This is a genomic window from Buttiauxella gaviniae ATCC 51604 (assembly GCF_001654835.1).
Classification (GTDB): Bacteria; Pseudomonadota; Gammaproteobacteria; order Enterobacterales; family Enterobacteriaceae; genus Buttiauxella; species Buttiauxella gaviniae.
The window spans coordinates 1-54861 of record NZ_LXEP01000004.1; the positions used below are offsets into that span (position 1 = coordinate 1).

General features: G+C 48.7%; 67 protein-coding genes (1 of these 67 only partly in view). 28 read left to right on the forward strand and 39 right to left on the reverse strand.

What is annotated here, in order from left to right; genetic code table 11:
• Positions 1-116: 116 nt before the first annotated feature.
• The 8 genes from M977_RS02080 to M977_RS02115 all read right to left on the reverse strand — a co-directional run bounded on the left by M977_RS02080 (position 117) and on the right by M977_RS02115 (position 4718).
• Positions 117-458, reverse strand: coding sequence for a DUF2190 family protein (locus M977_RS02080; RefSeq protein WP_064511893.1), 342 nt, complete (start codon positions 456-458; stop codon positions 117-119).
• A gap of 34 nt (positions 459-492) precedes the next feature.
• Complete coding sequence (locus M977_RS02085) at positions 493-1050, reverse strand: hypothetical protein (RefSeq protein WP_064511894.1); 558 nt, start codon at positions 1048-1050, stop codon at positions 493-495.
• Between the two features lie 331 nt (positions 1051-1381).
• Positions 1382-1933 carry a hypothetical protein gene (locus M977_RS02090; RefSeq protein ID WP_064511895.1) on the reverse strand — a complete coding sequence of 184 codons (552 nt, stop codon included), beginning with the start codon at positions 1931-1933 and terminating at the stop codon, positions 1382-1384.
• Between the two features lie 141 nt (positions 1934-2074).
• Entirely contained in the window at positions 2075-2542 is a 468-nt protein-coding gene (locus M977_RS02095; RefSeq protein ID WP_064511896.1) for a lysis protein, read from the reverse strand.
• The gene (locus tag M977_RS02100; protein ID WP_064511897.1) at positions 2542-3033 is read right to left on the reverse strand and encodes a lysozyme; all 492 of its coding nucleotides are present in this window, start codon (positions 3031-3033) and stop codon (positions 2542-2544) included. The genes M977_RS02095 and M977_RS02100 overlap by 1 nt, the downstream gene beginning before the upstream one ends.
• Positions 3017-3235, reverse strand: a complete 219-nt coding sequence (locus tag M977_RS02105; protein ID WP_064511898.1) for a class II holin family protein — start codon at positions 3233-3235, stop codon at positions 3017-3019. Before M977_RS02105 ends, M977_RS02100 begins: the two co-directional genes overlap by 17 nt.
• Positions 3236-3305: 70 nt before the next feature.
• Positions 3306-4349: a DNA-methyltransferase gene (locus tag M977_RS02110; protein ID WP_064511899.1), complete on the reverse strand. Its 1044-nt coding sequence runs from the start codon at positions 4347-4349 to the stop codon at positions 3306-3308.
• 147 nt (positions 4350-4496) lie between these two features.
• A complete protein-coding gene (locus tag M977_RS02115) occupies positions 4497-4718 on the reverse strand; it encodes a DprA-like winged helix domain-containing protein (protein ID WP_245163475.1) in 222 nt (73 codons plus the stop codon).
• Positions 4719-5193: 475 nt separating this feature from the next.
• Between M977_RS02115 and M977_RS02120 the strand changes: the two genes are divergently transcribed.
• Complete coding sequence (locus M977_RS02120; protein ID WP_064511901.1) at positions 5194-5946, forward strand: HNH endonuclease; 753 nt, start codon at positions 5194-5196, stop codon at positions 5944-5946.
• Positions 5947-6005: 59 nt separating this feature from the next.
• On the opposite strand, the gene M977_RS02125 is transcribed toward M977_RS02120, so the two are convergent.
• From M977_RS02125 to M977_RS02150, 6 genes are all read right to left on the reverse strand, one after another.
• On the reverse strand, positions 6006-6368 hold the full coding sequence (locus tag M977_RS02125) for an antiterminator Q family protein (protein ID WP_064511902.1): 363 nt from the start codon (positions 6366-6368) through the stop codon (positions 6006-6008).
• Between the two features lie 17 nt (positions 6369-6385).
• On the reverse strand, positions 6386-7435 hold the full coding sequence (locus tag M977_RS02130) for a DUF968 domain-containing protein (protein WP_064511903.1): 1050 nt from the start codon (positions 7433-7435) through the stop codon (positions 6386-6388).
• Positions 7432-8451 (reverse strand): conserved phage C-terminal domain-containing protein, encoded by a 1020-nt coding sequence (locus M977_RS02135; RefSeq protein WP_064511904.1) that lies wholly within the window; start codon positions 8449-8451, stop codon positions 7432-7434. The genes M977_RS02130 and M977_RS02135 overlap by 4 nt, the downstream gene beginning before the upstream one ends.
• Before the next feature lie 2 nt (positions 8452-8453).
• Positions 8454-9149, reverse strand: coding sequence for a phage antirepressor KilAC domain-containing protein (locus tag M977_RS02140; protein ID WP_245163476.1), 696 nt, complete (start codon positions 9147-9149; stop codon positions 8454-8456).
• Between the two features lie 181 nt (positions 9150-9330).
• Positions 9331-9885, reverse strand: a complete 555-nt coding sequence (locus M977_RS02145; protein WP_064511906.1) for a YmfL family putative regulatory protein — start codon at positions 9883-9885, stop codon at positions 9331-9333.
• Between the two features lie 28 nt (positions 9886-9913).
• On the reverse strand, positions 9914-10111 hold the full coding sequence (locus M977_RS02150) for a Cro/CI family transcriptional regulator (RefSeq protein WP_064511907.1): 198 nt from the start codon (positions 10109-10111) through the stop codon (positions 9914-9916).
• A gap of 91 nt (positions 10112-10202) precedes the next feature.
• On the opposite strand from M977_RS02150, the gene M977_RS02155 reads away from it, so the two are divergent.
• The gene (locus tag M977_RS02155) at positions 10203-10862 is read left to right on the forward strand and encodes a LexA family protein (protein ID WP_193216257.1); all 660 of its coding nucleotides are present in this window, start codon (positions 10203-10205) and stop codon (positions 10860-10862) included.
• 387 nt (positions 10863-11249) lie between these two features.
• Here M977_RS02155 and M977_RS02160 read toward each other — a convergent pair whose 3' ends face one another.
• Entirely contained in the window at positions 11250-11504 is a 255-nt protein-coding gene (locus M977_RS02160; RefSeq protein WP_064511908.1) for a hypothetical protein, read from the reverse strand.
• Positions 11505-11557: 53 nt separating this feature from the next.
• On the opposite strand from M977_RS02160, the gene M977_RS25135 reads away from it, so the two are divergent.
• From M977_RS25135 to M977_RS02200, 9 genes are all read left to right on the forward strand, one after another.
• Entirely contained in the window at positions 11558-11842 is a 285-nt protein-coding gene (locus M977_RS25135) for a hypothetical protein (RefSeq protein ID WP_157092024.1), read from the forward strand.
• A gap of 35 nt (positions 11843-11877) precedes the next feature.
• Entirely contained in the window at positions 11878-12249 is a 372-nt protein-coding gene (locus M977_RS02165; protein WP_064511909.1) for a hypothetical protein, read from the forward strand.
• Between the two features lie 59 nt (positions 12250-12308).
• Positions 12309-13136: a YfdQ family protein gene (locus tag M977_RS02170; RefSeq protein ID WP_064511910.1), complete on the forward strand. Its 828-nt coding sequence runs from the start codon at positions 12309-12311 to the stop codon at positions 13134-13136.
• A 136-nt stretch (positions 13137-13272) separates the two neighbouring features.
• Positions 13273-13815: a hypothetical protein gene (locus tag M977_RS02175; RefSeq protein ID WP_064511911.1), complete on the forward strand. Its 543-nt coding sequence runs from the start codon at positions 13273-13275 to the stop codon at positions 13813-13815.
• On the forward strand, positions 13800-14057 hold the full coding sequence (locus tag M977_RS02180) for a hypothetical protein (RefSeq protein ID WP_064511912.1): 258 nt from the start codon (positions 13800-13802) through the stop codon (positions 14055-14057). Before M977_RS02175 ends, M977_RS02180 begins: the two co-directional genes overlap by 16 nt.
• Positions 14047-14469 (forward strand): hypothetical protein, encoded by a 423-nt coding sequence (locus M977_RS02185; RefSeq protein ID WP_064511913.1) that lies wholly within the window; start codon positions 14047-14049, stop codon positions 14467-14469. Before M977_RS02180 ends, M977_RS02185 begins: the two co-directional genes overlap by 11 nt.
• A complete protein-coding gene (locus M977_RS02190; RefSeq protein ID WP_064511914.1) occupies positions 14462-14923 on the forward strand; it encodes a hypothetical protein in 462 nt (153 codons plus the stop codon). Before M977_RS02185 ends, M977_RS02190 begins: the two co-directional genes overlap by 8 nt.
• Before the next feature lie 118 nt (positions 14924-15041).
• Positions 15042-15614: a 3'-5' exonuclease gene (locus M977_RS02195; protein WP_064511915.1), complete on the forward strand. Its 573-nt coding sequence runs from the start codon at positions 15042-15044 to the stop codon at positions 15612-15614.
• Positions 15615-15657: 43 nt separating this feature from the next.
• Positions 15658-15915: a pyocin activator PrtN family protein gene (locus tag M977_RS02200; protein ID WP_064511916.1), complete on the forward strand. Its 258-nt coding sequence runs from the start codon at positions 15658-15660 to the stop codon at positions 15913-15915.
• Here the strand turns inward: M977_RS02200 and M977_RS02205 are convergent.
• The gene (locus tag M977_RS02205; protein WP_064511917.1) at positions 15912-17021 is read right to left on the reverse strand and encodes a tyrosine-type recombinase/integrase; all 1110 of its coding nucleotides are present in this window, start codon (positions 17019-17021) and stop codon (positions 15912-15914) included. The genes M977_RS02200 and M977_RS02205 overlap by 4 nt on opposite strands.
• A gap of 221 nt (positions 17022-17242) precedes the next feature.
• On the opposite strand from M977_RS02205, the gene rsmF reads away from it, so the two are divergent.
• The 3 genes from rsmF to M977_RS02220 all read left to right on the forward strand — a co-directional run bounded on the left by rsmF (position 17243) and on the right by M977_RS02220 (position 19335).
• Entirely contained in the window at positions 17243-18685 is a 1443-nt protein-coding gene (gene rsmF / locus M977_RS02210) for a 16S rRNA (cytosine(1407)-C(5))-methyltransferase RsmF (RefSeq protein WP_064511918.1), read from the forward strand.
• A gap of 113 nt (positions 18686-18798) precedes the next feature.
• Positions 18799-19038 (forward strand): YebV family protein, encoded by a 240-nt coding sequence (locus tag M977_RS02215; protein ID WP_034455162.1) that lies wholly within the window; start codon positions 18799-18801, stop codon positions 19036-19038.
• 105 nt (positions 19039-19143) lie between these two features.
• Positions 19144-19335: a YdfD/YebW family protein gene (locus tag M977_RS02220; protein ID WP_064511919.1), complete on the forward strand. Its 192-nt coding sequence runs from the start codon at positions 19144-19146 to the stop codon at positions 19333-19335.
• Between the two features lie 2 nt (positions 19336-19337).
• On the opposite strand, the gene M977_RS02225 is transcribed toward M977_RS02220, so the two are convergent.
• The 3 genes from M977_RS02225 to M977_RS02235 all read right to left on the reverse strand — a co-directional run bounded on the left by M977_RS02225 (position 19338) and on the right by M977_RS02235 (position 22472).
• On the reverse strand, positions 19338-19982 hold the full coding sequence (locus tag M977_RS02225; RefSeq protein WP_064511920.1) for a metallophosphoesterase: 645 nt from the start codon (positions 19980-19982) through the stop codon (positions 19338-19340).
• A 55-nt stretch (positions 19983-20037) separates the two neighbouring features.
• Positions 20038-20565, reverse strand: coding sequence for a GNAT family N-acetyltransferase (locus M977_RS02230; RefSeq protein WP_064511921.1), 528 nt, complete (start codon positions 20563-20565; stop codon positions 20038-20040).
• A 416-nt stretch (positions 20566-20981) separates the two neighbouring features.
• Entirely contained in the window at positions 20982-22472 is a 1491-nt protein-coding gene (locus M977_RS02235) for a SulP family inorganic anion transporter (RefSeq protein WP_064511922.1), read from the reverse strand.
• Positions 22473-22674: 202 nt separating this feature from the next.
• On the opposite strand from M977_RS02235, the gene M977_RS02240 reads away from it, so the two are divergent.
• Entirely contained in the window at positions 22675-23697 is a 1023-nt protein-coding gene (locus M977_RS02240) for a transporter substrate-binding domain-containing protein (protein ID WP_157092025.1), read from the forward strand.
• Positions 23698-24533: 836 nt separating this feature from the next.
• On the opposite strand, the gene M977_RS02245 is transcribed toward M977_RS02240, so the two are convergent.
• Genes M977_RS02245 through yobA form a run of 3 tightly spaced genes read right to left on the reverse strand, consistent with a single transcriptional unit; the run spans position 24534 to position 26154 of the window.
• Entirely contained in the window at positions 24534-24875 is a 342-nt protein-coding gene (locus tag M977_RS02245; RefSeq protein ID WP_064511924.1) for a YebY family protein, read from the reverse strand.
• 26 nt (positions 24876-24901) lie between these two features.
• On the reverse strand, positions 24902-25774 hold the full coding sequence (copD, locus tag M977_RS02250; protein WP_064511925.1) for a copper homeostasis membrane protein CopD: 873 nt from the start codon (positions 25772-25774) through the stop codon (positions 24902-24904).
• 5 nt (positions 25775-25779) lie between these two features.
• A complete protein-coding gene (gene yobA / locus M977_RS02255) occupies positions 25780-26154 on the reverse strand; it encodes a CopC domain-containing protein YobA (RefSeq protein ID WP_064511926.1) in 375 nt (124 codons plus the stop codon).
• A gap of 148 nt (positions 26155-26302) precedes the next feature.
• On the opposite strand from yobA, the gene M977_RS02260 reads away from it, so the two are divergent.
• From M977_RS02260 to exoX, 3 genes are all read left to right on the forward strand, one after another.
• Positions 26303-26533, forward strand: a complete 231-nt coding sequence (locus M977_RS02260; protein WP_064511927.1) for a DNA polymerase III subunit theta — start codon at positions 26303-26305, stop codon at positions 26531-26533.
• A 131-nt stretch (positions 26534-26664) separates the two neighbouring features.
• Positions 26665-27396: a carbon-nitrogen hydrolase family protein gene (locus M977_RS02265; RefSeq protein ID WP_064511928.1), complete on the forward strand. Its 732-nt coding sequence runs from the start codon at positions 26665-26667 to the stop codon at positions 27394-27396.
• 38 nt (positions 27397-27434) lie between these two features.
• Positions 27435-28097 (forward strand): exodeoxyribonuclease X, encoded by a 663-nt coding sequence (gene exoX, locus M977_RS02270; protein ID WP_064511929.1) that lies wholly within the window; start codon positions 27435-27437, stop codon positions 28095-28097.
• Between the two features lie 7 nt (positions 28098-28104).
• On the opposite strand, the gene ptrB is transcribed toward exoX, so the two are convergent.
• From ptrB to M977_RS02285, 3 genes are all read right to left on the reverse strand, one after another.
• Complete coding sequence (gene ptrB / locus M977_RS02275) at positions 28105-30162, reverse strand: oligopeptidase B (RefSeq protein WP_064511930.1); 2058 nt, start codon at positions 30160-30162, stop codon at positions 28105-28107.
• A gap of 92 nt (positions 30163-30254) precedes the next feature.
• Positions 30255-30953 (reverse strand): tellurite resistance TerB family protein, encoded by a 699-nt coding sequence (locus tag M977_RS02280; protein WP_064511931.1) that lies wholly within the window; start codon positions 30951-30953, stop codon positions 30255-30257.
• 116 nt (positions 30954-31069) lie between these two features.
• Complete coding sequence (locus tag M977_RS02285; protein WP_064511932.1) at positions 31070-31420, reverse strand: YebG family protein; 351 nt, start codon at positions 31418-31420, stop codon at positions 31070-31072.
• A gap of 138 nt (positions 31421-31558) precedes the next feature.
• Between M977_RS02285 and purT the strand changes: the two genes are divergently transcribed.
• Complete coding sequence (gene purT / locus M977_RS02290) at positions 31559-32737, forward strand: formate-dependent phosphoribosylglycinamide formyltransferase (protein ID WP_064511933.1); 1179 nt, start codon at positions 31559-31561, stop codon at positions 32735-32737.
• Positions 32738-32891: 154 nt separating this feature from the next.
• Here purT and M977_RS02295 read toward each other — a convergent pair whose 3' ends face one another.
• The 3 genes from M977_RS02295 to zwf all read right to left on the reverse strand — a co-directional run bounded on the left by M977_RS02295 (position 32892) and on the right by zwf (position 37259).
• Positions 32892-33530: a bifunctional 4-hydroxy-2-oxoglutarate aldolase/2-dehydro-3-deoxy-phosphogluconate aldolase gene (locus M977_RS02295; protein WP_064511934.1), complete on the reverse strand. Its 639-nt coding sequence runs from the start codon at positions 33528-33530 to the stop codon at positions 32892-32894.
• Between the two features lie 62 nt (positions 33531-33592).
• Entirely contained in the window at positions 33593-35404 is a 1812-nt protein-coding gene (edd, locus tag M977_RS02300; RefSeq protein WP_064511935.1) for a phosphogluconate dehydratase, read from the reverse strand.
• A 379-nt stretch (positions 35405-35783) separates the two neighbouring features.
• A complete protein-coding gene (gene zwf, locus M977_RS02305; RefSeq protein ID WP_064511936.1) occupies positions 35784-37259 on the reverse strand; it encodes a glucose-6-phosphate dehydrogenase in 1476 nt (491 codons plus the stop codon).
• Between the two features lie 481 nt (positions 37260-37740).
• On the opposite strand from zwf, the gene M977_RS02310 reads away from it, so the two are divergent.
• Together M977_RS02310 and pyk are read left to right on the forward strand one after the other, a co-directional pair.
• A complete protein-coding gene (locus M977_RS02310) occupies positions 37741-38610 on the forward strand; it encodes a MurR/RpiR family transcriptional regulator (protein ID WP_064511937.1) in 870 nt (289 codons plus the stop codon).
• 130 nt (positions 38611-38740) lie between these two features.
• Positions 38741-40183, forward strand: a complete 1443-nt coding sequence (gene pyk / locus M977_RS02315) for a pyruvate kinase (protein ID WP_064511938.1) — start codon at positions 38741-38743, stop codon at positions 40181-40183.
• 58 nt (positions 40184-40241) lie between these two features.
• On the opposite strand, the gene lpxM is transcribed toward pyk, so the two are convergent.
• The 3 genes from lpxM to znuA all read right to left on the reverse strand — a co-directional run bounded on the left by lpxM (position 40242) and on the right by znuA (position 43622).
• Positions 40242-41216 (reverse strand): lauroyl-Kdo(2)-lipid IV(A) myristoyltransferase, encoded by a 975-nt coding sequence (lpxM, locus tag M977_RS02320; RefSeq protein WP_064511939.1) that lies wholly within the window; start codon positions 41214-41216, stop codon positions 40242-40244.
• Positions 41217-41339: 123 nt separating this feature from the next.
• Entirely contained in the window at positions 41340-42662 is a 1323-nt protein-coding gene (gene mepM / locus M977_RS02325) for a murein DD-endopeptidase MepM (protein WP_074391971.1), read from the reverse strand.
• A gap of 15 nt (positions 42663-42677) precedes the next feature.
• The gene (gene znuA / locus M977_RS02330) at positions 42678-43622 is read right to left on the reverse strand and encodes a zinc ABC transporter substrate-binding protein ZnuA (RefSeq protein WP_064512134.1); all 945 of its coding nucleotides are present in this window, start codon (positions 43620-43622) and stop codon (positions 42678-42680) included.
• A gap of 79 nt (positions 43623-43701) precedes the next feature.
• On the opposite strand from znuA, the gene znuC reads away from it, so the two are divergent.
• A complete protein-coding gene (znuC, locus tag M977_RS02335; protein ID WP_064511941.1) occupies positions 43702-44457 on the forward strand; it encodes a zinc ABC transporter ATP-binding protein ZnuC in 756 nt (251 codons plus the stop codon).
• A complete protein-coding gene (gene znuB / locus M977_RS02340) occupies positions 44454-45239 on the forward strand; it encodes a zinc ABC transporter permease subunit ZnuB (protein ID WP_064511942.1) in 786 nt (261 codons plus the stop codon). Before znuC ends, znuB begins: the two co-directional genes overlap by 4 nt.
• 87 nt (positions 45240-45326) lie before the next feature.
• Here znuB and ruvB read toward each other — a convergent pair whose 3' ends face one another.
• From ruvB to aspS, 6 genes are all read right to left on the reverse strand, one after another.
• Complete coding sequence (gene ruvB, locus M977_RS02345) at positions 45327-46334, reverse strand: Holliday junction branch migration DNA helicase RuvB (RefSeq protein ID WP_064511943.1); 1008 nt, start codon at positions 46332-46334, stop codon at positions 45327-45329.
• 21 nt (positions 46335-46355) lie between these two features.
• Positions 46356-46967 carry a Holliday junction branch migration protein RuvA gene (gene ruvA / locus M977_RS02350; protein WP_064511944.1) on the reverse strand — a complete coding sequence of 204 codons (612 nt, stop codon included), beginning with the start codon at positions 46965-46967 and terminating at the stop codon, positions 46356-46358.
• 73 nt (positions 46968-47040) lie between these two features.
• Positions 47041-47562: a crossover junction endodeoxyribonuclease RuvC gene (ruvC, locus tag M977_RS02355; RefSeq protein ID WP_034455116.1), complete on the reverse strand. Its 522-nt coding sequence runs from the start codon at positions 47560-47562 to the stop codon at positions 47041-47043.
• Between the two features lie 43 nt (positions 47563-47605).
• Entirely contained in the window at positions 47606-48349 is a 744-nt protein-coding gene (locus M977_RS02360) for a YebC/PmpR family DNA-binding transcriptional regulator (RefSeq protein WP_064512136.1), read from the reverse strand.
• Positions 48350-48368: 19 nt separating this feature from the next.
• Positions 48369-48845 carry a dihydroneopterin triphosphate diphosphatase gene (gene nudB / locus M977_RS02365; protein ID WP_413498835.1) on the reverse strand — a complete coding sequence of 159 codons (477 nt, stop codon included), beginning with the start codon at positions 48843-48845 and terminating at the stop codon, positions 48369-48371.
• Positions 48820-50610, reverse strand: a complete 1791-nt coding sequence (gene aspS / locus M977_RS02370) for an aspartate--tRNA ligase (RefSeq protein WP_064511946.1) — start codon at positions 50608-50610, stop codon at positions 48820-48822. Before aspS ends, nudB begins: the two co-directional genes overlap by 26 nt.
• Before the next feature lie 260 nt (positions 50611-50870).
• Here aspS and M977_RS02375 point away from each other — a divergent pair, with 260 nt between their 5' ends.
• The 5 genes from M977_RS02375 (at position 50871) to cmoB (ending at position 54469) form a co-directional block, all read left to right on the forward strand.
• Positions 50871-51437 carry a hydrolase gene (locus tag M977_RS02375; protein ID WP_064511947.1) on the forward strand — a complete coding sequence of 189 codons (567 nt, stop codon included), beginning with the start codon at positions 50871-50873 and terminating at the stop codon, positions 51435-51437.
• Positions 51434-52252, forward strand: coding sequence for a DUF72 domain-containing protein (locus M977_RS02380; protein WP_064511948.1), 819 nt, complete (start codon positions 51434-51436; stop codon positions 52250-52252). The genes M977_RS02375 and M977_RS02380 overlap by 4 nt, the downstream gene beginning before the upstream one ends.
• 70 nt (positions 52253-52322) lie before the next feature.
• A complete protein-coding gene (locus tag M977_RS02385) occupies positions 52323-52718 on the forward strand; it encodes an MAPEG family protein (protein WP_064511949.1) in 396 nt (131 codons plus the stop codon).
• 39 nt (positions 52719-52757) lie between these two features.
• A complete protein-coding gene (gene cmoA, locus M977_RS02390) occupies positions 52758-53501 on the forward strand; it encodes a carboxy-S-adenosyl-L-methionine synthase CmoA (RefSeq protein ID WP_064511950.1) in 744 nt (247 codons plus the stop codon).
• A complete protein-coding gene (cmoB, locus tag M977_RS02395) occupies positions 53498-54469 on the forward strand; it encodes a tRNA 5-methoxyuridine(34)/uridine 5-oxyacetic acid(34) synthase CmoB (protein ID WP_064511951.1) in 972 nt (323 codons plus the stop codon). Before cmoA ends, cmoB begins: the two co-directional genes overlap by 4 nt.
• Before the next feature lie 30 nt (positions 54470-54499).
• Here cmoB and fumD read toward each other — a convergent pair whose 3' ends face one another.
• Positions 54500-54712, reverse strand: a complete 213-nt coding sequence (fumD, locus tag M977_RS02400; protein ID WP_151994632.1) for a fumarate hydratase FumD — start codon at positions 54710-54712, stop codon at positions 54500-54502.
• A 100-nt stretch (positions 54713-54812) separates the two neighbouring features.
• Positions 54813-54861: the final stretch of an acyl carrier protein gene (locus M977_RS02405; protein WP_064511953.1), read on the reverse strand. 170 nt of this gene lie beyond the right edge of the window; 49 of the gene's 219 nt are visible here — the last part of the coding sequence; its start codon lies off the right edge, out of view; the stop codon is at positions 54813-54815.

Genomic DNA, 54861 nt, shown 5'->3' on the forward strand with positions numbered 1-54861 from the left:
GAAATCAAAAACTAGCCGCTTTCCGCGTGCCCGCCGCCTCGTGGCAGGCCGGGTCCCCGGGAGTACCTTTTCCAATGATAATGATTATCATTTGCTGTGGTTTTGGTCTGATCGGGTCAGAAGCCAAGGCGCACGCGACCTTCGGGGTCGTTCGGATTGGTGGTGATCCACGCGGTGCCAGCGAAGGCATTGGGGTCACTGCCGTCCTTCTCTTCAGATGTAAGCTTGCCGTCTTTGGTCAACCACAGCTGTACGCCACGCTGCCATGTTCCTGCTGTAACCTTGGGTAATACAAACACGCCAGTCATCATCAGTTCACCGTCCGCATCAACTGGGATGTCGTGCTGGGCGATACCAATAAGATCACCAACAATTACCGGCTGACCTGATACCACGTCTTTACCGGTACCGTTATGCCAGTCCATGGTATTGCCATCCTGATAGTAGTTCTTAGCCATTGGATTACCTTCCTGATTGAAGGGTTGATATGAACTAGCGCTTTTGAATAGAGTTACGAATGAGGCCGCCTGGACGCAGGCTGGCCTGAATAGCTTTCGCGATAACGGCGCTTAACTCTTCATCATTGTGCTGGGTATTGATATTCACAGTAATGACATTGCTGTAGTGTGGCGACCCCAGAGCACCACTGGTAACGGTGAAATGCTCAGCCAGAAACTCCACTTTGCTTTGAGGCGTTAGCTCTGCGAACAATCCGCTCTCACGCACTGCATCAATAACAGCATTGCGCATATCGTCAGACAATCGGGTTTTCGTGGCGGATGCATTAACGCTGATACCCGTACCTACAACATATTGTTTACTGTTCTCGCCAGCATTAACCTCAATGCCGCAGGTATTCTTCAACTTGCCTCCGCTCGGAGCCCCAACAGCTAACATTTTCGGAAAATACTCAGGAATACCTTCGACTCTCTGACGCGTGCCCCATTTGTCATAACTCGCCTTTCCCGCTGGGCTCTGCAATTCGAAACCGTCAGCAGTGGTCATTACGGCCAAGCTCTGCATGACCTCTTTTAGCGATAAATTCTTCATATTCATTTCCTTTTAGATGTGAGCCTGTCGCATGACAATACCGCCCGAGAGGTAATGGTATTACCCAGGCTCACTGCTGAAAGACTCTCTTGGGTGCGCGTGCGATGCGCGGGAACCACGCGAATGCGAGGCTGTTATTTATTTTTGTAACGAGCCCAGAGCATGCAGGCGTTCAATGCAATTGAAACCATTAGCAGCATCAGGAAAGTGGTGGGCAATGCATAAAACGCAAATGGTAATGAGCACATATCCGCTCCAATAAAAAAGCCACCAGCAAATGCCAGTGGCTTTAAAGAAAACTCTAACCATCAAAGTTCACATAAAGCGAATGCTAGTTAATGATTTTCGCCAGGAGTATATGTAAATCAGTGAAGACATTTTGGTCTGGCTTACCAAATGGTGCTCTTTGTACAGATGGATCGACAAGCATAAATTGAACGCTACCATCTAAATCGCTAGTGCCTAATTCTTTCAACGTAGCAATTTTTGTGGCCTCAGCAGCCAATTGTTGATCCAAGTTTGCTTCTTCACTGCCAGAAAACATAGATTGCACATTGATACGGGCGCCTCTGCAAACGCGATATCTGACAGTATGTTTTTTATTGTTATACATAACATTAAATGAACCATCGAAACCCGCAGGACCTTGCTCATTATCATGACTATCAATAGTCACCATTACTTTTCCAGTATAGCTGGCTTCTAAAGTCCCTTGTGTCTCAACGACTGTGAGACCATTCATTTCAAGAAACGCTTTACACTTCGGAAAAATACTTTCGCTAACAATTTTTGCCTGTTCAGAGATCACTTTACGCCTAGAGCTTAAATATTTTTCTGATTCATTTTGCAGGTCAATTAATTTTTTACGCTTTTCTAATGACATAATTTCACCTTAAAATCATTCGGCAATCACAACAATGATTTAACACAATAAGTTACAGTAATTTAACACAACAAGTTACAATAATTATGTCACATTTTGAGAGGCTGCATCACTCTATTTATTATACAAATGGACTATTAACTATTTTAGGCACTGCTGAATTATGTAAGCCTGCATGCCCGCAATCATTTTTCTGCTGGTTTCGATTCGCTCTCTGAGGGTGAAATAATCCCGTTGAGCGGCGTCAGTAAGTCGGGGGCCGGCAACATCATCCACGCTGGTGGTGCTGGTGATTGAGGACACACCAGAGCAGGTGGCCGCGAGGCGCAGCCGCTTAGTGCCAGCAGCAACATCACGCTGCAACTGTTCAATAGTCGCTTTGGCATTCGCCAGTTCTCCGGTGTATTTCGCATCGAGTGCTGCAACATCACGTTGGCGCGTCTGCATATCACTAATTGTCTGCTTCGCCAGGCCGAGGCTTTTCTCTGATTTATCAGCACGCCGTTTCTCATCCTGATATTTGGTGTGGTAGTAGTTAGCACTCAAGATCAGGCCACCAGCTAGGCTACAGACGAACAATGAGATCAGGAGCTGGTAAGGGATTTTCATTACTGTCCCCAGGTACATACTGTGTACTCAATCTCTCTGCGGGAGATAAGCCCTTTCCACTGCACACCACCAGCAAATGTCCATCGTTTCAGCTCATCACAAGCGCCAATGATATCGCCTGTATTCAGCTTCTTCAGTAGAGTGGATTTGGCAAAAGCTCCGGCACCGACGTTATAGGTGAAAGAATAAAGAGCGGCGCGTGTTGGCTCTGGTATAGAAATACGAATTAATGGATCAATGGCCTTAGCAACCTTGCTCAGGTCTGACTTAAGCAACGCATCACATTCCCGGTTGGAATAGCGATACCCACGACGGATATCACTGCCTGTATGACCATCGCAAACAGTCCAGACACCAACAACATCCTGGTATGCGTAATATCGACGTCCTTCAACGCCGTCTGCATTACCAAGCATCACACCAGCAATTGTGATTGCACCCGCTCCACTGGCTATCGTGGCCACCAGCTTATTTCTAAGTGTTGGATTCATGTTGGCTCCTATCCTTGCGCCTATCTTCTTTAAGTTTGAAATAAAGGTTGGTCAGATAAGTCAGGATGGCTATCAGTATCCCGGCCAGTACACCAATGGCATTCCACTGTTCAGGGCTGTAGGCGTTAAGGATGCCATTGGCTATGCTGCCAATTGAGGCGCCATAGGCCGCGCCAGTGGTCAATTTATCCATTCGGTGCATGCTCTCACCTCGCTAGTTGCGGGTGCTGTGTGATGGAAATAAAAAGACCCGCAAATGCGGGCCAATGTGGTTACTCTGCCAGTACTCTGATTTCTTCCACTGTTTGCCTGAATCGCTCCTCTTCCAGTTCCACACCTATTCCTTGACGTCCAAGCTGTATTGCCGCTTTGATTGTCGATCCGGAACCCATAAAGAAATCAGCAACCACGTCGCCGGGTTTGCTGCTGGCGTTGATAATCTGCCGCAGCATATCGGCAGGCTTTTCACATGGGTGCTTACCTGGGTAGAACTGGACGGGCTTATGGGTCCATACATCGGTGTACGGAACCGAAACTGAAACAGCAAACGGACGCCTGAGAGCTTTGAACTCACTCAGCAGCTCAGAGTATGTTCGGTTTAATGACTGCCATGTTTCCACCAACTGGTGATGTGGCTTATCCAGTTCATGGTTCACATGCTTTGTGATGGCTACATCAGTGAACAGCGCCTGCAGCTTTAAATAATCCGCCTCGTTCGGTAACTGCCACTGGCTGGCACCGAACCAGTGCGAAACCATGTTCTTCTTGCCCGTCGCATCTGCAATCTGTTTTGACGTCACACCCAGAGCTTCCCGGGCATTGCGGAAATAATCAATCAGCGGGCTCATGATGTGCCGTTTGTTGTCGTCGCACTCTTCGGCGTAACTGTCGGGTTTATACGGCCCCGGATAATGTTCTGCGAACAGCACGCGCTCAGTCGCGGGGAAATAAGCCCGCAGGCTTTCTTTATTGCAACCGTTCCAACGGCCAGAAGGTTTCGCCCAGATGATGTGGTTCAGAATGTTGAAGCGCTGACGCATCAGCAACTCAATATCAGCCGCCAGGCGATGGCCACTGAACAGGTAAATACTTCCGTTTGGTTTCATCACCCGCCAGAACTCAGCCAGGCAAGTATCGAGCCAGGCCAGGTAATCAGCATCACCCCGCCACTGGTTATCCCAGCCATTGGATTTCACCTTGAAGTAAGGCGGGTCGGTAACAATGAGATCGACGGAATTATCAGGAAGGGAAGCAAGAACTTGAAGACAATCAGCGTTGAACAACTCAACACTGTTTAAAATTACAGTATTTTTCATAGATCAGTAAGCATGACTCTGGTAGGCTCACTGTGCTTTAGCGCTAAAGCTGTGGGCCTTGGTTCGCTTGTGACCTTAAGACATGAGCGAATGGCTGGTCGGGTGCTACAACACCCACCAGCCGCCCATTTCACAGCAGAAGCCTCCTTAATGGAGGCGCTTGTAACATCCGACCTGATATTCCGATAACCCCGCCATGACTAACTGCGTCAGTATTAACTGGCATCGTTCACGCGTCAGATGTGTGTTCTGGGCGATCTCCCCAACGGTTGCAGGTTCGTCGCTTAGTTCATTGAAAACCGCCCTTGCCGTTTCCGTCATATCTTTTTGATTTAGCATGTCTTTATCCATTTTTTGTGTATGACACACATGTAACTCTGAACAAAACGCACATCAAGATATGAATGGCAAAATAGGCGTGCCAGCGCGCATTTTTGCGCTGTTAAATTGCCGCTATAGGTGTCGCGGCGCACCATCGTATTTTTTAGGCTGTTTGCTGCGTTAATCGGGTCGCCAGTCCAAACTCAGTGATGCTACAGCGCTATGCGCCTTCACTTCCCTTTCCCTCACTACGTCGCCGTGGGAACCCGACCGTATTAACGCCGTCGTCGCGCGGCCTGACATTAATCAAGCATCTGTATTTGCGGTCTCACCGCTTTGCTACTCCATTTTCAACCTCCAGAAACAACAAAACCCCGCCGAGGCGAGGTTTTTGGTTTGATAAGTGCGGTGTCTTTGTGACCACTCTTATCACAATACTATGGTTTTTGCGGACCGCGATAGCTTTTTAATTTATTATCGCCAAAGCAATAAACTGGGAACAGGTAAATACAAGGATTAATAAATGCGAGACAATTTTAGCACCGCTACGGTATCAAAACTTGCCGAAAGAGCTGCCTATGTTTGTAGCCATCCAACATGTAACAGATTAACTATTGGCCCTGACCAAGCATGCACCGATCGGTCTATAAAAACAGGAGAAGCAGCTCACATATGCGCGGCTTCATCTAATGGCCCAAGATATGATATGTCTCAAACAACAGCAGAGAGAAAAAGTATAAATAATGCAATCTGGTTATGTGCCACATGCTCTGATTTAATCGACAAAAATAATGGTCTGGGGTATGAAGCCAGTGAGCTTAGAAAATGGAAAAGAGATCATGAAACCCTGATCAAGGATTGCCTGGAGGGAGGCAAGAGGATGATTTTTGGAATGATCCAAGGTGGGCAATTAAAAACAGAGCTGAAGATAGCTGAACGAATAGTTCACATTCTTGAAGATAAAGGCTGCCTTTATATGGATTACCTTCAAGAAGATCCGACATTTGTTGCCGATTCTTTAAAAGAGTTAAGAGTTTCCCTATCGGCTATAAGGGCAGAAGTTGACTCAATTTCACCCTTATCGGTAATAATTCAATCTATCATAGCAGCCTGTAGATACTATATGAATAACACCTCTACCAATCCCGATATAAAAGAACTTAATTATTCATTAGGAGCTGTTAGGAAAATTATTGGTTTGAACCTCAATCAATTGTTATCAAATTACGACATACCTGTTAATGATAACCTCTCATCCTTGCTACCGAAATCATAAATAAAATGATAATTGCAAGAGCATACTAATGCACTTGCAATTATTGTACTAAAAATCAATTACTCCATATCAAGTCGTATGTCTAACATTGATAAACACCCGTCAATGAAACCTTCCGCCATTTGTATTTCTATTCTTATATTTTTTTCATCTTTTTTCCGACTCTTTGCCATGCTCCTCTTGGAAACACGATAAATATAATATGCAACCAAGAGAGAATGCTCATATGGTTTTTTCTTCTGTAGCCTTGTCATACAGCTTTCAATGATGAGCCCGTCATCATCAGTACATGACAACCTATTGCTACTTGATTGAGGCAACAAACCTTTAAAACCAGCAGCAATATGTGAATAATCTACGCCAGAGCTTTCACTTGCCGCCCAGGCCCCCCAACGCTCTAAGACCATTTGCATATCACGCATCAATTATCTCCATACACTTACGCTTTAACTATTACGCCAATTGCCAACACGCGATCCAGAAAACGAAACACCAGCTCAAGCTGGGTTCCATACTTAAGTTCGAATGCTGCTAAGTCAGCGTGCAATTCGTCGTGACACTCTCTGCACAGAGGGATCACGAAGAGGTCGTGGGCTTTTGTGGCTGTACCACTCATACCATGCCCGATGATATGGTGCGGGTCGTCTGCTGGTCGGCGGCAGCATTCGCAGGGTTGAGTTTTCACCCATCGGGTATAAACCGGATTTATCCAGCGATGCCGCTTCGGTCGCAGCATGAATGATTCAGGGCTTTCCGGATCAGCGATAAGTTTCAGGACGGGTTTAACCGGCTCTTCGAGCGTATGTGCGTGAGCTCTAACTACTGCACTGACCGCTTTCACTTTCTCTTTAACAATGCTGGTGGCCGGAAGTGAGGGCACAATGTCACTTTCTTTATATACGGACAGGAACGGCTCTTCCGGCTTCCGCAATGCTTTACGAGCCATCCCTTCAGGAAGGCAATCAACCAGGTCATAACGTATCGCCCACCAGCAGAGTTCTGGCAGCGTCAGTTGATGAGTGCCATCAAAACCAAGATTACGCAGTGCTGAAGCAATGACGAATTCCACCACGTTCCGGTGCGCCAGATCCGCAAGTAGCTCCGTCGCCTGCTCTCGCAACTTGTTATCGCAATGCCAGCAAACGCGAATTGAACCCGGTGGATAAGACATGATGACCATTTCGGGGTGGTGGTAATCACCGTGCGGATACTGACAACCATTCTCCCTGAGGAGTGATGCGTTAAGGGTCGAAAGGCCACCAGCAGCCTGAATCACACGTTCATTCGTAAAGAAGGCCAGCAACGCCAGATCATCAGATAGCGGTTGTGTTGCCGCCGGTACAATACCGGACGGCAAATGCTGCAAATGCTCAGGAACACCTTCAATCAGCACACGCCCCTGATGGAATAAAACCATCACATCTGAGCCTGGCCGGAACAATGCCAGGCCGAGACGCGGAGCAATTTCAGGAGTAAGAATTGCCCTCATGCTGCTTCCCCCTGGTTTCCGCGCTGTGCCTGCTCTTTCCAGATAGCGTTCCAGCGGCTAATGGCAAATTCTGGGCGCTGTTTGCGGAGGTTCGCCGTGCTGGCTGCTTTACAAACACGCTGTTCAAGTTCACTTGGTTTGGTCTGAGAAATGGTTCCGCTCATGTACCGGCGATATGCCGCATCACGTTCGGTTGTGTCGCCTGCTGGCACTTCCCCCGGTTTAACCCACTGGCCGTTCACATTTTCAGGTCGCCCTGCAGCATGCCACTTCGTTGCAGACTGAAGGTAGCCAGGGAATTTGGAGATCTGGAACAGCGTTACAGGGCGCAAGTATTCAGCCATCTTGATATCGTGCCCCCACTTCGCCTGGCTGTAGTCGACAACCAGATTCAAGTCTTCGAGGGAAAATTCTTCCCCCAGTCGGGCACGGATATTTTCCATCGAGGATTTGCTGACCTGGTAACGGGAGCCTGTCACGAGATTCAGGTGAGAAAGAACTTGTTTAGCTTGATCAGTAATTTCTACTTCACGGTCGGTCTGCGCAGCAGGCTGACGAGAGTCTTTTACTTTTGATGGATCTTGTTTTGATTTTACTGACGGATCCCCGCCAGATTCTGCCGGGTCAAAACCACTTTCCTCGTTCAATTTTGACCCATCAAATTTTGATGCGACAGATTTTGACCCGTCAGTTTTTGATGTGTCAGATTTTGACAGGTGAGCAAATGCCGCCGCTTGCAATTTCGCCACGTTAAGACGGTATACATTGGATGCATTGCGATTGCCCTTGCGACGAGCTGTGCGGGATAACCAGCCTTCAGCTTCAAGCTTTGCGACAGCAGTTCTGACCGTACTTGCACCGGCACCAATCTGACGCGCAATGGTTTCAATGGAAGGCCAGCAAACACCCTCATCGTTACTGAAATCAGCCAGGCGAGCCATAATGGCAACACTTGACAACTTCATGCCAGACGACGCACAACCGTCCCAGACATAGGAAGATAATTTAACACTCACTATCAACCCCCCATCAGTTCAGAGGCGTAGCGTTCTGCTATCCACTGAACCCCTTTTGGCGTAACTCGAGTCTGTGTGAATGCGTGACCAAAATCGGAAGTACCAGTTTTCACCGTAAACAAACCATCGCGTTGACGCAGGGCATGGGGCAGCAGGTTGCCAGACTGACGGAACAGCACCTTGTCCCGGACCAGAGTGTCAATCATCGCCTTCTCTGGCATATTCAGGATCTTCGCTGTTTCACGCAGACTTTTATTGCCACCGGCTTCGACGTATTGGTTAACGAACGCGACCTTTGGCGCGTCCTGATGAACCTTGTTTGCCAACTGTGCATTCTGCTCTGCCATATCAGCGGCCAGGCGAAGAGCTTCGGGTAAAGATTGTGGGACTGCAGTTTTGTTTTCTAACTCCTGCCATCTATCCACAAGACGAGCGGTAAATTGTGGAGATAATTGTGCGACAACTACGTAGCTGTCGCGTTTGCCAATCAGGTACTCTTTGTAGTTTCGCCCGTTCTGAAGGTGGGTATACGGCGTTGGCGTATACCCCTGAATTGCCCCAGCTGCCGCCAATCTCTCAATGGTTCGGCAAACATCAGCATGACGTGATTCAACCAGGTCTGAGATTTCTCGACTGCTCATAGTTACCAGGCCGGAAGAAAATACAGACACCGCTGTAGACGCCGCAGCGTTACTCATTTGCTGAACCATTGCGCAGCCCTCCGGTTGAATACCCCCACAATCATGTAAGCGCTACTGTGGTTACATGAAACCCACTGGCCACGTACCATGCATACATACCGAAACGATGGAGCACCCGGTACCGGATGCATCCTTAGTTGCGGTAAATGACAATTTTCGGTTAAATTGCTCATGCGGATTATTTCTCCATACACAACGTAGAGTTTTTCGCCAAGGCGCCCGGAGCTGCATACTCGCGGGCGTCACTCTTTTCTGGCGCACAAAAAACTCGAAATAAAAGCGTTAAATGTTCCTGCCACTTAGCCATTACCTGATAGCTGTGCTCTTCAATCTGAGCGCGTTCCTCAGCATCAATCACACCATCCGCTGTTGCTTTACGGATGTATTGAGAGTGCTTGCCAATCCATTCGACGGATTCCATCAAACGCTGATTTATGTCCCCGTTGTCCACATCATCAACATCTGCCAATGGAACAAAGACACCATTTGAGTTGCGGGCCACTGCATCAGCAATTTGGTGTGAACCACCAGCACGCTGTAGCACCATCGCCCAACCCAAAGGGAAGATCTGATCGCCTTCAGAGCGAAGACGGTTGAATAGCGAGTTTTCAGTTACACCAATCCACTCAGCAGCTTCTGAGTACCCACCAGGCAGATCAGTAATCGTCTTTTTGATTGCGGCCACCAGCCAGGTTGGCTGTTTATCTACTTTCCATTCAGGTTCATTACCCACTGTTCACTCCTTATTTCTGTGGTTACGGTCAAGCAGCTGATTCGTTAGTCTTCAGGTAAAGAGAAGCGTCGTACTTCAACTTTCCTTTGGTAATCCGTTCAATAACGAAGGCTTGCTTTTCTGGTATCACCTCACCCCATCGACAGACTGCAGGGTGGGAAATATTCAAAGCATTCGCGGTCTTGGAAATACCACCGAAGTGCTTTACAACGACTTTCTTTAGCATTTGATTCTCCTTAGTTCGACCGCCCAAAGGTAACAAAAGGTACATTAAATAGCAAACAACAGTTACACCAAAAGGATGTAACATTAGTTACATGAAAACAGAAATGAAAGACCGAATTAGATCCCGGCGCGTCCAGCTGGAAATAACTCAACTAGCACTGGCAAAGAAGCTAGGTGTTAGCCGTGTTTCTGTGACTAAGTGGGAAGCAGGAACAACCAAACCAGACGGTGAGAATCTCCATCAACTAGCCATAGCGTTATCCACTACGCCAGAGTGGCTCCTCTATGGAGAGGGAGATCAGGGACAAGATGACATTCGAGTCACACCCTATTTCAAAGCACCTGTTTCTGTTCCGATTATTTCTGCTGTCCAGGCGGGCCACTGGACAGAAAGCTATGCTTGCTCAAGGTTAACTGATGTGATTTCGTGGACTCAAACGACGGCTGATGTAAGTGATGAGGTATTTGGGCTGGTTGTTCGTGGAGAGTCGATGACGAATCCCAATGGCTTACCGTCCATACCAGAAGGTTCAATAGTTATTGTTGAACCAAACTATGGGCAGCTAGATAATTTATACGGAAAGATAGTGGTTGCAGTACTAGATGGCTCATCAGAAGCAACTGTGAAAAAATTAGTATGGGATGGCCCTTATTCTTATTTAATGCCCCTAAACCCTGCCTTCAAGCCAATTCCAATTGATGGCAACTGCCGGATAATAGGGAAAGTTGTTCAAATAACACAAAATATCTAACCCCCTGTAACTCCTAGCCAAAAGAAAGCCAGCAAACAATTGTTGGCTTTTTTTATGCCCATCAAGGTAACAATAGGTACACTTCACCCTTGACCGCCAAGGTAACTAAAGGTACATTCATCTCAACGGCAGTGAACAGGCAGGACGCCCACTAAGTAGCGGCCCCTGGCGTATGAAGATGGGGATGATTCGTAAACCTAGCGTTTCGGGAGGGAAGCAAGATGCAGGAAGTTAAAGCAAAGCTACTCAGCAAGGTCAAGCTGCTGGAACAGGCAGCGCAAAGAGGCATGAATAATGCCCCCGAACTCCAGGCCGAGTCCGGGAAGGTAATTTCTTATCAGCAGTGTGAATGGACGTTAAAGGATTGCGCTTTGTTCAGGAGTTGGATTAGCGAGTGTTTTGAATCAGGCGGATTGATTGCTGCTCAGACATGCCATAGCTCTGAACAAATACATCAATCTCCTCTTCCTCAGTCTCGTTAGTGAAAGTTTCACCACCGAGACTGTGGAGATCGCCAGATATGACATGACCTTTTTCAACGTCATATCCACCGAGAAGCTCTGCAACAGTGAACTCTCCCATTGGGTCACGGATAACAATGTAACCGATACGTTTTTCATGGTGAACAACGGTACCACGCATAAAAATTTCCTTCTTGGCTGTGTGAGAGCACCAAGAATAGCACCGAGCCTGATGTGGATAAAAGACAGGCTTACAACGATGAGAGCATTGACGAGCAAGGTTTAATGTCCGGTTCAATTCCAGACACCACGATTCAGTGGCAATGGGCAGAGAAAAAGTCCGTTCAATTCGGACACCGGCAGTGCTCTCTTCGTTGTGGTGAATGCGGCTCAGCGCTCGCGATGAAAGGCAAAACATCAAGTCATTATCGGTATAGGTCATCGCTGGATGGTTTGCCGCCAGACAGCACCGGGAGGCACCCGGCACCACAACCTAATCGTGTGTATGGAGATTTCTAACTGGCAGTTGCAGCTGCCATTACGAGGGTAAAACGATGAGCAATGACCGCATGACTGTAGTGCCCGACTTTCTGGGCGAACTGGATGCTGGCGTATTCATGAATAAGATCGCCGCCTCACTCAATACCACTGCACTCGGCACGCTGAATAACGGCGGAAAAGGCAAAGTGGTTCTGACTTTTGATATTGAACGCATGGGCAACTCTGTCGAAGAGAAGCGCGTCAAGATCAAGCACAAATTGCAGTACACCACCCCTACTCCACGCGGCAAGGCGACGGAAGAAGACACCACTGAAACCCCTATGTGGGTTAACCGTGGCGGCAAGCTCACCATCTTGCAGGAAGATCAGGGGCAACTCTTCGGGATCAACGGCGCTACTGACGGAAAGCTTAAAGCGGCTCAGTGAACCGCGACTGACTAATTCACTGCCATTACTTCTACCAATTTATTTATAAGGAATTTTGTATGTCTCAATTAGACGGCGGCGCTATCCAGCAAGTAAAAGACCTGGTCCTTTCTGGTTATCATCTTGGTGATATTGGTGGCCTTGCCTGCCCTACCGCCATGCTGCCAAAAGACGTAAGCGTAGAAAGCCTGGAGCGCTTTGGCCTGGCACGCTTCCGCTTCCGTGGCGCCATGGATACGACCAGCATTGATGACTTTGTTCGTTACTCTGTTGGTTATGCCAGTACTGAAGAACCGGCACGCTGCTTTATTGATGCGCAAAACATGAGTGCCCGCTCTGTCTTCAATATCGGCACACTCGACAATCCAGGCCACGCCGATAACGTTTCAACCATCAAGCTGAAACAAACAGCTCCGTTCCGCGCACTGCTGGCTATCGATGGTGACCGCCTGAGCCAGAAGCAAATCGCTGAGTGGCTGGAAGACTGGAGTGACTACCTGACTGCGTTCGATGCTGACGGTAAGACAATGTCGATCGCCCAGGCCGCGCAAACTGTTCGCCGCATTACTATCCAGCAGGCAACTCAGGCTGACCATGAAGACGGTGATTTCAGCGGTAAAAAGTCCCTGATGGAAAGCATTGAAGCCACCAGTAAAGACGTTATGCCAGTGGCCTTTGAGTTCAAATGTGTCCCGTATGAAGGCCTGGGTGAACGTGCCTTCAGCATGCGTAATAGCCTGCTGAAAAGTAGCGAGCCGTGTTTCGTACTGCGTATCGTCCAACTGGAAGCCCAGGAAGAAGCTATCGCTAATGAATTCCGTGACCTGCTGATTGGCAAGTTCAACGAAAAACCAGTGGAAACATTCATCGGTAACTTCAAAGCGTAATTGCTCTGCCTTAATTGCCCTGCAGTTTGGGGCAATTAGTGAAGCGTAATTCCTTTTTTAATCGCCACCCGGCGAGGGATTCGTGCAACCAAAATCAACCGCAGATGCAGCTGCGAATATATGGAGAAATATACCGATGAGTTTTATACAGACGTTATCCGGCAAGCATTTTCATTATACCAACGCCACCGTTGACGATATCGAGATTGAAGATATCGCCACCGCGTTATCGCATATTTGCCGCTTCGCTGGTCATTTACCAGAGTTCTATTCCGTGGCTCAACACTCCGTATTGTGCAGCCAGTTGGTACCGCCTGAGTTCGCATTTGAAGCGCTGATGCATGATGCGGCTGAGGCATATTGCCAGGATATTCCCGCGCCACTTAAAGCCCTGCTTCCAGACTACCAACGGATCGAAACGTTCGTAGACGGCCTTATTCGATTTAAGTACGAATTGCCACTGACACAGTCCGCTATCGTGAAATATGCCGACCTGACAATGCTGGCTACCGAACGCCGGGATCTGGACATTGATGACGGTACCAAATGGCCTGTACTTGAGGGTATCCCTACCAGCGACATGATCCAGATTGTGCCACTGCGTCCTGGACAGGCTTTTGGATTGTTCATGACCCGCTTCAACGAACTGATGGAGCTTCGCACATGCACCAGCATCTGAAAGTAAAAGACCTGGTCGCCGCCGCTTATGCTGCGGTACCAACTCTGCCACCAGCAGAAGCCAAGTTAATGCGCGAAGTCGCCACTAGGCTAAGTGTGACTTTTACTGCCCTAACTGAATCTTTAGAACTGCGTAAAGCTCTCACGAAAGAGCGAGATGCACTGAATCAGCAGGTAGTTAACCTTGCTGTTGATAATGCAGCCTTTAAAAGCGAAGCAAGGGGTGCAGGCAATGAGCATTAGCATCCTAGTGAAGCAAGTTGGTCGCTTGACGGAGATTGAAATCGATGCATTAAAAAAAGGCGATACGGTCTGGCAGATTGGCGAAAAGCAGCATCCCGATAGAGAGTTGACGGTAACGAGTCAGGGGGCGAGATATATTAAATTTACCAGGACAATTTACTTTGACCGCAAATACCAGCGCCTATCCAACTATCGCTTTATGTACCGCACACAGGAAGATCTTGAGCGAGATAAGCTGAATTTACAGCGTATTAAAAAAATCACCGAGATTTTGTCATCTGGCAACCCAGTGAGAATGGATGATATCTCTGATTTATTGTCAGCAGAAGAGGTGGCAGACCTCTATGATCGCATGCGCCAGCGCTGGCCGGGGGAGTTCAAAGATGAGCGTCGGGAGGCCAGCAATGGATAAGGGAATAGAAGCATTCCGCGAAGCCGTTCGCCGCGCTCCGTTAACTAAGCCGGAAGGGTTATCGCCCGAGTGGCAGGCTTACTTTGACGCGGTTACTCCATTGCATGTGGCTGAACTGATAGCAGCGCTGGAGCAGGCACAAAGCGAGCGAGATAAGTTCAACTTTGCCCATAAGGAATGGAACGATAAAACTGAGTGGGTTCAGAAAGAAAGTACTTCCGGTCGCTTTCGTTTCCAGGTTCTTGGGAGGCATCGTGCAGACGTAATGACGCGGCACATAGATGAACTGGAAGCCCGCACACTTTCATTTGCATTACCAGACCCAAGCAGTAAAGCCTTCTGGGGCGGTAACGGGAAAAATGAAACCTTCTACCCTTCTACTTATAAGCTCTGGTTAAAAGAAGCGATTGAGCGTGCTGGCATTATCGCCGGAGTAAAAATAGAAGTGATATAGTTCTTTTATGAGCTATCAGTGAGAAATAAAATACAAAAAAGACCATTAATGACCCACATAGTGCGCAATAGGTTATTAATGAGCTATTTTATTAAAATTAATGAAAATAAGGTCATATATGAACCATTTGATGATTGATTTAAAAACCATGGGTAATAAACCCACCGCACCTATCGTCTCCATCGGGGCTGTATTCTTTGATCCGCAGAGCGGGAAGATTGGCGAGGAGTTTTACACTGCGGTCCAGCTTGAAAGCGCAATGGCTCAGGGGGCGCAACCTGATGGAGATACCATCATCTGGTGGATGAAGCAAAGTACAGAAGCGAGAGCAGCCATTTGTGCTGATGATGCAATGCCTATCCCGTCAGCGCTCTCTGAATTAAGCCATTTCATTAATCGTCATGCTGATAACCCTAAATACCTGAAAGTCTGGGGTAATGGTGCCAGCTTTGACAATGTCATTCTGCGTGGTGCTTACGAACGCGCTGGACACATAACCCCATGGAAATTCTGGAACGATCAGGATGTCCGGACAATTGTCGATCTTGGTCGCGCTGTTGGATTTGACCCTAAACGCGATATGCCCTTTGAGGGTGAAATGCATAACGCATTGGCCGATGCTAAACATCAGGCTAAATACGTGTCTGCTATCTGGCAGAAGTTAGTTCCAGCAACAAACCCCAACATTTAAACCAACTGGCCCGGGTGCAGCCGGGATATATGGAGAAAAATCTATGAATACCGTATTTCTTTTACTTGCTGAGTTCGGAACGCCCACTATTCCAATTGCAGATGTCTCTGAAAAATATTTTGGCATGAAACCAGCGACAGCCGAAAAGAAAGCCGCGCTCGGAGAACTTCCTATTGCTACGTTTCGTGCCTCAGAAAGCCAAAAAGCCCCTAGGATGCTTCATGTTCAAGATCTTGCCGATCATATTGACCAGCAAAGGAAAAAAGCCAAGGACTTGTTTGATCAAATGAGACCATGCTAACTAGCGTTAGCAACATGGTTTAGGCTTTCTTTCTTAAGACGATCAAATTTCTCGTGAAGGGTATTCGGGAACATTTCTCTGTACACTTTCCATAATGTATTGAGAGAACGATGCCCTGTCACTTGTGCAACATCCTCTATACTAAATCCTGCTTCAAAGAGCCTACTAGCCCCCTCACGTCGCAAATCATGGTACCTCAGATCTCGGATTGATAAATCGTCGCGAACATGCCGATATGTTTGTGTGATACTGCGCTCACGAAATGGGAAAATTCGTTCATCTACTCGAGGCTGCCTCTGAACAATGTCCCAAGCCTCACCTAGCAGTGGAACTGTCATATGGTTACCCACTTTCTTCTTTGGATCCTTTCTGTCACGGACTAATATACTGCGCTGCTGCTCATCAATATCATCCCATCGAATTCTACAAAGCTCACCTATACGGGTACATGTCAGGGTAGATAAAAGAAAAATATCACCGAACGGTGCCTTACTATGTGCAGACTTTTCTTTCTGTTTAAGTCCATTTAATAGAAGCTCAAACTCATCGTTAGATGGCCGTCGATTACGTTGGTTTGACGTTCCAACCATCTTCATGTGCTTTAGAAAAATCCGTGCATCTGACATTTGAGAGTGGTCAATTTCTAAATTAAAAAGAGGCTTTGCTGCCTGTAGCACAGAATCAATATAGGAAATATCGTCAGATATCGTCTTCGGGGAGCATCCCTGAGCCTTTCTGAGGTGGCAAAATTCGATGTAGTGCTGAGATGTGAGAACATTCAGTTCATTGGTAGCTAGCTCGCTCTTTGCTAGTCGATTAAGAACTTCTTTTTTAGATCGCCCTAATTCAACATCTTTATGATTTATATAATTTGCTATCAATTCTGAAAGAGATATGGCCTTCCCAGAATAAGTCTCAGGGTTAGGAAGACCAAACTCCTCTATATAAGCAACACGTTTAGTCCCCCAGCCTTTAGCCAAGGCTAGCTTTTGGAAGGTTCGGTTTTCACGAAAAACATATTTGCCACCACTCTTAACACCAACGGTGCAGCGATATCGCGTTGTACCATCAGCTCTCAAGCGTTTTTCAACCGTATAAAATGCCATTGCTCGGGGTCCTCATGGGGTGCTGGGTGGGGGACTGAGAACAATAAAATACAATTAAATCCGTTTAAATGCACCATAATAATACTGTTTATCGATACAGCATAAGCTGTCAATGCATTGAAATGTAATGTATTTATTATATCAGGGTATTTTCAATCCTCGGTGTCTCACCGGGGCGTTTGTGTTACCATCGCTCCTTCATTTTTTTCTGGACTTCCTTAGTGGCTCACTCTCACACCGCCTTTCTCCCGCAAGCTTTTCTTGATGTTATTCGTGATGCACTCCCGGCAGATCAAACTCTCGAGAGCTTTATCGAGTATTGCCAGCGCCCATTGCGTCGCAGCTTGCGTGTAAATACCATCAAGATTTCGGTCAACGATTTTCTTGCGCTTGTCGCCTCTTATGACTGGCATCTGACACCGATTCCTTGGTGCGCAGAAGGGTTCTGGATTGAACGAGATGATGAAGAAAGCCTGCCGTTGGGTAGTACTGCCGAACATTTAAGTGGTCTGTTCTACATTCAGGAAGCCAGTTCAATGTTACCCGTTACGGCATTGTTTGCTGACGGCAATCAACCGGACCGGATTATGGATGTCGCGGCGGCACCTGGTTCCAAAACCACGCAAATTGCTGCGCGTATGGGCAATCATGGCGCTATCCTTGCCAATGAATATTCCGCTAGTAGGGTAAAAGTGCTACACGCTAACATCAGCCGCTGTGGTATCAGCAACGTCGCGTTGACGCATTTTGATGGCCGGGTGTTTGGTGCTGCGCTACCGGAGTGTTTCGATGCAATTTTGCTGGACGCCCCGTGCTCAGGTGAAGGTGTGGTGCGTAAAGATCCTGACGCCCTGCGCAACTGGACGCCAGAAAGCACTGCGAGCATTGCCGATACGCAGCGTGAGCTGATTGCCAGTGCTTTTCATGCGCTGCGCCCCGGCGGTACGTTGATCTATTCCACCTGCACTTTAAACCGTGAAGAGAATCAGAAAATTTGCCAGTGGTTACTGGATGAGTGGCCTGATGCAGTTGAAATCGCCCCGCTTGACGATCTGTTCCCAGAGGCGAATAAAGCTATTACCGCCGAAGGCTACCTGCATGTTTTCCCGCAAATTTACGATTGCGAAGGATTCTTTGTTGCTCGTCTGCGCAAAACTGCATCCGTAGAAGCGCTCCCGGCCCCCGGTTACAAAGTGGGGAAATTCCCGTTTATACCAATGCACGGAAAACAAGCTGCGGAAGTAACCGCTGCTGCGAAACAGTCTGGAATCGCCTGGCAAGCTGACCAACAACTTTGGTTGAGAGATAAAGAAATCTGGCTATTCCCCAAAGAGATTATTCCGCTATTTGGCCAGGTTCGTTTTTCACGTATTGGTTTGCGCCTTGCTGAGCAATACAACAAAGGTTACCGCTGGCAGCATGAAGCCGTCATAGCCCTGGTGCCTGGTGATTCACCGCTAGGATTTGCGCTTACTGAATTTGAAGCGGACGAGTGGTATCACGGTCGCGATATTTACCCCGATGTATCACCCGCGCTAAATGAGGTTGTTGTGACATACCAGGGGCAACCTCTTGGTCTGGCAAGAAAAGTTGGATCTCGCCTGAAAAATAGCTATCCGCGTGAATTGGTTCGCGACGGAAAACTGTTTGCCGCCAGGGGCTGATGCGTTAAAAAAATAGTCGCCATGTAGTTTGCAGTTTTTGTACGTTTGTCTACGCTCTACTGTGGGAGGCCTTACTGGTCATACCACATGTACCCAGACCCAAGGAGAGCGAGATGACGAAAACTAGCGTACGAATAGGCATCTTCGAAATTGATGATGCTGAATTACATGGCGAGCAGCAAGGGGACCGCACGTTGAGCATCCCTTGTAAATCCGACCCGGACCTGTGCATGCAACTTGATGCCTGGGATGATGAAACAAGCATTCCCGCCGTCCTTGATGGCGAACATTCAGTCCTCTACCGTCAACATTACGACCAAAAATCTGATGCCTGGGTCATGCGCCTTGCATAACTCAAAGTGACCCGTCGCCCAGACGGGTTAATTAATTGACACTGATTACCCTCTTCTCGTGACTTCCCCTACAATTAAGCCAAACGGTGCAACTCAAAGGCAATCATGTTTGCGTTGGTTTTATTTGTTTGCTACCTGGACGGCGGCTGCGAAGATATTGTGGTAGATGTCTTTAATACTGAACAGCAGTGCCTGTTCGCTATGGATGAGCAGCGGATACGCTACGGTGGCTGTTTCCCAGTGGAAGATTTTATTGATAGTTTCTGGCGCCCGGCGCAAGAATACAGCTCGTTGTAGTGTTACTGAACCTGCACCATAGTCAGCTTATTACCAAATACCGCGCCGGTATCAATATAATATTGATTATGAAAATGACTCACTTCTTTGAGCGGCGTGTGCCCGAAGTAAAACTCATCAGCTCCGTCGATATCCTCGCCTCGTCCCTGTAAATTCTTATTAAGCCGATCCCTGCTCCAGACCAGTAAATGTTCATCGACGGGCTGATTCCAACTGTAATGTGCTGAAGGGTAGTCTGCATGAGCAATAACCAGCGTCTTGTCGTGTGTATGAAGTTCAATCACCAACGGCAAATCGCGGCACTGTAATAAGGCTAGCTGCACATTATGTTGACGCTGTTCTGGCAATTCCCGATACCAATCACCACCGTTCATCTGCCAGAGGATCCCCTCACCTTCGTCAAGCGCCTCTAAAGCCATCGCTTCATGGTTGCCCTTTACTGCTTTGAACCACTTACTACCGAGCAGTGCCAGGCATCCCGGGCTGTTTGCACCGCGATCGATAAGATCACCCACCGAGATAAGTAAATCCTGATGATAGTCAAAATGATGAAGTTTAAGCTGGCTAATTAATTCAGAGAGACAGCCGTGTAAATCACCAACAATAAACACATGCCGCCACTCTTCGCCGTCAATTCTCTGATACATACCGCCCCCACTTTGTTTATTTATTGCTCAATTATAAACCAGTGGGCAGTAATGGTTAGCGGGCAGAACGAATGAACATTTTGATTTGCTTGCCGTGGTATTCAACAAAATGCTGGAACTGGAAACCAAATCGCTCAGCCAGATGGATGGAACGCAGGTTGTCATCATCAATAATGCAACAAACTGGTGTCGTAAACTCACGGTCAGCCCATTGCAGAATCGCGTTTAGCGCTTCGCTGGCATAGCCTTTACCGTGAACAACTGGAATCAGTGACCATCCTGCTTCTGGAAGTTCAAGCGCGGGAGTTAACTCACGTTGTGCGTCCTGAAAACCAAACGAACCAATATAACGCTCAGTCTCTTTTTCAAAGACAGCCCAGTAGCCGTAACCCAGCGCCTGCCAATGACCGATGTAACGCAGCAATCTTCCCCAAGTCATTTCCGGGCCTTGCGGTTGTCCACCACCAATAAATCTCACCATTTCTGGGTCCGCCCAACAGGCAGCTAACGCCGGAAAATCATCCAGCGTAAAATGGCGGAGAATTAGACGTTCAGTTTCCAGGCGAGGTGCTGCATTAACCATGCTCATATCCTTCAAACGTATTATTGGCGTACGATTTTTTACTTATTTTGCCGCCATACGGCTTGAGACACAATCAGCACACTGCGTTCGTGGGAGGTGAAGGAAAAGCGAGTCAGGGTTACAAATAGAAAAGGCTGCATAAATGCAGCCTTTAGAGAGGTGATACGAGTTGTCTGGTAAATACTACGCTTCTTAAAGCGATGAAATATGGCTTACGCCCCAAGGGAATGTGGTTATTAAACCTACCACGAACCCACCAGTTTACTTTTGAGGATCAGTTTCAAAACTATCTGGCACCTCCGTTTCACTCTGGAACTAAAGCTAATCTAGCAGCCTTAACATTGTAAAAGTAACGGCAGATTCACAGTTTTGCCATTTTCTCATCAAATAAATCTGGATTAACGCGTGAGTAGTGCTCAAATTTTGCCGCTCAGCCGCTCGTGGAAGTCGCTGCTGCGTAAATCGAGACCGACAATTTGTACTTTGCTTTCATAGCGTTGATAGCGGGTTTCGATAGCATCAAGCACGGCAACTGTCGATACATCCCAAATTTGGGCCTGCGACAAATCAATAATCACGTTTTGCGGATCGTCGGCATACTGGAAATGTTCAACCAAATCGTTGCTACTGGCAAAAAACAACGGCCCGGTTACCGTATATCTTACAGATTGCCCGTCTTCAGCTAATGTTCTTTCTGCGCGTACCACGTGGGCAATTCGGCGAGCAAACAAGATCATCGCAAAAACCACCCCACCGACGACACCCAATGCCAGGTTTCCGGTCGCAACGGTCACTGCGACAGTACTCACCATCACTAAAGTTTCCGGAATGGGAATTCTTTTTAAGGTAGCGGGTTTAACACTGTGCCAGTTGAGCGTTTTCACCGCCACAATCACCATAATTCCGGCTAAAACCACCATTGGAATTTTTGCCATCAGTTCACTTAAACCGGTGACTAACAGCAACAGCACTAAGCCAGCAGCAATTGTCGAGATACGCGTACGCCCCTTGCCAAGTTCCACATTGACCATGGTCTGGCCAATCATAGCGCAGCCGGCAATACCACCGTAAAAACCGGCGAAGATGTTAGATACACCCAACCCCCAACATTCACGACGTTTACTCGATGGTGTGTCAGTCAGCTCATCAACGAGTTTGGCGGTTAACAACGACTCCATTAAGCCAACGAAGGCAATGCTCAAAGCGCAAGGCCAGATAATCCTTAAAGTATCCAGGTTCAAAGGCACCAACAACTCTGTTATTCCTGGTAATCCAGCAGCCATTGGCCCCGCCTCACCCACTGTTGGTACAGATAACCCCATCCCAATGCATGCGGCTGTAATCACAATAATCGCCACCAACGGCGACGGAACCATTTTAAATACCCGAGGGAGAAACAGCACTATTGCCAGGGTGAGCGCAAACAGCCCCCATATCAGCGGGTTATCCCCCCAAATATGCGGCACCTGCGCAAAGAAAATGAGAATGCCCAACGCGTTCACAAACCCGGTCATCACCGACAGCGGTATATAGCGCATCATACGAGCAAGGCCAGTGACACCGAATAAAATCTGGATTAACCCTGCCAGCAACACCGCCGGGAAAATATATTCAACACCATGCAGATGCACCATTGGACCGATAACTAATGCTACTGAGCCAGCAGCAGCTGTCACCATTGCAGGGCGCCCACCAAGCAGTGACATGGATAAACAAAGCACAATAGAGGCGACGAGGCTGACTTTCGGGTCAACACCAGCGATTACTGAGAATGAAATGATTTCAGGTACGAGTGCCAATGCCGTTACCACTCCCGCAAGGGATTCGCGAGCGAGCAAACGAGGGCTACGCAAAACCGAGGTGAGAGAGTTTTCCCGACGATGTGTTTCAGTTTGAGTTGTGGTCATAGTTTTGTCTTTGCAGGTTTGTCGTTATTAGTTAAAGCGACCTTCAGGTCGGGTGTGATTGTACAGAGAGGATAGTATGGATGCTAATTAATGTGATCCCTATCTGAGACTTATCCTCTTAGCAAATAAGGGTTTTCATGTGGACGATTTCAGGGAGATGAATATTGAGGCATACCACAAAGATAGATATTAATGGCTATTATTGGAAAGGCAATTATTAGTAAACCAACATAAAAGCAATTACAATACCGCCGATATTATCGAAAAATATAATTTTACTTTAGCCATTTTAATTAATGGAGGCTTACTTTTGTTTAGTCATTTGACTTATTGTAAAATGATTGGTTCTTTTCTGTTGCCTGCTATGTTATTTTTTTGCAGAAATGCTGTTGCCGATCCTGTTCTTAATAAAGTACTTAGCACGCATAGTATTACCTTGGCTTGGATGGGTAGTTCCAAGCCTATTTCCTGGGAGCTAAATGGAAAACCGACGGGTATGGCGGTGGATATCTGCCAGGGTGTTGTCGATAGTATAAAAAAACGCTACAACACAAATATAAATATACAATGGGTAGAAATTTCTTCAGCTGCGCGCTTTGAATATATAACTCATCATAAAGCAGACATTCTCTGCACCATTGCCGGAAATACAGCGCAGCGTAATAAATTTGTTACTTTTTCAAAGCCATGGTTTTTTACACGGACAAATTTTCTGGCTAAAAAATCGCAGCATATAAATAGCCTGGAGATGCTCTCGGGACGGACCGTGGGTGCTATTAGTGGCGGAACATCTGCATTGCTACTCTCTGCAATGAACCAAAACATTAACTATTCGATCTCAGTTAAGCTGATGAGAAGTTTCGATGAAGGATTTGATTTACTAGAACAAGGGCACATCTCAGCATTTGTCACTGATGACATTATCATACATAGCAAGTTAGCTGAAATGGCTGACAGAGATGACTATCAAATGAGTACGGAAGGATTTGGTGACGTAATACCCTATGGAATGGTGATAGCTAAGGATGCAGATGAAATAGAGTCCATCATCAATGAAGAGTTAAAAAACCTGTTTATCTCAAAACGATTTGATGAGTTATATAACAAATGGTTTATGTCCCCTATTTCCCCTACTGGTGAAAACATGAGGCAACCCATGTCAAAAGATCTCATCAAAGAAAAAAATAGCTATCTACCTGCAACAGAAACTCCAACTACAGATTAAAAATGAACAGAGAAATATTAAAAGAATGTAAGCATCTCCTCAAGACTACTCACCTCATTTTAGAATGATAAATAATCAATAATTGAAGCGCAGTCAGAAAACATAGCAAATACATAAATATTGGCAGGGCATTCCGTGGGTGTAATAAGTGGTGGGACTGCCGCATTAATGATGCAAAAACTGAATCAAGACTACAAGTATTCGCGGGAAATACACAAACCTGGAAAACTGAGAGCAATATCAGATGAATACGGAAGATTTAAGTGATGATAATTCATCAAAGTTGTGATTCTGATACTGTTCCCACTGAAGTGATATTTTCAATATAAAGCTCAGTAAGTTAATGGATTCTGACATCAGGTGAACAGAAGCTTTTGAAGAGTGTTTTGATTTTTTTGGCTTAAACAGTCCCATCTTCACCCAGAAAAATGCTCGAAAAGTATTTGGATTCATCCAAAAAGAAGTTTATGTTGTTATGATTCTGTTACGGGGTTTACGTCAGTTCCAATAGGGAAAGTTGAAATTTTTTCGTGAACATCCAGACAGTGTACCGCCAAGCCTTTGTATATAAAGACAAATAAAAAAAGACCGAATACGATTCCTATATTCGGTCCAGGGAAATGGCTCTTGGGAGAGAGCCGTGCGCTAAAAGTTGGCATTAATGCAGGCAGACATCGCCTTGCCTTCTAAGAATAGATTACCGGCGCAGGTTTTCCAGTCTGGCGCAAAAGTGTTCAGAAAAAAACTGCGGCACAGGTAATATTTTAGACAAAAACCGCAATATCCGGTCTACGGTTATTGCGGTTTTTTATTGTTAATTAGTGAGTTATCGCGTTTTAGCTACACAACTTCTCAGCACGCTCAATAAATGGAGCAAGACTCTTTTTTTGTCCCGGCGTCTTAGGATCATCAATTTGAATCACGGAGATAGGCTGGCCAGTGGTTTTGCCGCTACTCACTTGTTGTTGCGCTACGTCGTTTAACGGGTATTGCATCAAGGTACTTGGGTTGATTGCAAAAAGCGCATGTCCAGGGCGGCAACTTAGCATTACCTCTTCACGGTTAAATGCCCAGTTATCTTTGCCCATTTCAAAACGGCTTACGGTGATAATTTGCGGTGCGGCTAACGCACTACCTGTGCAAGCCAGTAATAACAGCGTCAAAATACTTTTTTTCATGAATATCTCTTGAGCTAATAACGTCTTCAGTATGGTTCCCAGGTAGCGAAAATGCTTACAGCAAGGAGCACCACCACCGACAAAATGACTTCCAACCACGTTAACTGGATGAACTGCTTTGTGGCTGTTGGCATACGATTGAATCTCGGCACCAAAAAATAGCGGTTATACAGGGCGATAATAACCATCACGGCAACAAAGGCAACCTTCACCAACAAGAAGCGCATGTAGTTACTTTCCAGTGGGAGTGACCAGCCTAAAATCATCAGGCTGTTGATTAGTCCACTGAGTATTACAGCAGCAACCGCCAGATGCCCGTAACGCGAAAAACGCATCATCGCGGTAATCGCACAGCCCCGCCAGCGCGGTTTTTGAGCCATGCGCATGCACATCAAAAGCGGCAGTAATCCGCCAGCCCACCAGCCAGCGCTAAGAAGATGCACTGCATGATTTATGCGTTGTAAGCCACCGACAATCCCTTCACGCATCGCGGCATGCCCGACACCTGCCAACAAAATAAGTTGTGCCGCCGCAAGGATCATTAGCATGGATTGCAAAGGGCGCGGTTTGAGCAACAACACTACAAGTGTCACCACACTCAATAATATCTGCCACAACCAGATGGACCCAAAGCTCGTGCCAAGAACCGCCAGCCAAATCTGGGGGTTAATGACATCTCGCCAACCACTGCCCATCATCCCAGCCTGAGCACATAACAACAATATTGCGCTTAGCAACGTCATCCAAACGGCAGAATGCCATTGCCATTTTAGTCGGCGAATAAGAACCGGTTTAAACGCTTGAGGAGCAAGCAATGAGCATGAGATGGTACTGCCAAGCAGCACCATTAATGCAGTAAAATGAATAAATCGCAGCGCGATATAGAAACCTGATAGCATCCGGCTTACTTCACCGAGAAGTGATACTTCCCTTTAGTCTTATGTCCGTCAACGGATACTACATGCCAATCAACCTGGTAATCACCCGGTTTCATAGCCTCATCGACTGGAACAATAAGCTGCTTATCATCTTTTTCGTTACGCTTAGCCGTACCAGTCTTCACGACTGTTTGCTGTGGCCCGGTGAGCGTAAGTCCGCTAAAATTCGCTTCAACTCCTTCAGAGAAATTAAGGGTAATCGCCTGCGGCGCAGCCGTTACCGCAGCATCTGCCGCTGGATATTGATGCTTTAGATGCGCATGTGCGAAAGCTGAGCTGGAAACGGTAAGTGCGGTAAAGAGAGTGGCGATGGTAATGAGACGAGTTCGGGTGAAAGCCATATCAACTATTCCTTTTTCTTATTCGAGACGGCAAAAGGATAACCTTGAGCCCAGGTTAAGTCGAGATGAGAACAGCTATCAATGAATGTAAAAACTTGTCATCACGGATATCAACAAGTACCTTTGCGGCAAAAAATAGGAGGCCAATATGAATTACAATCTTGCTGAATTACCCCAGGACGAAATGGATAAGATCAACGTCGATCTTGCGGCTGCTGGCGTAGCATTTAAGGAACGCTACAATATGCCGGTGATCGCTGAAGTGGTAGAACGCGAGCAACCGGCGCATTTGCGTGACTGGTTCAGAGAAAGACTGACTGCTCATCGACTGGCTTCAGTCAATTTGTCCAGACTGCCGTACGAACCTAAAGTGAAATAAATCTTATCCACACTAAACCTCCTGACAAAAATGGTGTTAAGATTTTTCCCGGTTTATATATCTAAACACAGGAATTACTTGTTGCGGTCATAGGATGATGGCCGTTGGGTAGATTGATTAAGGAAGAACGTATGCCTGTCTGGAATGTTGCTGCGGCGCAGTATGGCGCCACACCCGATGACCTCGATGCGAATATCACACATCATTTAGATTTTGTTCACTGCGCGGTTGCTGAACGAATAGATCTGCTGATTTTCCCCGAACTTTCACTCACCGGTTTTAACATTGAAAACCATCACGTTTACGCCCTTCCCTTCTCCGATGAACGCCTGAATCCTTTGCAAGCTGCCGCCATAAAACACCAAATGACTATTGTCGTGGGTCTACCCTTGCGCAGTGAACAAAGTGTATCTCCAGGATCAGTGGGTTTTTTGCCTGATGGTTCCCGAGTTGCCTGTTGCAAACCACAATCCTGCGATATTGATCTCTCCGATCAACACACGCCATTGGTAGGTTTGCAAAACCGTAGCGTGGCAATGGGTTTTAGCACCGACAGCGATGAAGAAACCTGGCCGCGTAGTGCAGCTGAAATGGGTGCAAGTCTCTATGCCACGGGGAAATTCATTAATGAAATCAGCTACCAGAAAGATGAAATGTATCTGCAACGCTGGGCCCATAAATACAATTTGCCCGTTTTATTAGCTAACCACGCGTTTTCTACCGGTAAATATCGGTCTGCGGGACGTAGCGCTTGTTGGGACGATCGCGGTGAATTAGTTGTTCGCGCCGATCATGGCGAGCTACTCGCAGTTGGAAGACGTGATGCAAAAGGTTGGCACGGTGAAATCATTCCATTACGCTAGCGCATTAATAAAATACGCTAAGGCTTGATGGAGTATATATGCTGCGCATTATTGATACTGAAACCTGTGGTCTACAGGGTGGCGTGGTAGAAGTTGCCTCTGTCGATATCGTCAATGGTAAGATTGTTAATCCGATGAGTGACTTGGTACGCCCGGATCGTCCTATTAGCTACCAGGCGATGGCCATTCACAAAATTACCGAAGAGATGGTCGCGGATAAACCGTGGATTGAGGATGTTATTCCACGCTATCACGGCAGCCCATATTATGTCGCTCATAACGCCAGTTTTGACCAGCGCATGCTGCCTGAACTGCCCGATAGCGAGTGGATTTGCACGGTAAAACTGGCGCGTCGTTTATGGCCAGGTATCAAATACAGCAATATGGGTTTATATAAATCCCTCAAGCTGGAAGTTGAAACACCTGCCGGGCTGCATCATCACCGCGCGCTGTTTGATTGCTATATCACCGCTGCTTTACTGATTCGCATTATGGATGAGTCAGGCTGGACGCCAGACCAAATGGTGACCATTACAGGTCGTCCCGCACTTGTGAAAACCATGGCATTTGGTAAATATCGCGGCGAACCGATTGCAGAAATTGCAGATAAAGATCCGGGCTATTTACGATGGATGTTGAATAACATCAAAGAATTAGCGCCGGATCTTAGAATGACATTAAAGCATTATCTCGAGGATTAGTAACAACCTACCCCGCCCGCCCTGGTAAAGTTCCTTGTGCCAGGGCTATCAAGAAAGCGAACTCCAGAGCCACGCCTTCGTAAGATTTAAATCTGCCCGATTTCCCACCATGCCCTGAGTCCATATCAGTACATAGCAACAGCAAATTATCATCGCTACGTAATTCACGCAGCTTTGCGACCCACTTGGCAGGCTCCCAATATTGCACCTGGGAATCATGTAGTCCGGTGGTCACCAGCATGTGCGGGTAGGCTTGTTCGGTGATTTGATCGTACGGGCTGTAATGTTTGATGTAGTGGTAATACTCAGGGTCTTGCGGATTCCCCCACTCTTCAAACTCGCCGGTCGTGAGTGGAATGGACTCATCGAGCATCGTCGTTAACACATCAACAAATGGCACCTGCGCAACAACACCGTGGAAGAGCTCTGGACGCATATTAATTGCGGCCCCAACCAGTAAGCCACCTGCACTCCCGCCCATCGAATAGAGCAAGTTTTCGTTGCCGTATCCCTGTTTAAGCAAGCTATCACAGACATCCAGATAATCATTGAAGGTGTTCATTTTCTTCAGGTACTTACCATCTTCATACCACTGCTGGCCGAGTTCGCCACCTCCTCGTACATGTGCAATGGCATAGACGAATCCTCGGTCGAGCAGGCTTAAACGGCTGCTGCTGAAATCCGCATCCATGCTGCTTCCGTAAGAGCCATAGCCATATACCAGCAAAGGGTTTTTCCCTCGTTGGAAGTGGTCGCGGTGGTAGACCAGGGAAACCGGCACCTGCACACCATCACGCACCGTGACCCATAAATGTTCGCTGCGGTAATGGCTGGCATCAAAACCCGCCACTTCGGTTTGTTTAATCACGCGCCGCTCGCCGGTATCCATATCCAGCTCAAACAATGTATCTGGCGTGGTCATTGATGAGTAGCCGTAACGCAGACGAGAAGATTCCGGTTCCGGGTTATGTCCAAGCCAGGTGACATAAGCAGGGTCATCAAAAGCAATTCCCGTCACTTCTCGAGTTTTGCGATTAATTTGGCGTAAACTGGTCAGCCCTTGCTGCCTTTCCTCAACGACCAACCAATCGGTAAATAATGTAAAGCCTTCCAGCATGACATTTTCGCGCGGAGGAATCAGCTCTTCCCATTGGCTTTCATCACGCACTTTTGTGCGGTACAAACCAAAGTTTTTACCTGCCCGATTCGAGCGCAGATAGAAATTATGTTGGAAGTGATCGAGGGTATATTCGTGATCTTTGCGGCGTGGCAAAAAGCTTTGCGGTTGCGCATCTACTAGCTCTGCATCCAGCAACAGTACTTCGCTGGTGGTAGCACTGCTGAGATAAATTAGAACGAAGTGTTTCGACGTGGTTTTATGCACACTGACATAAAACATTTCGTCTTTTTCTTCGTAGACTAATTCATCTACGGAGGATGGATGCCCCACCGTGTGGCGCCAGACCTGATACGGCAATAACGTTTTGGGATGCTTGCGGACGTAATAAAGCGTGGCGGAATCATTCGCCCAGACAAAACTACTTTCGACATTATCTAGCACTTCCGGGTACCAGTTCCCGCTTTCCAGATTTCGGAAACGCAAGCCGTACTGGCGGCGAGAAAGAAAATCTTCAGCCAGTGCCATGACGGTGTTATCAGGCGTAATACTCATGCCGCCCATGGTGTAAAACTCGCTATGGGCAGCTCGGCGATTACCATCTACCAGCGTGCTCCACTCTTCCCACTCCTCCGACACTACAGACTGACGCTGATAAATAGCATATTCATTACCGGTTTCGAAAATCTGGCGATAGCGATAGCCATTTTGCGTGTAAGGTGCGGAAATATCACGCTGGGGGATACGGTCGATCATCTCTTTGAGCAGGCGTTCTTGCAATGCCTGCTGCGTACTCATGATCTGATGACCGTAGTCATTCTCCTGATGAAGATAATCAAGCACCTGTGCATCAGAACGCTCATCATCGCGCAGCCAGTAATAGTTATCGATGCGGGTGTCACCATGCATGGTCATGGAGTGGGGGATTTTTTTTGCTTTTGGTGGCATGTCATTTTTCTTTTTGAGTTAACACCCTGTAAGGGTGGCAAATTCAGACAGCCTTGCAAGCGTAACGTGGGATTTTAGGGAAAATGCCGGGATTAACCCGGCAGATTTAGTTTCTGCTGCTGAATATCTTGTTCGATGCCTTCGCGTACATCCTGAGGAATTTTTAGCGCATCGCCGAGCGCATTGAGATAACTGCGCTCCATAAAGTGGTCGATGTCGATTGCAGCACAGCTCAGGAAGTAAAGCTCCAGCGCTTCTTCTTCATTATTAACGCCTTCGACGAGGCGTTGCGGATCAAGAGGTTGATCGATAGCTTGCTGAATTAGATTACGCCCCGGCCCTTCGATACCGGCATCACGTAGTTGCTGCTCGATAATCTGACGCTCTTTATCATCAATATGACCATCGCTTTTAGCCGCGAAAACCAAAGCGGTAATCAGGCGCTCCGTACGAACATCGACAGGCGAAGTTTGCTGCCCAAACTGCGGCTCACCCTGATGGGCTTCACGCACTCGGTCTTTATATTTGTTCCACAGTACGCTTCCCGCAACCGCACCACCACCGACCAATAACGCGCTGGTGCCGTACTTTGTCAGTAGTTTCCGTGACGATTTGCTCGCCAGCAGCAAGCCCGCTAACCCGCCCAGTGCGCCAGGCACCAGTAACTTACTCAGCCCCTGAGAATTGTTTCCCTGAGGAGTTTGTGAGGATTGATTCTGACCAGTGTGATTCTGGATGGATTGCGTCGCTTGCCCCAGCATAGACTGAAGCTGCTGTAACCAATTGCTCATTAGAGACACCCTTTGTGAGAACTTAACATCTGAGGTTATGCCAAAGGCTGTCAAGAAGTGTCTGATTAGGCTAAAGATGAGAAAAGAACCGCGCCGGTAACTCGACGCGATAAAACTTATGCAGCTTTAGTGCGTTTACGCGGGTGTTCAGCCACTTTATCGTCTGCAACAGACTCTTCAGCGTTATCGGCTTCATCTGCGGCTTCACCGGCAGTTTCAGCACTTTCAAGGTCCGGCAATTTACCGCTTTTCAGCACGCTGGAAAGCACGTCTTTGTTTTCTGCCATCCACATAGCCAGCACATCGCTTTGCCCTTCTTCGAAAGCAACAGGGCTGTGTACGAGCCACTCGCTCAACACTTCTGCCAGATCGAGCATTTTGTCGTAGGCGTCTGCATCTTTTTTACTGGCAAAAGACATTTTTTCTTGCCCCTCTCGTACAACAACGTATTTGATTTCAACCGCCATTTTGCAGCTCCGGTTTAACTGTTTATTTAAACAGTGTAATGATATTACCCCTGTATCGCAAGTGGGAAAATCGCTGCGTACGCAAACGTTTTCGTTTATAATCCGCCGGTCTATTTTCTCCGTTCGGGTATACAGATTATGTCAATTTTGGGAACAGCGCTTCGTCCATCAGCTACACGAGTCATGTTGTTAGGATCAGGCGAATTAGGAAAAGAAGTGGCGATTGAATGCCAGCGTCTTGGTCTGGAAGTTATCGCAGTAGACCGCTACGCCGATGCCCCCGCTATGCATGTTGCTCACCGCAGCCATGTCATCAATATGCTGGACGGTGCCGAGCTTAAAAAACTGGTTTCCGTAGAAATGCCGGATTTCATCGTTCCCGAAATTGAAGCGATCGCAACAGACATGCTGGTTGAGCTTGAGCAGCAAGGTCAGTGCGTGGTGCCTTGCGCGCGCGCAACCCAACTGACCATGAACCGCGAAGGTATTCGCCGCCTGGCCGCAGAAGAACTCGCTCTGCCGACCTCCAGCTTCCGCTTTGCCGATAACGAAGCTGCATTTTTACAGTCAGTTGAAGAAATCGGCCTGCCTTGCATCGTTAAACCGGTGATGAGTTCTTCCGGCAAAGGACAAAGTTTTATTCGTACAGCCGACCAGTTAGCGAAAGCGTGGGAGTACGCTCAGGAAGGCGGTCGCGCCGGTAAAGGCAAAGTTATTGTCGAAGGTGTGGTGAATTTCGATTTTGAAATCACCCTGCTGACGATTAGTGCTGTCGATGGCGTGCATTTCTGTGCCCCAATCGGCCACCGCCAGGAAGACGGTGACTATCGCGAATCCTGGCAGCCGCAACAAATGAGCGATGCCGCTCTTGCCCGTGCGCAAGAAATTGCTGAAAAAGTGGTGAAAGCGTTGGGGGGTTACGGTTTGTTTGGCGTCGAACTTTTCGTGTGTGGCGATGAGATTATTTTTAGTGAAGTCTCCCCTCGCCCGCACGACACCGGCATGGTGACGATGATTTCTCAGGACGTTTCCGAGTTTGCATTGCACGTCCGCGCTTTCCTCGGCTTGCCGATTGGTGACATTCGCCAGTACGGCCCGGCAGCTTCTGCGGTGATCCTTCCAGAATTGAGCAGCGACAACGTGCACTTCGGCAATGTGGGTGCCGCAGTGGGCGCAGGTTTGCAAGTGCGTCTGTTCGGTAAGCCTGAGATTAACGGTAAACGCCGAATGGGTGTGGCACTGGCAACGGGTTCCAGCGTGGAAGATGCCATTGCACGTGCTATCGCTGCAACCAAAGCCATAATCGTCAAAGGATAAAAAAAATCCCCGCTCATCTGAGCAGGGATTCAATAACACGAATCATTCGAGTCGTAGGAAGGCGGCAAGAGAACGAATCCCCGGGAGCATAGATAACTATGTGACCGGGGTGAGTGAACGTAGCCAACGCATCTACGGCTCGAAGGATGACGTGTTATTTCGCGCCTTCGACAGCTTCACGGGCGAGAGTAGTAATACGATCGTAATCGCCAGCTTCCAGCGCGTCAGCCGGAACCAACCATGAACCACCGATACACAGCACGCTTTTCAGCGCCAGGTAGTCACGGTAGTTAGCCGGTGTGATACCGCCAGTTGGGCAGAAACGAACCTGAGAGAATGGACCTGCGATAGCTTGCAGCGCTTTGGTGCCGCCATTTGCTTCAGCCGGGAAGAATTTGAATTCTTTCAAGCCGTAGTCCAGACCCAGCATCAGTTCAGAAACAGTGCTGATACCTGGGATCAATGGAATGGAGCCTTCGGTTGCTGCTTTCAGCAGTGGCTCGGTCAGACCTGGGCTGATGGCGAACTGCGCGCCAGCTGCGGTCACTTCTGCCAGTTGCTCTGGGTTCAGTACGGTACCCGCACCAATAATCGCTTCTGGTACTTCTTTAGCGATTGCACGGATTGCGTCCATTGCGCATGGAGTACGCAGAGTCACTTCCAGAACGCGCACGCCGCCAGCAACTAATGCTTTAGCCATTGGTACTGCGTGTTCCAGTTTGTTAATTACGATAACCGGGACAACCGGTCCTGTTTTCAGGATCTGTTCCGCAGTAGTTTTCCAGTTTTTCATCTCAAGCCTCTTCAACCAACTTTATAATTCGTTTCCAGCGCAGCAAGTGCTGCCTCCGGTCCTTAAAATTTAATGCAGGTCGCGCCCTGTTCCGCGCCAGATAACTGCTCGCGTAACGCGCTAAATAGTTCACGGCCGGTTCCAACACGATCCGCGCTGAGATCCGGGTGGTATGCAGTGCGTTTTTCCAGCTCGGCATCATCGACCAGCAATGTCAGTTCACCCGTTTGCCCGTTGACGCGAATCATATCGCCATCCCGGACTTTTGCCAGTAGCCCACCATCATAAGCTTCTGGGGTAACATGGATGGCAGAGGGCACCTTACCTGAAGCGCCCGACAGCCGTCCATCAGTGACTAACGCTATTTTGAAACAGCGGTCCAATAATACCCCAAGTGGCGGCATAAGTTTATGTAATTCTGGCATGCCGTTAGCTTTTGGCCCTTGATGGCGGACAACAACCACGCAATCACGGTCAAGATGGCCTGCTTCGAAAGCCGGTAAAACGTCGTGCTGGCTTTCGAAAATGACCGCAGGCGCTTCAATAATTTGGTTTTCTACTGGCACCGCAGAGGTTTTCATTACCGCACGACCCAGATTACCGCTGAGGACTTTCGTGCCGCCATGTTTAGAGAAAGGTTTTTCGAAGGTCGCGATAACATCAGTATCGAGCGCGGTTGTTGCGCCTTCACGCCATGCCAACTGACCGTTATCCAGCCACGGTTCCATGGTGTAGTGATGCAGACCAAAGCCCGCAACGGTGTTGACATCTTCATGCAGCAAACCGCCTTTGAGCAATTCGCGCATCAATACCGGCACGCCGCCCGCCGCCTGGAAGTGGTTAATGTCCGCAGGGCCATTCGGATACAGGCGAGCCAATAATGGCACCACATCAGAGAGGTCAGAGAAATCATCCCAGTTGATGATAATCCCCGCCGCACGCGCCATCGCCACCAGGTGCATAGTGTGGTTGGTGGAGCCGCCTGTCGCAAGCAAAGCAACAATGCCGTTCACGACCACTTTTTCATCAATCATTTTGCCGATCGGCATCCACTCGTTGCCGTTTCCGGTCAGACGCGTCACCTGCCGTGCTGCCGCGGCAGTCAATTCATGGCGCAGAGGGGCATCCGGGTGAACAAATGAAGAGCCTGGCAACTGCATACCCATGAACTCAACTACCATCTGGTTGGTATTGGCAGTACCGTAGAATGTACAAGTACCCGGTGCGTGGTAAGAAGCAGCCTCAGATTCCAGAAGCGCGATGCGATCAACTTTGCCTTCAGCATAAAGTTGGCGAATACGTACTTTTTCTTTATTCGGTAAACCGCTAGCCATTGGACCTGATGGCACAAATACCGCAGGCAGATGACCAAATGACAACGCCGCCATGGTTAAGCCCGGGACGATTTTGTCACACACGCCGAGGTACAGTGCACCATCGAACATATTGTGAGACAGGCCAATTGCCGTAGACATCGCAATAATTTCGCGGCTGAGCAATGACAGTTCCATGCCATCCTGTCCCTGCGTCACGCCATCACACATGGCCGGAACCCCACCTGCAACTTGCCCTACCGCGCCAACGGAATGCAGCGCTTTACGAATCTGGTCAGGGTAATACTCATACGGCTGGTGCGCGGAAAGCATGTCGTTATAGGACGTAATGATCGCAATGTTGTTACGCAGCATGCTTTTCAGCGCGGCTTTATCTTCTGGCTGGCAGGCGGCAAAACCGTGTGCCAGATTGCCACACGCTAATTCAGAGCGATGTACGGTGTTCGACTTCGCTTTTTCAATCCGTGCCAGGTAGGCTTCACGGGTTTGGCGGGAGCGTTCAACGATGCGTTGTGTTACGCGTAACAAATTAGGATTCATAACAAGTCCTCATAAAGTGGCTGCCGTCGCTGTGGGCAGGTGGTCGACGTTACCGGCTCTTTTCTCTTCTCGTGAGGCGGCAATCCGTACCATCAGGGCAAAATCGCTTCAGCTAGTGTAAATAAAAAAGCCCTGCTGGTGAATCCAGTCAGGGCTTTTAAATTAAAAAATTTGCACCACTTTGGTGTTAGATCATGTTACCGGTAAAATATGAATCATTTGTTACGCAGTTTTTGCAAAATAACATCTATTCCATCCGCTAAATCATTCGAGTTGCAGGTAGGCGGCAAACGATCGAATCCCGATGAGCTTACATAAGTAAGTGATTCGGGTGAGAGAGCGCAGCCAACACCCCTGCAACTCGAAGGATGACGCGGATTTATTCGAACTCGTTCCACGAACGCCCATCACGGGTGATCATTGCCACTGAGGCAACCGGTCCCCAGGTTCCAGCCTGATAAGGTTTAGGTGCATCGTTGTCCGCAGCCCAAGCCTCAGTGATGGAGTCGACCCATTTCCACGCTTCTTCCACTTCATCACGACGCACGAACAGTGCCTGAATCCCACGCATGGTTTCCAGCAACAGGCGCTCGTAAGCATCTGCCAGATGTGACTCGTTGAAGGTTTCGGAGTAGCTCAGATCAAGCTTAGTGGTTTGCAGGTTGTGCTTGTGTTCAAGCCCTGGCACTTTGTTGAGCACCTGAATATCCACACCTTCGTCCGGTTGCAAACGGATGGTGAGCTTGTTCTGTGGCAAATCTTGCCAGGAGTCTTTGAACAAGTTCAATGGTGGGCTTTTGAAATAGACCACGACTTCAGAGCACTTGGTTGGCAGACGTTTACCGGTACGCAGGTAGAACGGGACTCCTGCCCAGCGCCAGTTATCAATATCGACACGAATGGCGACAAAGGTCTCGGTGCTACTGCTTTTGTTCGCACCTTCTTCTTCCAGGTAACCCGGGACTTTTTTACCCTGCGCAAAGCCTGCGGTGTACTGGCCACGGACCGTTTTCTCGCGCACATTGCTGCGGTCGATACGGCGCAAGGATTGCAGTACTTTTACTTTTTCATCGCGAATATGGTCGGCGGTGAGATCGGACGGTGGAGACATGGCAATCATGCACAGAATTTGCAGCAAGTGGTTTTGAATCATGTCGCGCATCTGCCCGGCCTGGTCAAAGTAACCCCAGCGCCCTTCGATACCCACTTCTTCCGCTACCGTGATTTCCACATGATCTATGGTTTTGTTATCCCAGTTATTGGCAAACAGGGAGTTTGCAAAACGCAACGCCAGCAGGTTCAGTACCGTCTCTTTACCTAAATAGTGGTCGATACGATAGACCTGGCACTCTTCAAAATACTCGCCAACCTGGTCGTTGATTTCCTGGGAAGTCGCAAGCGAGGTACCAAGCGGTTTTTCCATCACAACACGAGCAGGTTTAGCGTTGAGTTTCGCCTTGCCCAGACCTTTGCAGATTGCGCCAAAAGTATTCGGTGGCATAGCAAAGTAGTTGATGGTGACGCGATTTTGCTGATCGAGCATTTTACCGAGTTTGGTAAAGGCTGCAGTATCGTTAACATCCAGGTTGCAAAAATCGAGACGGCTGCTCAATTTATCCCACAGGCTTTCGTCGATCTTTTCCTTCATAAAGGTTTCGATCGCTTCGCGCACTACTTTGGTATAAGCCTCTTTATCCCAGTCTGCGCGGCCCACGCCCAGGATGCGCGTCTCCGGGTGGATCTGCCCTGCCTTCTCCAGTTGATACAGGGATGGCAGAAGTTTCCGACGCGCAAGGTCGCCCTTTGCGCCGAAAATCACCAGGTCACATGCCTGAGCTGTCTGTGTTACCGCCATGTCTTTTCTCCTCGTTTCGGATGTCCGGGCTCTCCCATCATACTTCAAGCTGCAGGGGTGTTGGCTGCACTCACACATCCCAGTAACTTACTCAAGTAAGGTCCTGGAATGTGCTCTTTTGCCGCCTACCTGCAACTCGAATTATTTCGGGAGGTTAACTCCGGCCCGTGTGTAATTTAATTACAGAATAATGTACTGCTTTTGCTGAGTTCAGGTAAGTCTTCAGCCATTATTTGATCGCATTCATGGGCAATATTTGGCCGCCAGTGCCATTTCACGGCAATAAATCGAATTTTTCGAAGTTTCGTTGTTGATGTATATCATGTCGAAAGTTAGACACTGATCATGTTATGAAAAAAAACAACATCCTTACATCGATTAACTTGTCCAATCACTAATGGGCAAGCGTATATTCTTGCTAAATCGCGTCACGATTTCTCCATTTGTTGAAATCGATAAAATCCATGAATGCCGGACACCTATGAATATGCTGGACAAAATCCAGTCTCAACTGGAACACCTTAGCAAATCAGAACGTAAAGTCGCAGAAGTGATTCTTACCGCACCACAAGATGCCATTCACTCAAGCATTGCAACCCTTGCCCGCAGTGCCGATGTCAGCGAACCGACAGTCAACCGCTTTTGCCGCCGCCTTGAAACCAAAGGCTTTCCAGATTTTAAATTACATTTAGCGCAAAGTCTGGCGAATGGCACTCCATATGTAAACCGGAATGTTGACGAAGACGATAGCGTTGAAGCTTATACCGGCAAAATCTTCGAATCCGCTATGGCAAGCCTTGACCAGGTACGGCAATCATTGGATATGGCAGCAGTCAATCGTGCTGTGGATTTACTCACCCAGGCCAAGAAAATCGCTTTCTTCGGTCTAGGTTCTTCAGCCGCTGTAGCGCATGACGCAATGAATAAGTTCTTTCGCTTTAATGTGCCCGTTATCTACTCCGACGATGTCGTTTTACAACGCATGAGCTGCATGAATTGTAGTGAAGAAGATGTCGTTGTACTCATCTCGCATACCGGGCGAACTAAAAATCTGGTTGAACTCGCTCAATTGGCGCGTGAAAACGATGCCATTGTGCTGGCGATAACCTCAGAAGGCTCGCCGCTGGCCCGCGAAGCGACACTCTCTTTATTGCTCGATGTCCCTGAAGACACTGATATCTATATGCCAATGGTGTCACGGCTTGCACAGCTCACGGTCATTGATGTGCTGGCGACAGGCTTTACTTTGCGTCGTGGTGCGAAATTCAGAGATAACTTGAAGCGAGTCAAAGAAGCGCTCAAGGAATCGCGTTTTGATAAGGGGCTGTTTGTCTCTGGCGAGAACAAGTAAGTTTTTATAACAAAGCTGTAACTTTTTAGGTCATTCGGTTAAGTTGTTGCTTTGCGTTTTCAACGCACGCTGATTTACCGAATCTTTTGTTAACGCAACACCAAAGTTGTTTCAGTCAACGGAGTAATACATGTCCAGACGGCTACGTAGAACCAAAATCGTTACCACTTTAGGCCCGGCCACAGATCGCGACAATAATCTGGAAAAGATTATCGCAGCTGGCGCTAACGTGGTGCGTATGAACTTTTCCCACGGCACCGCAGAAGATCATCAGATCCGTGCCGATAAAGTTCGTGAAATTGCAGCGAAACTGGGGCGTCATGTCGCTATTCTGGGCGATCTGCAAGGGCCGAAAATTCGTGTTTCTACCTTCAAAGAAGGTAAAGTTTTCCTTAACATCGGCGACAAATTCTTGCTTGATGCCAACCTGGGCAAAGGCGAAGGCGACAAAGAAAAAGTCGGTATCGACTATAAAGGTCTGCCTGCTGACGTCGTGACAGGTGACATCCTGCTGCTTGATGACGGCCGCGTACAGTTAAAAGTGCTCGAAGTACAAGGCATGAAAGTGTTCACCGAAGTCACCGTGGGTGGCCCGCTGTCGAACAACAAAGGTATCAACAAGCTGGGTGGCGGCCTGTCCGCTGAAGCGCTGACAGATAAAGACAAAGCCGATATCCTGACGGCTGCGAAAATCGGCGTTGATTACCTGGCGGTTTCCTTCCCACGTTGTGGCGAAGACCTGAACTACGCTCGCCGCCTGGCGCGTGAAGCAGGTTGTGATGCGAAGATTGTCGCTAAAGTGGAACGTGCCGAAGCCGTTTGCAGCGAAGAGGCAATGGACGACGTGATTCTGGCATCAGACGTGGTGATGGTTGCCCGTGGTGACCTGGGTGTTGAAATCGGTGACCCAGAGTTGGTCGGTATTCAGAAAACCCTGATTCGTCGTGCACGTAAGCTTAACCGTGCGGTGATCACCGCGACTCAAATGATGGAGTCGATGATTACCAACCCAATGCCAACGCGTGCTGAAGTGATGGACGTGGCGAACGCCGTTCTTGATGGTACCGACGCGGTAATGCTTTCTGCTGAAACGGCTGCGGGCCAATACCCTGCTGAAACCGTTGCTGCGATGGCGCGTGTTTGCCTGGGTGCTGAGAAAATCCCAAGTATCAACGTTTCCAAGCACCGTCTGGACGTACAGTTTGACAACACAGAAGAAGCGATTGCGATGTCTGCGATGTACGCGGCAAACCACCTGAAAGGTGTTACTGCAATCATCACAATGACTGAATCTGGCCGCACCGCACTGATGACTTCACGTATCAGCTCCGGTTTGCCAATCTTCGCTATGTCTCGCCATGAGCGCACGCTGAACCTCACCTCTTTGTACCGTGGTGTTACGCCTGTGTTCTTTGATAGCCCAAGCGACGGTGTTGCAGCTGCAAACGATGCAGTCAATCTGCTGCGTGATAAAGGTTACCTGGTTTCTGGCGACTTGGTTATCGTCACTCAGGGCGATGTGATGAGTACCATTGGTACCACCAACACCACGCGTATTCTGTGTGTTGAGTAATTTATTCACAGCATAAAAGCAAAAGGGGCCAATCGGCCCCTTTGTTATTTCTTATTCTTTATTTCTTAGGATACAACTCTTTGCGGCGGTAAGGTTCAGTCTCCCCTTCCTTACGCGTTTTAAGCAATTTCAGTATCCAGGTGTATTGCTCAAGATTCGGACCCACCAAAATTTCCACTTCTTCGTTCATACGCCGAGCAATGGTGTGGTCGTCTGCATTAAGCAGGTCATCCATCGGCGGGCGAATATGAATATCCAGGCGATGCGTCTTGCTGTTATAAACAGGGAACAGCGGAACAACACGCGCACGCGATATTTTCATTAAGCGGCCAATCGCTGGTAATGTCGCTTTGTATGTCCCGAAGAAATCAACAAATTCACTGTGCTCGGCACCGTGGTCCTGGTCTGGCAGATAATAACCCCAATATCCCTGACGCACAGAGCTGATAAACGGCTTAATCCCATCGTTACGCGCATGCAGGCGGCCACCAAAACGGCGACGCACGGTATTCCACATGTAATCAAATAGCGGGTTGCCCTGATTATGGAACATCGCCGCCATTTTCTGCCCTTGAGACGCCAACAGCATCGCAGGGATATCCACAGCCCAGCCGTGCGGTACGAGGAAGATGACATTTTCTTCGCGTTGTTTGAGCTCATCGATAATCTCTTTACCGTGCCAGTCAACGCGCTGCATGACTTTTTGCGGATCTTTAATCGCAAGCTCCGCCATCATCACCATCGCCTGAGGAGCGGTGGCAAACATTTCATCAATAACAGCTTCACGTTCAGCTTCCGGCATATCGGGGAAGCAATACAGCAGGTTTATTTGTGCACGACGGCGCGCACTTTTACCCAAGCGTCCGGCAATACGCCCTACTTTGCCCAAAAGCGGATCCCGTAATGACGGCGGTAACATAGCAAGCCCTGCGAAAGCGCCAACACCTAACCAGGCGCCCCAAAATTTCGGATGCAAGAAGGCCTTTTGAAATTCAGGAATGAACTCACTGTGACTTTTTTTTGCTTTTTCCATGCATATTCTCAGTACAGCATCAAATCGTTGATGACATGAATTTGTAAGTATCTTAGCGGGCTAATGCCCATCAGACAAAGAAAAAGCCGGCAACAAAGTACCGGCTTTTTTCATAATGATGGATTAATTGAAGCTAAGTTGCGGTGTGACTTCGCGAACTTGAGCCAGATAATCGTTACGATCCGAGCCTGTCAGCCCTTCGGTACGAGGCAATTTCGCGGTTAATGGATTTACCGCCTGCTGGTTAACCCACACTTCATAATGCAAATGCGGCCCCGTAGAACGCCCGGTATTACCTGAGAGAGCGATACGGTCTCCACGTTTCACTTTCTGCCCTGGCTGAACCAACAGCTTTTTCAGGTGCATATAACGAGTGGTATATGTACGACCATGGCGGATAGCGACAAAGTAACCTGCCGCACCACTGCGTTTGGCCATAACAACTTCACCATCACCGACAGCCAGCACCGGAGTACCTTGCGGCATCGCAAAATCGACACCTTTGTGCGGGGCCACACGCCCGGTTACCGGGTTGAGACGGCGTGGATTAAAGTTTGACGAGATACGGAACTGTTTTGCAGTCGGGAAGCGCATAAAACCTTTCGCAAGACCGGAACCGCTGCGGTCATAGAATTTGCCGTCTTCCGCACGAATTGCGTAGTAATCTTTACCACTGCTGCGAAGGCGCACACCCACCAATTGGCTTTGTTCACGTTTGCCATCGAGCATTTCGCGTGACATCAGCACAGAAAACTCATCGCCTTTCTTCAGTTTACGGAAATCCATTTGCCACTGCATGGCTTTGATAACCGAGCTAATCTCGGCACTGGTCAATCCGGCATCTTTCGCACTACTAACAAAACTATTGCCAACCGTGCCTTTCAGCACATTGTTAACCCATTCGCCTTGCTGCATTTCACTGCTGAGTTTGAAAGTACTGCCTGAACGGTCGTATGTGCGCGTTTCGCGGCGTGACATTTCCCATGTCAGGCGCTGAAGTTCGCCATCGTCGTTTAACGTCCAGGAGATCTGTTGGCCGATTTTCAGGTTACGCAGGTCTTTATCTACCGTCGCGAGTTGGCTGATATCGCCCATGTCGATGCCATACTGATTCAGGATGCTACCGAGCGTATCCCCTGTCGACACGACATATTCATGAACACCCGTTTCACCGGCAGTTTTATCGTCCAGCTCATCTTGCGGGATTGTGTCGTCTTCTGCGTCCGGAGACTGATCTAGCGGTTCACTGGCTTCAGGGAGTAACGAACGAATTTCGTTTTTCTCAAGCTCAATGGTTTTAATGACGGGGCTGGCTTCAGGATGATAGACGTACGGTCGCCAGACAGCGACCGCAAGTGTAAGAACTGTAAGAGACCCCAGCATAACGCGGTGGGGCCGGGACAAATTGTCGAATGCCAGGGCGACAGAGCGGGCTATCTGTTGCACGTATTCACTTCCTCATTAATCTCCTTTCAGGCAGCTCGCATATTGGTTCGCAAGCCCGTTCAAAAACTGCATATAGCTGTTTTTGCCGAGCTTAACTTCAATCCCCAGTGGGTCCAGCGTTCCGTTTCGAACGTTAGTGCCACGGGCTACGGCATTAATTACTGCTGGCCTGAACTGCGGCTCAGCAAAAACGCACACGGCTTTTTGCTCAACCAACTGTGTTTTGATGTCATGTAAACGCTGCGCACCAGGTTGGATTTCTGGGTTTACGGTAAAGTGACCAAGAGGCGTTAGACCGTAATGTTTTTCAAAGTAGCCGTAGGCGTCGTGAAAAACGAAATACCCTTTTCCTTTGAGGGGCGCGAGCACGCTACCAACTTGCTTATCGATATTGGCTAATCCTAACTCGAAAGTTTGCAAGTTGGCGTCAAGTTTGGCTCTATTTTGGGGCATAAGTTCCACTAATTTATCGTGGATTGCAACCGCTGACAGGCGCGCCACCTCTGGAGAAAGCCAAATATGCATGTTGTATTCACCGTGATGGTGATCTTTGTCACTATTTTCGGCTGAATGGTCATGTCCTTCGTGACTATCACCATCGTCGTCACTCCCCTTCATTAGCAAGGGTTGCACGCCTGGCAAAGCGGCCAGTTGCACTTGTTTTTGTTCAGCTAATTGGCTAACGGACTTCTGCATGAACGCTTCCATTTCTGGACCGACCCACACTACTAAGTCCGCGCTTTGTAAGCGTTTTACATCAGACGGACGAAGTGCATAATCATGCTCAGAAGCGCCATCTGGCAGTAAAACTTCAGTCGGTGTGACGCCATCAGCAATCGCTGCGGCAATAAAACCTAACGGTTTAATAGAGGCAACGACAGCGGCCTGTGCCGGTACAGCAGCGGCACCCAGAAAAGCAGTTGTTAAAGCTGCGCAAAGAAATGAGTTTTTATGTAACATAATGCGACTTTTCATCGTTATGAATATGAGATGTGTGATATTATAACATCCGCTAACTTCTGCAACCCCTGAAATTGTCATGACAAATCTGGTATCACTGGAAAATATCTCTGTTTCTTTCGGACAACGCCGTGTGCTGTCTGATATTTCACTCGATCTCAAACCGGGTCGCATTCTGACGCTGCTTGGGCCAAACGGTGCAGGAAAATCAACGCTTGTCCGCGTGGTACTGGGCCTGGTAGCACCTGATGAAGGTGTGATCAAGCGAGACCGCGACCTGCGAATTGGTTATGTGCCGCAAAAATTACACCTCGATGCCACCCTGCCATTAACCGTTAGCCGGTTTATGCGCCTGCGTCCGGGTGTGAAAAAAAGCGATATCCTGCCCGCATTAAAACGCGTTCAGGCAGCCCATCTGATTGAAGCACCGATGCAAAAACTCTCTGGCGGCGAGAACCAACGTGTTCTGCTGGCTCGTGCATTGTTAAATCAGCCGCAGTTATTGGTGCTCGACGAACCGACTCAGGGCGTTGATGTTAACGGGCAACTGGCTCTATATAACCTGATTGATCAACTGCGTCAGGAGCTGAATTGCGCAGTGATGATGGTTTCACACGACCTGCATTTGGTGATGGCAAAAACCGATGATGTGTTGTGCCTGAATCACCATATTTGCTGTTCTGGCACGCCAGAAGTGGTGTCTATGCATCCGGAATTTATTTCGATGTTTGGTGCGCGTGGTGCTGAACAGTTAGGGATTTATCGCCACCACCATAATCATCGTCACGATCTTACCGGACGTATCGTTCTGCGCAGAGGGAATGGCCAGTCATGATTGAATTGTTGTTGCCCGGCTGGCTTGCCGGGATTTTGCTGGCATGCGCTGCTGGCCCGCTCGGCTCATTCGTTGTCTGGCGTCGGATGTCCTACTTTGGTGATACCCTCGCCCACGCTTCTTTATTAGGCGTCGCTTTCGGCCTGCTGCTCAATGTAAACCCATTTTATGCCGTGATTGCGGTCACCTTGATGCTGGCATTAGGTCTGGTGTGGCTCGAAAAACGTCCACATCTGGCGTTAGATACCTTACTTGGAATAATGGCTCACAGCGCTTTGTCACTGGGTCTGGTCGTAGTCAGTTTGATGTCTAACGTTCGTGTCGATTTAATGGCGTATCTGTTTGGCGATCTGCTTTCAGTCACGATGCCCGATATTATCTCTATTGCTCTGGGTGTTGCCGTGGTCGTTGGCGTGCTGCTTTGGCAATGGCGAAATCTGTTGTCGATGACCATCAGCCCTGATCTTGCTCATGTTGACGGCGTAAACCTACAACGCGTGAAGATGCTACTTATGCTGGTGACCGCACTGACCATTGGTGTGGCGATGAAATTTGTTGGTGCACTGATTATCACCTCACTGCTGATCATTCCTGCGGCAGCAGCGCGTCGCTTTGCGCGTACGCCTGAACAAATGGCAGGTTTTGCTGTGATTATCGGCATGCTTTCAGTGACGGGCGGGCTGACGTTCTCCGCATTCTATGACACACCTGCCGGGCCTTCTGTGGTACTCAGTTCAGCGGTGTTGTTTATTCTGAGTATGGCAAAGAAGCAGCCTGCTTAAGATAGTGTTGGATGGCGCTTGCGCTTATCCAACCTATAAATCCTCAAGGCGGATTAGCACGAACACCATCCGCCGTTTTACTCACTGCTATGCGTCTGGCGGCACAATCCCAAAGTGAGTCCAGGCTCTTGGCGTTGCGATACGCCCACGTGGAGTACGTTGCAGGAAGCCCTGCTGAATCAGGAAGGGTTCCAGCACATCTTCAATCGTTTCCCTCTCCTCACCAATTGCAGCCGCGAGGTTGTCCAACCCGACCGGGCCGCCAAGGAATTTGTCTATCACCGCCAGCAATAACTTGCGGTCCATATAGTCAAACCCTTCGGTATCAACGTTGAGCATATCCAGTGCTTGCGACGCTATGTCACCATTAATGGTGCCATCATGTCTGACTTCCGAAAAGTCACGCACACGACGCAACAGACGGTTGGCGATACGTGGTGTCCCACGCGCACGACGCGCCACTTCTAACGCGCCCTCCTCGCTCATTTCCAGTCCCAGCACGCTCGCGCTGCGGCCAACAATGTGCTGCAAATCAGCGACCTGATAAAACTCAAGGCGCTGCACAATACCGAAACGGTCACGCAGTGGAGATGTCAGAGAACCGGCACGGGTAGTTGCGCCAATCAGAGTAAAGGGTGGCAAATCAATTTTGATTGAGCGTGCGGCCGGGCCTTCACCAATCATGATATCGAGTTGGTAATCTTCCATTGCCGGGTAAAGCACTTCTTCGACAACCGGTGAAAGGCGGTGGATTTCATCAATGAACAACACGTCATGCGGTTCAAGGTTGGTCAGCATCGCCGCCAAATCCCCTGCTTTTTCCAGCACAGGACCAGAAGTGGTTCGCAGGTTCACGCCCATTTCGTTGGCAACGATATTCGCCAGTGTGGTTTTACCCAACCCTGGTGGGCCAAAAATTAACAGATGATCGAGCGCATCCCCACGCAGTTTCGCCGCCTGGATGAAAATTTCCATTTGCGATGTAACCTGCGGCTGGCCGACATAATCCGCCAGAAAACGCGGGCGAATCGCGCGGTCGATTAACTCATCAGGGGTGATAGTATCTGGCGAAACCAGACGGTCTGCTTCAATCATCCTTCATCTACCTCAGGGGCTTTAAAGTGCTGCGCGTAATGCTTCGCGGATCAGGGTTTCACAATCGGCACCGGCTTTGCCGACTTTGCTAATCATGCGGCTGGCTTCTTGTGGTTTATAGCCCAGCGATACTAGCGCCGCAACAGCTTCTGATTCGGCGTCATCTGTTGCGCCACTTTCTGGAGCGGTCAGCACCAAATCTGACGCCGGAGTAAACAGGTCGCCATGCATTCCTTTAAAGCGGTCTTTCATTTCGACAATCAAACGCTCAGCAGTCTTTTTACCAACACCTGGCAACTTAACTAATGAGCCAATTTCTTCGCGTTCAACAGCATTAACGAACTGCTGTGCCGACATACCAGAGAGGATAGCCAGCGCAAGTTTCGGGCCAACACCATTCACTTTGATCAGCTCGCGGAACAGCGTGCGTTCTTGTTTATTATTAAAACCGTAGAGCAGTTGCGCGTCTTCACGCACCACAAACTGGGTAAACACCACCGCTTCTTTGCCGATTTCCGGTAATTCATAGAAGCAAGTCATTGGCATGTGTACTTCATATCCAACGCCGCCCACTTCCATCAATACCAGCGGTGGCTGTTTTTCCAGGATGATGCCTCTGAGTCGTCCAATCACACTGCTTCCCCTACTGTTGCGTAAAAAATTTTGCCTATCATATAAAAAAGGCTGGATAAATATCCAGCCCTATTTATTTTAATCGTCCCCGCGCCAGATTAAGCCGCGTATCGCTCATCTGCATCGAGTTCTGCGTCACATGGCAATGCGTAATCGCGATAGCCAAAGCATCTGCAGCATCCGCTTGTGGATTCGCAGAGAGTTTCAACAAAGTGCGTACCATGTGTTGAACCTGGCTTTTCTCGGCACTACCGATGCCAACAACCGTCTGTTTAACCTGACGAGCCGCATACTCAAACACCGGCAAATCATGGTTTACAGCCGCAACAATAGCCGCACCGCGCGCCTGACCGAGTTTCAGAGCGGAGTCGGCATTCTTTGCCATAAACACGGACTCGATAGCAAAATATTCTGGCTGGAACTGGGTAATGATTTCGCTCACCCCCGCGTAGATAAGCTTCAAACGCGAGGGTAAGTCGGTAACCTGAGTACGAATACAGCCGCTACCTAAATAGGTAAGCTGCCGACCAGTTTGGCGAATGACGCCATAACCGGTAACGCGCGACCCCGGGTCGATGCCGAGAATAATCGCCATCACGCGTCTCCTGTAAACAGGTGTACGGTTTCAGACAACACCATTACAGGGTTGCCGCAACCTCGTCAGAGATCTCACCGTTGTGATAAACCTCTTGCACGTCATCACAGTCTTCGAGCATGTCGATAAGGCGCATCAGTTTCGGTGCAGTTTCCGCGTCCATATCTGCTTTGGTAGATGGGATCATGGAAACTTCGGCTTCGTCTGCTTTCAGACCAGCGGCTTCCAGTGCATCACGTACTGCACCCATCTCTTCCCAGGCAGTGAACACGTCAATTGCGCCATCGTCATATGCAACAACATCTTCAGCGCCAGCTTCAAGAGCGGCTTCCATCAAGGTGTCTTCGTCTTTGCCAGGAGCATAAGAGATAACGCCTTTTTTGGTGAACAGATAAGCAACAGAGCCATCAGTTCCCAGGTTACCACCGCATTTGTTGAACGCGTGACGTACTTCAGCCACGGTACGGTTACGGTTATCACTCAGGCATTCAACCATGACTGCTGAACCACCAGGACCGTAACCTTCATAAATGATGGTTTCCATGTTGGCGTCTTCATCACCACCCACACCACGTGCGATTGCACGGTTTAAGGTGTCACGCGTCATGTTGTTGGATAACGCTTTATCAATGGCTGCACGCAGACGCGGGTTAGAACCCGGATCACCACCGCCCAAACGGGCTGCGGTTACCAGCTCACGGATAATTTTGGTGAAAATTTTACCGCGTTTGGAATCTTGCGCAGCTTTGCGGTGCTTTGTGTTGGCCCACTTACTATGACCTGCCATAAAAATATCTCCAAAATGGCTACCTTGCGGCAGCATTAATTACAAACTCTTCAATCGCTTGCCGGTTGCTCCACGACTTGGTCATAGCAGCCGCAGCTTGTGCGTCTGTCCATTCCCATGCCAGATGTTCCGAAATGGTAATCGGCTGTTCGTTTGGCAGCGCAAGACAGAACCAATATTCCGTATTGCGCGTAATGCCCGGCGCATAGCGATGACGTAAATGTGTAAAAATCTCGAATTCCACACAGCGTTGGCAGTCAATCAAGGCCAGTTGCTCTGAGACAACATCAATATCGACCTCTTCCTTTACTTCACGCTGCGCAGCATACAGCGCGGTTTCACCCTCTTCTATGCTGCCGGTAACCGACTGCCAGAAATCAGGATCATCGCGCCGCTGTAACATGAGCACCCGTCCGGTGTCTTGAGCGAAAATCACAATCAGTACCGAGACGGGACGCTTAAAGGCCATATCACTCGTTCTCGAGGGAAATGTCATTTTTGACTTTTTTAATCACTTCTATGCCCAGCTCAGTCAGAGACGCTGGGTTTGCAAAGCTTGGTGCTTCAGTCATCAGGCACGCTGCTGCGGTTGTTTTAGGGAACGCGATAACATCACGGATGTTGTCGGTACCGGTCAACAGCATAGTCAGGCGATCCAGACCAAATGCCAGGCCTGCATGCGGTGGTGTACCGTATTTCAGGGCGTCTAGCAGGAAGCCGAATTTCTCGCGCTGGTCTTCTTCAGCGATACCCAGAATGCCGAACACAGTCTGCTGCATCTGACCGTTGTGGATACGCACGGAACCGCCGCCCACTTCATAACCGTTGATAACCATATCGTATGCGTTCGCAACCGCTGCTTCCGGATCGGCCGCCAGTTCTTCTGGTGACATATCTTTCGGTGCGGTGAACGGGTGGTGCATTGCGGTCAGGCCGCCTTCACCGTTGTCTTCAAACATTGGGAAGTCGATAACCCACAGCGGTGCCCAGGCTTTTTCATCGGTGATGCTCAGATCTTTACCGATTTTCAGACGCAGTGCGCCAAGCGCATCAGCAACCACTTTCTTGTTGTCTGCGCCGAAGAAGATCATGTCGCCGTCTTGTGCGCCAGTACGGGTCAGAATCGTTTCAACGATTTCTGCATTCAGGAATTTAGCTACCGGGCTGGTGATGCCTTCAATGCCTTTAGCACGCTCGTTCACTTTGATATAAGCCAGCCCTTTCGCGCCGTAAATCTCAATGAACTTGCCGTAGTCGTCAATCTGTTTACGGCTTAACTGTGCGCCACCTGGCACTCGCAGTGCAGCAACGCGGCCTTTAGCATCATTTGCCGGGCCCGCGAACACTTTAAACTCAACGTCTTTGAGCAGGTCAGCAACGTCCACCAGTTCCATTGGGTTACGCAGGTCTGGTTTGTCAGAACCGTAACGACGCTCCGCTTCAGCAAAAGTCATGATCGGGAAATCGCCCAGGTCAACGCTTTTCACATCAAGCCACAGGTCGCGAACCAGTTTTTCCATCACTTCACGCACTTGTGGTGCAGACATGAAGGAGGTTTCAACGTCGATCTGGGTAAATTCTGGCTGACGATCAGCACGCAAGTCTTCGTCACGGAAACACTTAACAATCTGATAGTAACGGTCAAAGCCAGACATCATCAGCAGCTGTTTGAACAGCTGTGGGGACTGTGGCAACGCGTAGAATTTACCTTTATGCACACGGCTCGGCACCAGGTAGTCACGCGCACCTTCCGGTGTGGCTTTGGTCAGCATTGGGGTTTCAATATCCAGGAAACCGTGATCATCCATAAAGCGGCGCACGAAGCTGGTGATTTTCGCACGCGTTTTCAGGCGGTTTGCCATTTCCGGGCGGCGCAGGTCCAGGTAACGGAATTTCAGACGCGCTTCTTCGGTGTTGACGTGGTTTGAATCCAGCGGCAGCGCTTCAGAACGGTTGATGATGGTCAGGTCGGTTGCGAAAACTTCCACAGCACCGGTAGCCATATCTTTGTTGATGTTTTTCTCATCACGCGGACGAACAGTACCGGTGATTTGGATGCAGAACTCATTACGCAGTTCAGATGCCAACTGGAACGCGTCCTGACGATCAGGGTCGAAAAACACCTGCACGATGCCTTCGCGATCGCGCATATCAATAAAGATAAGGCTACCGAGGTCACGACGACGATTGACCCAACCACACAGTGTTACTTGTTGTCCCACATGGGATTGATTTAGCTGCCCGCAATATACTGTACGCATGAGATATCCCTTAAATTAGCCGCTCACTGTCCAATACCTGCAACGGTGGCCACTATTTTTGTCTGTCATCTATTGATAAAAAAGGGGGTTATTATACTGGAAATAATGCCCCGCGATAAGCCCGATACGACTGACTGGCGTGTTTGAAAGCGCCTTGTTCTGGTAAAACTCACAAAAATTAACAAAATTTGTAAACTATCGGCCCCTGGTTTCATCGTAAGGTATTAGCCGATCACCTTATTTTTCCCCGGAGTCACCCAATGTTAGAACTGAATACTTCACGAACCGCGCTGGTAATCATTGATTTGCAGGAAGGGATCCTGCCGTTTGCAGGCGGCCCGCACAGTGCACAGGATGTGGTGGCTCGTTCAGCAAAGCTTGCTGAAAAATTCCGTGCCAATGGTGCCCCCGTTATTATGGTGCGCGTTGGATGGTCAAAAGATTTTGCTGAAGCACTCAAGCAGCCCGTAGATGCACAAGCGGGTGCACATGCGCTGCCTGAAAACTGGTGGGTTTATCCGCAAGCACTGGGTAAAAAAGAGAGTGATATTGAGGTCACTAAACGCCAGTGGGGCGCATTCTACGGCACGGATTTAGAACTTCAATTGCGCCGCCGTGGTATTGATACCATTGTACTGTGCGGTATTTCTACCAATATCGGTGTGGAATCAACCGCCCGTAACGCCTGGGAACTGGGCTTTAACCTGGTCGTTGCCGAAGATGCCTGTAGTGCGGCCAGCAGCGAACAACACCAGGGCAGCATGACGAATATCTTCCCGCGTATAGGACGTGTTCGTAGCACTGACGAGGTCCTTGCAGCGCTGTGATCTACATTGGCCTTCCGCAATGGTCGCATCCTCATTGGGTGCGCCTTGGCATAACTTCTCTTGAAGATTACGCTCGCCATTTTAATTGTGTGGAAGGCAACACCACGCTTTATGCACTACCTAAAGCGGAGATTGTGTCGCGCTGGCGCGATATGACCGATGACGATTTCCGCTTCTGCTTTAAATTCCCAGCGACGATTTCCCACCATGCGGCCTTACGCCAGTGTGGAGATTTGACGGCGGAATTTCTCGACCGTATGTCGCCCCTGGCTAACCGCATCGGGCAATACTGGCTACAGCTTCCCGCTGCATTTGGGCCAACTGACTTACCGGCGCTGTGGAATTTCCTCGATTCGTTGCCCAAAGAATTTACTTATGGCGTTGAAGTTCGCCACCCTTCTTTCTTCGATAAAAGTCCCGATGAGCAAGCGCTTAATCGTGGACTGCACGAGCGCGGCATCAATCGCGTGATTCTTGATAGTCGCCCGGTTCACAGCGCCAAACCACACAACGAAGCCATTCGTGAAGCGCAACGCAAAAAGCCGGTGGTTCCGGTTCACGCACTCGTGACGGCCAAAAATCCACTGGTGCGATTTATCGGCAGCGACGATATGGAGCAGAATCTGGCGTTCTTTAGCGCCTGGATGAAAACCTTGCCCAAGTGGGAACAAACCACCACTCCCTACCTGTTTTTACACACCCCGGATATCGGCCTGGTGCAAGACCTGGTTCATACGCTATGGCCGGGTTTGCAACAGGCTTTTCCGGCATTGGGCAATGAACCGGCGATTCCAAAGCAAAACTCACTATTTTAGTAATAGCGACAGTTAACAGGTTGCACTGCTATCATATGCGGTGCTGGAACTATCTCTAAAGGATGTGGGTATGGTAAGCGCGCTCTACGCCGTGTTGGGTGCTTTGTTGCTAATTAAGTTCTCGTTTGATGTTGTTCGTATGCGTTTGCAGTACCGCGTCTCATATGGTGACGGTGGTTTTAGCGAACTCCAGAGTGCAATTAGAATTCACGGTAATGCGGTGGAATATATTCCAGTCGCGTTGCTGCTTTTATTACTGATGGAAATGAACGGCGCCGAAACCTGGATGGTGCATGTTTGCGGGTTGCTGCTCATTGCTGGTCGCCTGATGCATGCATATGGTTTTCACCATCGCTTAATCCGCTGGCGTCGCTCTGGTATGAGTGCAACATGGAGCTCTTTAATCCTGATGGTGCTGGCTAATCTATGGTATATGCCATGGGAGTTGGTTTTCTCGCTGCATTAACGCAAAATATGCCCCTTTCGAATTTCCGGATTTAACGTTATGTCTGACCGCGATACGCTGTTTTCCGCCCCGATCGCCAAATTAGGTGACTGGACCTTTGATGAACGCGTAGCTGAAGTGTTCCCCGATATGATTCAACGATCGGTGCCTGGCTACTCCAACATTATTTCTATGATTGGTATGCTGGCGGAGCGCTTTGTGGCACCAGGTAGCCAGGTCTATGACCTTGGTTGTTCGCTTGGCGCGGCAACGTTATCCGTGCGTCGTAACATCCAGCATGACAACTGCAAAATTATCGCGGTAGATAACTCCCCTGCTATGGTCGAGCGCTGCCGCCGCCACCTCGACGCGTTTAAAGCGAAAACCCCAGTTGACGTTATCGAAGGCGATATCCGCGATATCGTTATCGAAAATGCGTCGATGGTGGTGCTGAACTTCACGCTGCAATTTCTTGAACCCGATGACCGCAAACTGCTGCTGGAAAAAATCCACAAGGGTCTGAACCCAGGTGGCGCGTTAGTGCTGTCGGAAAAATTCAGTTTTGAAGATGGTGAAGTCGGCGAATTACTGTTCAATATGCACCACGATTTTAAACGTGCGAACGGCTATAGCGAGCTGGAAATCAGCCAAAAACGCAGCATGTTGGAAAACGTCATGCTCACCGACTCTGTCGAAACACATAAAAAACGCCTCAAACAAGCCGGATTTGACCACGCAGAATTATGGTTCCAGTGCTTTAACTTTGGCTCTTTGGTTGCTCTGAAATCAGGAACTTCTGCATGATCGACTTTGGTAATTTTTATCAGCTTATCGCTAAAAGCCCGCTGGCTCCGTGGTTAGAAACCCTGCCTGCACAAATTGCCACCTGGCAGCGTGAGAACCTACACGGCCAGTTCAAGCACTGGTATAACACCGTTGAATACCTGCCAGAACTTGTGCCGTATCGTCTGGATTTATTGCACAGCGTCACCGCTGAGTCTGAAACGCCACTCAGCGATGGACAGCGACTGGGGATTGAAAAACTACTGCGTAACCTGATGCCATGGCGCAAAGGGCCGTATTCACTGTATGGCGTAGACATCGACACCGAATGGCGCTCCGACCTGAAATGGGATCGTGTTTTACCGCACATTTCCCCACTCACCGGGCGCACCATTCTGGATGTCGGCTGCGGTAGCGGTTACCACCTGTGGCGGATGATTGGTGCGGGTGCACACCTCGCGGTGGGTATCGACCCGATGCAGTTGTTTGTTTGCCAGTTTGAAGCGGTGCGTAAACTGTTGGGTAATGACCAACGTGCCCATGTGCTGCCGCTTGGTATCGAACAGCTTCCTGAACTCAATATCTTTGATACCGTGTTCTCTATGGGCGTGCTTTATCACCGCCGCTCCCCACTCGACCATCTTTATCAGCTAAAAAATCAGCTAGCTAAAGATGGCGAACTGGTGCTCGAAACGCTGGTTGTGGAAGGTGATGAGAATACGGTGTTGGTGCCAGGCGAGCGTTATGCGCAGATGCGCAACGTCTATTACATCCCATCAGCTTTGGCGTTGAAAAACTGGCTGGAGAAATGTGGTTTTGTTGATGTGAAAATTGTCGACCATTGCTACACCACAAGCGAAGAACAACGTCGTACTAGCTGGTTGACCACCGAATCACTGGCCGACTTCCTTGATCCGAACGATGCGAACAAAACCATCGAAGGTTATCCAGCCCCTCTGCGCGCCGTTCTTGTAGCTCGTAAGCCATAATTATCTTAAGGCCACAGAATGTGGCCTTACTTATTTCGCCTCAAATCCAAGCGCCCGAATAACTTCTTGCATCGCACTACCCGTCAATTCAGAACGCTGAATCTTGCTATTAGCAGACATGGCTCTGACAACACCCGCAATAACAACATGTTTAGGTTCCTGGCCAAGATCGCGCATCTCAAGCACCACCTTTCCAACAACACGACACATTTCATCGTAAAGCTCTTTATCTGTGATACTCATACCGTCCTCCATTGTTTAGAGGGAGCCTAACACGTTTAAATCATTTAAATAAAAAAAGCCCCAGCAAAACGCCGGGGCCATAAAGTAGTGAATCTCGTCTTCAGGCGTTTTCTTCAAGCCAGGCGGCCAACGTTGCTGGTGTTTTCAAC

What these genes read in the sequence shown, in the direction of transcription:
- M977_RS02100 (WP_064511897.1), bottom strand. Translation starts at nt 3,033, where the DNA reads ATGAATCCAACACTTAGAAATAAGCTGGTGGCCACGATAGCCAGTGGA.
- zwf (WP_064511936.1), bottom strand. Translation starts at nt 37,259, where the DNA reads ATGGCGGTAACACAGACAGCTCAGGCATGTGACCTGGTGATTTTCGGC.
- M977_RS02090 (WP_064511895.1), bottom strand. Translation starts at nt 1,933, where the DNA reads ATGTCATTAGAAAAGCGTAAAAAATTAATTGACCTGCAAAATGAATCA.
- M977_RS02260 (WP_064511927.1), top strand. Translation starts at nt 26,303, where the DNA reads ATGAATTACAATCTTGCTGAATTACCCCAGGACGAAATGGATAAGATC.
- M977_RS02220 (WP_064511919.1), top strand. Translation starts at nt 19,144, where the DNA reads ATGTTTGCGTTGGTTTTATTTGTTTGCTACCTGGACGGCGGCTGCGAA.
- M977_RS02375 (WP_064511947.1), top strand. Translation starts at nt 50,871, where the DNA reads ATGTTAGAACTGAATACTTCACGAACCGCGCTGGTAATCATTGATTTG.
- purT (WP_064511933.1), top strand. Translation starts at nt 31,559, where the DNA reads ATGTCAATTTTGGGAACAGCGCTTCGTCCATCAGCTACACGAGTCATG.
- M977_RS02165 (WP_064511909.1), top strand. Translation starts at nt 11,878, where the DNA reads ATGAGCAATGACCGCATGACTGTAGTGCCCGACTTTCTGGGCGAACTG.
- M977_RS02140 (WP_245163476.1), bottom strand. Translation starts at nt 9,149, where the DNA reads ATGAGTAACGCTGCGGCGTCTACAGCGGTGTCTGTATTTTCTTCCGGC.
- M977_RS02295 (WP_064511934.1), bottom strand. Translation starts at nt 33,530, where the DNA reads ATGAAAAACTGGAAAACTACTGCGGAACAGATCCTGAAAACAGGACCG.
- M977_RS02130 (WP_064511903.1), bottom strand. Translation starts at nt 7,435, where the DNA reads ATGAGGGCAATTCTTACTCCTGAAATTGCTCCGCGTCTCGGCCTGGCA.
- ruvB (WP_064511943.1), bottom strand. Translation starts at nt 46,334, where the DNA reads ATGATTGAAGCAGACCGTCTGGTTTCGCCAGATACTATCACCCCTGAT.
- M977_RS02150 (WP_064511907.1), bottom strand. Translation starts at nt 10,111, where the DNA reads ATGCTAAAGAAAGTCGTTGTAAAGCACTTCGGTGGTATTTCCAAGACC.
- M977_RS02225 (WP_064511920.1), bottom strand. Translation starts at nt 19,982, where the DNA reads ATGTATCAGAGAATTGACGGCGAAGAGTGGCGGCATGTGTTTATTGTT.
- M977_RS02285 (WP_064511932.1), bottom strand. Translation starts at nt 31,420, where the DNA reads ATGGCGGTTGAAATCAAATACGTTGTTGTACGAGAGGGGCAAGAAAAA.
- M977_RS02125 (WP_064511902.1), bottom strand. Translation starts at nt 6,368, where the DNA reads ATGCGTGATATGCAAATGGTCTTAGAGCGTTGGGGGGCCTGGGCGGCA.
- ruvC (WP_034455116.1), bottom strand. Translation starts at nt 47,562, where the DNA reads ATGGCGATTATTCTCGGCATCGACCCGGGGTCGCGCGTTACCGGTTAT.
- exoX (WP_064511929.1), top strand. Translation starts at nt 27,435, where the DNA reads ATGCTGCGCATTATTGATACTGAAACCTGTGGTCTACAGGGTGGCGTG.
- pyk (WP_064511938.1), top strand. Translation starts at nt 38,741, where the DNA reads ATGTCCAGACGGCTACGTAGAACCAAAATCGTTACCACTTTAGGCCCG.
- M977_RS02080 (WP_064511893.1), bottom strand. Translation starts at nt 458, where the DNA reads ATGGCTAAGAACTACTATCAGGATGGCAATACCATGGACTGGCATAAC.
- M977_RS02180 (WP_064511912.1), top strand. Translation starts at nt 13,800, where the DNA reads ATGCACCAGCATCTGAAAGTAAAAGACCTGGTCGCCGCCGCTTATGCT.
- copD (WP_064511925.1), bottom strand. Translation starts at nt 25,774, where the DNA reads ATGCTATCAGGTTTCTATATCGCGCTGCGATTTATTCATTTTACTGCA.
- M977_RS02230 (WP_064511921.1), bottom strand. Translation starts at nt 20,565, where the DNA reads ATGGTTAATGCAGCACCTCGCCTGGAAACTGAACGTCTAATTCTCCGC.
- lpxM (WP_064511939.1), bottom strand. Translation starts at nt 41,216, where the DNA reads ATGGAAAAAGCAAAAAAAAGTCACAGTGAGTTCATTCCTGAATTTCAA.
- edd (WP_064511935.1), bottom strand. Translation starts at nt 35,404, where the DNA reads ATGAATCCTAATTTGTTACGCGTAACACAACGCATCGTTGAACGCTCC.
- M977_RS02205 (WP_064511917.1), bottom strand. Translation starts at nt 17,021, where the DNA reads ATGGCATTTTATACGGTTGAAAAACGCTTGAGAGCTGATGGTACAACG.
- cmoB (WP_064511951.1), top strand. Translation starts at nt 53,498, where the DNA reads ATGATCGACTTTGGTAATTTTTATCAGCTTATCGCTAAAAGCCCGCTG.
- aspS (WP_064511946.1), bottom strand. Translation starts at nt 50,610, where the DNA reads ATGCGTACAGTATATTGCGGGCAGCTAAATCAATCCCATGTGGGACAA.
- yobA (WP_064511926.1), bottom strand. Translation starts at nt 26,154, where the DNA reads ATGGCTTTCACCCGAACTCGTCTCATTACCATCGCCACTCTCTTTACC.
- cmoA (WP_064511950.1), top strand. Translation starts at nt 52,758, where the DNA reads ATGTCTGACCGCGATACGCTGTTTTCCGCCCCGATCGCCAAATTAGGT.
- M977_RS02120 (WP_064511901.1), top strand. Translation starts at nt 5,194, where the DNA reads ATGCGAGACAATTTTAGCACCGCTACGGTATCAAAACTTGCCGAAAGA.
- M977_RS02265 (WP_064511928.1), top strand. Translation starts at nt 26,665, where the DNA reads ATGCCTGTCTGGAATGTTGCTGCGGCGCAGTATGGCGCCACACCCGAT.
- nudB (WP_413498835.1), bottom strand. Translation starts at nt 48,845, where the DNA reads ATGACATTTCCCTCGAGAACGAGTGATATGGCCTTTAAGCGTCCCGTC.
- M977_RS02095 (WP_064511896.1), bottom strand. Translation starts at nt 2,542, where the DNA reads ATGAAAATCCCTTACCAGCTCCTGATCTCATTGTTCGTCTGTAGCCTA.
- M977_RS02185 (WP_064511913.1), top strand. Translation starts at nt 14,047, where the DNA reads ATGAGCATTAGCATCCTAGTGAAGCAAGTTGGTCGCTTGACGGAGATT.
- M977_RS02385 (WP_064511949.1), top strand. Translation starts at nt 52,323, where the DNA reads ATGGTAAGCGCGCTCTACGCCGTGTTGGGTGCTTTGTTGCTAATTAAG.
- ptrB (WP_064511930.1), bottom strand. Translation starts at nt 30,162, where the DNA reads ATGCCACCAAAAGCAAAAAAAATCCCCCACTCCATGACCATGCATGGT.
- fumD (WP_151994632.1), bottom strand. Translation starts at nt 54,712, where the DNA reads ATGAGTATCACAGATAAAGAGCTTTACGATGAAATGTGTCGTGTTGTT.
- M977_RS02175 (WP_064511911.1), top strand. Translation starts at nt 13,273, where the DNA reads ATGAGTTTTATACAGACGTTATCCGGCAAGCATTTTCATTATACCAAC.
- M977_RS02190 (WP_064511914.1), top strand. Translation starts at nt 14,462, where the DNA reads ATGGATAAGGGAATAGAAGCATTCCGCGAAGCCGTTCGCCGCGCTCCG.
- M977_RS02155 (WP_193216257.1), top strand. Translation starts at nt 10,203, where the DNA reads ATGAAAACAGAAATGAAAGACCGAATTAGATCCCGGCGCGTCCAGCTG.
- M977_RS02170 (WP_064511910.1), top strand. Translation starts at nt 12,309, where the DNA reads ATGTCTCAATTAGACGGCGGCGCTATCCAGCAAGTAAAAGACCTGGTC.
- M977_RS02200 (WP_064511916.1), top strand. Translation starts at nt 15,658, where the DNA reads ATGAATACCGTATTTCTTTTACTTGCTGAGTTCGGAACGCCCACTATT.
- M977_RS02245 (WP_064511924.1), bottom strand. Translation starts at nt 24,875, where the DNA reads ATGAAAAAAAGTATTTTGACGCTGTTATTACTGGCTTGCACAGGTAGT.
- M977_RS02110 (WP_064511899.1), bottom strand. Translation starts at nt 4,349, where the DNA reads ATGAAAAATACTGTAATTTTAAACAGTGTTGAGTTGTTCAACGCTGAT.
- M977_RS02160 (WP_064511908.1), bottom strand. Translation starts at nt 11,504, where the DNA reads ATGCGTGGTACCGTTGTTCACCATGAAAAACGTATCGGTTACATTGTT.
- M977_RS02195 (WP_064511915.1), top strand. Translation starts at nt 15,042, where the DNA reads ATGAACCATTTGATGATTGATTTAAAAACCATGGGTAATAAACCCACC.
- M977_RS02105 (WP_064511898.1), bottom strand. Translation starts at nt 3,235, where the DNA reads ATGCACCGAATGGATAAATTGACCACTGGCGCGGCCTATGGCGCCTCA.
- M977_RS02215 (WP_034455162.1), top strand. Translation starts at nt 18,799, where the DNA reads ATGACGAAAACTAGCGTACGAATAGGCATCTTCGAAATTGATGATGCT.
- znuA (WP_064512134.1), bottom strand. Translation starts at nt 43,622, where the DNA reads ATGTTACATAAAAACTCATTTCTTTGCGCAGCTTTAACAACTGCTTTT.
- M977_RS02360 (WP_064512136.1), bottom strand. Translation starts at nt 48,349, where the DNA reads ATGGCAGGTCATAGTAAGTGGGCCAACACAAAGCACCGCAAAGCTGCG.
- M977_RS02235 (WP_064511922.1), bottom strand. Translation starts at nt 22,472, where the DNA reads ATGACCACAACTCAAACTGAAACACATCGTCGGGAAAACTCTCTCACC.
- M977_RS02085 (WP_064511894.1), bottom strand. Translation starts at nt 1,050, where the DNA reads ATGAAGAATTTATCGCTAAAAGAGGTCATGCAGAGCTTGGCCGTAATG.
- znuB (WP_064511942.1), top strand. Translation starts at nt 44,454, where the DNA reads ATGATTGAATTGTTGTTGCCCGGCTGGCTTGCCGGGATTTTGCTGGCA.
- M977_RS02280 (WP_064511931.1), bottom strand. Translation starts at nt 30,953, where the DNA reads ATGAGCAATTGGTTACAGCAGCTTCAGTCTATGCTGGGGCAAGCGACG.
- znuC (WP_064511941.1), top strand. Translation starts at nt 43,702, where the DNA reads ATGACAAATCTGGTATCACTGGAAAATATCTCTGTTTCTTTCGGACAA.
- M977_RS02310 (WP_064511937.1), top strand. Translation starts at nt 37,741, where the DNA reads ATGAATATGCTGGACAAAATCCAGTCTCAACTGGAACACCTTAGCAAA.